We start from the raw sequence: 40,724 nt of genomic DNA, 5'->3' as shown, positions 1-40,724 counted from the left end.
GCCCGTAGTTGTTCGAGCAGCGGGTGATGTTCACCGGCATGCCGTAGGTGTCGTGAAAGGCCATCACAAACATGTCCGCGCTGGTCTTGGAGGCCGAGTAGGGGCTGTGGGGGCACAGGGGCGTGGTCTCCACAAAATAGCCGTCCTCGCCCAGGCTGCCGTACACCTCGTCGGTGGATACCTGCAAAAACTTTTTGCCCACGGCCCACCGGCCGTCCTTATACCAGGCGTTCTTGGCGCACTGCAAAAGGTTCACGGTGCCCAGCACGTTGGTCTCCACAAAGATCTCGGGGTTCGTGATGCTGCGGTCCACGTGGCTCTCGGCCGCAAAGTTGATCACGCAGTCGAACCCGTATTTTTCAAACAGGCCGCTCACCAGCTCCCGGTCGCAGATGTCCCCCTGCACAAAGATATGCCTGGGGTCGCCCAGCACTCCCTTCAAATTTTCCAGGTTGCCCGCGTAGGTCAGCTTATCTAGATTTACAAGCTGGATATCTTTGTATTTGTTCAACATATGGTAAACAAAATTGGAACCGATAAAACCGGCGCAGCCGGTAATGAGATAACGTTTCATGGGTGTTTTATACCTCCCGATCTTTTTGTGAACGCGGGGCCGCCCCGCTCATTCCTCCGGCTGCCAGTGGGCGAAATAGTCCGCCAGTGCCTCGCGCCAGGGGCGCATCCCGTTGCCCACGGTGCAGGCCAGCATCCGGTTTTCCAGCGCCGACCAGGCCGGGCGGCAGGCCGCCGCCGGGTGCTTTGCCGCGTATTCCTCGCTGGAGCAGGGGGTCACCTGGGCGTCCACCCCGGCCAGCCGAATGATCTCGGCGGCAAAATCGTACCAGCTGCAAACTCCCTCGCCGGTGCAGTGGTACACGCCGTAGTCGTGGCTCACCGCCAGCTTCAGCAGGTGGTGGGCCAGATCTTCCGCGTTGGTGGGGTTGCCCAGCTGGTCGTTCACCACCTCCAGCTTTCCGAACTTTTTGCCCGCCGCCACCATGGTCTTTACAAAGTTTTTGCCCGCCGCGCCGTACAGCCAGGCCGTGCGCACGATAAAATAGCGGCGGCAGAAATCCCGCACGTATTCCTCGCCCAGGGCCTTGGTCTTGCCGTACACGCTGATGGGCGCTGGCCGCTCGCTCTCGTCCAGCGGGCGGCCGCCGTTCGCGGCCCCGCTGAACACATAGTCGGTGGAAACGTGGATCAGCCGCGCGCCGATCTTCTCGGCCGCCTGCGCCAGGTTTGCCGCGCCCACCGCGTTCACCTTAAAAGCCGCTTCCGGCTGCTGCTCGCAGCCGTCCACATTGGTAAAGGCCGCGCAGCTGATGATGGTGTCCGGCTGGTGGCGCCGCACAAAGGCGATGGTTTCCAGCCGGTTGGTAATATCCAGCTCGCCCAGGTCGGTGGCGATCACGCTGGCATTTTTCAGCCGCTCGGGCATGGGCCCCAGGGCGCTGCCGCCCCGGCGCAGCTGGCGCTGCAGCTCGGTGCCCAGCTGCCCCTGCGCGCCGGTAATGAGTATTTTCATGTTTTCGTCCTCCTGGCCCAAGGGGTCAATACTTGATCTTCGCGTCGGCCACCCGCTTCAAATGCTCGCCGTAGGGGCTTTTGCCATACCGGGCGGCGCTCTCCAGCAGCTTTTCCTTGCTGATCCAGCCGTTTTTGTAGGCAATCTCCTCCGGGGCCGAAATCTTGATGCCCTGGCGCTGTTCCACCATGCGCACAAAGTCCGCCGCGTCCACCAGGCTGTCCATGGTGCCGGTGTCCAGCCAGGCAAACCCGCGGCCCAGCAGCTGCACGTCCAGCTTCTTTTTCTCCAGATACATGGCGTTCAGGGTGGTGATCTCCAGCTCCCCCCGGGCGCTGGGCTTCACCTGTTTTGCCTGCCCGCTCACCCCGCCCGGGTAAAAATACAGCCCGGTAATGGCATAGTTCGACTTGGGGCAGGCGGGCTTTTCCTCCACGCTGATCACGTGGCCCTCCCCGTCGAACTCCACAATGCCAAACCGCTCGGGGTCGTTCACGTAATAGCCGAACACCGTGGCCCGGCCCTCCTGCTCGGCGCTGCGCACCGCCGCCTTTAAAATGCGGGAAAAGCCGTTGCCGTAAAAGATATTGTCCCCCAAAATCATGGCGCAGCACTCGCCGCCAATGAACTCTTCTCCCAGCAAAAAGGCCTGGGCCAGCCCGTCCGGGCTGGGCTGCACCTTATACGAGAGGTGCAGCCCGTACTGGCTGCCGTCGCCCAGCAGGTGTTCAAAGCGGGGGGTGTCCTCCGGGGTCGAGATGATCAGGATGTCCTGAATGCCCGCCAGCATCAGGGTCGAAAGGGGGTAATAGATCATGGGCTTGTCATACACCGGCAGCAGCTGCTTGCTGGTGACCATGGTCAGGGGGTACAGCCGGGTGCCGGCTCCCCCCGCAAGGATGATGCCTTTCATCAAATTCGCTCCTTTTGCGCCCGGGCAGCGCCGGGCAAAACGATTTTGTGGGCTTGACACAAAGCGGAAGCCACACCCGCTGTATACAACGTAAAACGCTGGGGGTGCCCCGGCCTTATTTCAGCCGGAACCCCCATTTGCAAAAATATCGGCCCATGCTTTTCACCTGCATCCAAAAGGGCTTCAGGCTCTTGTTCGGGGCGCGGTGCCAGGCGTGGTAGGCGGTGCACTGGGGCAGGTAATACACCAGCCCCCTCTGCCGCGCCTTCTGGGTGATGTCGGCGTCCTCCACATACATGAAGTACCCCTCGTCGAAGCCGCCGATCTGGCGGAACACCTCGGTGCGCATGCAAAAAAAGCTGCCGGTGCAGAACTCGATGGGGGTGGGCTTTGTCAGGTCCTCGTCCAGCATGGCATAGTGCGCGCCGAACCTTGCAAGGCCCGGCACCCCCTGCCGCGCGGCCAGGCCCAGCAGGCTCGGCCTGCGCTTGGGCAGCACCTGCTCGCGCCCGTCGGGGAACAGCAGCCGCGGGGTGGCCATCACCGCCTCGGGGTGGTCATCCATCCAGTCGCACACGCCGTTCAGCACATCGCTGTCCACCAGGATATCCGGGTTCAGCACAAAGTGGTACTCGCTGTCCAAAAGGGGCAGCACCTGGTTGTGCCCCTTGCCAAAGCCCAGGTTTTGGGGCAGGCGCAGCAGCTTCACCCGGGGGTCCCGCACCGCCTGCGCCAGCGCCTCGCCCGCGCCGTCCGGGCTCGCGTTGTCCACCAAATACACCTGCAGCTCGCAGCCCCCGGTGTGCCGCAGCACCGACTCCACGGCCCGCAGAACCTCATCGGCCCCGGTATAGCACACGATACAGGCACTGATCTTGCGCATGGCGGCCCTCCCCAAGATAAAAAGAATCAGATATAGTATACCACGTTTGCCCCCCGCGCGCAATAAAAGCGCCCCCGGCGGCCCGTGGCCGCCATTGAAAAAGCCCTGGGGATATGGTACCATAAAATCACGACAGGAGGGGGAGTCAACATGGCGGACCGACCACAGCTCAGCAAAAACCTGGACCCAAATACGTTCCGGAGCTTTTATTACCTCAAAGAAGAGCTGGTTGCTTTTTGCAAAAAGCAGGGGCTGCCCGCCGGCGGCGGCAAGCTGGAGCTGACCGGGCGCATCGCATACTATCTCTCCACCGGCGAGGCGCCGCCCGCCCCCGTCCCGGCTCCCCGCCGGGCCAAGCCCCCGGCAGGGCCCATCACCCCCGAAACGCTCATCGAGCCGGGCTTTGTGTGTTCCGAGCGGCACCGGGCCTTTTTTCGCGGGCAGCTCGGTCCCGGCTTCTCCTTCAACGTCCCCTTTCAAAAATGGCTCAAGGCAAACGCCGGCAAAACCTACCGGCAGGCCGCCGAGGCCTACCTCTTGCTTCTGGAAGAAAAAAAGGCCGGCAAGCCCCCCATCGACAAACAGTTTGAATACAATACCTATATCCGGGCCTTTTTTGCCGCGAACCCCGGCAAAACCCTGCCGCAGGCCATCCTGTGCTGGAAACGCAAAAAGGCGCTTGCCGGCCACAACCGCTACGAAGCCGCCGACCTGGCGGCCCTGAACGAATAAGAGCAAAGGCCGCCCCAAGGGGCGGCCTTTGCTCTTATTCGTATCGGCGCGCCCGGCTCAGCGCTCCTCGTATACCCGGCTCAGCAGCTGTGCACGGCTGGTCACGCCCAGCTTGCGGAACACGCTGTTCACATGCTTTTTCACCGTGTTCTCACTGATAAACAGCGCCGCGGCGATCTCCCTGTTGGCCGCGCCCCGGCACACCTGCTGCAGCACCTCATACTCCCGCGCGGTCAGGCTGTAGCGCTCTACCAGCAGGCTTTCGCCCGCCTCCTTCTCTGCCCGCGGCCGCAGCCCGCCGGGCCAAAGCTTGCCGAAGTGGAGCGACAAATGGGCGGCCAACACCTCCAGCACAGCGAACTCCGCGTCGGTAAAATCGCCTGCGGCGCGCCCCCGGAATAGGGTCAGCGAACCGTACAGCCGCCCGCCCCAGCACAGGCTGCACCCCAGCCCGTAGTAAATGCCCATGGGCTTCATCCAGTTGCGGTAGATCAGGGTATCCTCCCGCAGCGCGTCGCTCACCACCTCGCTGTCCCGGTACACCAGCGTCTCCCCCGGCCGGAACAGCCAGCCGGTGTAATCCGAGGCCTGGTAGCAGCTGTAATACCGGCGCAGCTCCTCCTCGGTCATGTTCAGCGAGATCGGGCTGAAAAACTGCATCCGATCCCCCCGGCTGGCGCCCAGGTCAAAAAACGATTTTGTGTGGGGGATCAGCCCCTGTGCCCCCTCCAGGGCCAGGCGGCGCACCTCGTCCGGGTCCTCGCTGGCATAAACGGCCAGCAACAGCCGGTGGATGGCCTGCCATTGGGCATGGGTCAGCTCGGCCACGGCGGCCCCTCCTTTCGTTTCGCTTTGCGGTTATTATACCATGAACACGAAGTGTGAATGGTATAATGGGCAATTCCGCCGGTTGCCGCGCAGCGGCGAGGCGGATGCCTTAAGATAAGTCGGTATAATAACCGCTTTGCGGTTATTATACCATAAATCCGCCCCGGGGCAAAGGTACCAGCCGGTCCGCCGGCCTGGTACCCGCTGGCCCAAAAGTTCTAAACGCGCAAGTTCACAAAGCCGGGTCATTGCTTTGCCCTGCCCTGCGGGCTATGCTAAGGGTAACCAAACGCCGCCCGTCCCGGGCGGCAAAAACGCTTAAAACACTTTGAAAAGGAGAATGTTCATCATGCGCACCATCACCGACTCCACCCCCCGCAAGGACGGCTTCCGCATGCCCGGCGAATTTGAGGAGCACAAGCAGGCCTGGATGCTCTGGCCCGAGCGGCCCGACAACTGGCGCAACGGCGCAAAGCCCGCCCAGCAGGTGTTCGCCAACGTGGCCAATGCCATCGCACAGTTCGAGCCCATCACCGTGGGCGTCAGCGACGCCCAGTTCGAAAACGCCCGCCGCCTTCTGGGCGAGAACGTGCGCGTGGTCGAAATTTCCAGCAACGACAGCTGGGTGCGGGACTGCGGCCCCACCTTCGTGAAAAACGACAAGGGCGAGGTGCGCGCCGTCAATTGGGACTTCAACGCCTGGGGCGGCCTGTTCGACGGCCTGTACTTCCCTTGGGACAAGGACGACCGGGTCCCTGCCAAAATCTGCAACATCGAAAATGTGGATATGTACAAGCCCGATCACTTTGTGCTGGAGGGCGGTTCCATCCATGTGGACGGCGAGGGCACCCTGGTGGTCACCGAGCAGTGCCTGCTGAGCCCGGGCCGCAACCCGGAACTCACCAAGGAGCAGATCGAGGAATACCTGCGCCAGTACCTGAATGTGGATAAGATCATCTGGCTGCGCGAGGGCATGGACCCGGACGAGACCAACGGCCATGTGGACGACGTGTGCTGCTTTGCCCGCCCGGGCGAGGTGGTCATTCCCTGGACCGACGATCAGGACAACCCCTTCTACCGCGTCTGCCACATGGTCTACGAGGATCTGGCCGGCCAGACCGACGCCAGGGGCCGCACCCTCACCATCCACAAGATCCCCCTGCTCAAGGAGCAGGTGTTCATCACCCAGGAGGAAGCCGAGGGCATCGACCCCATGCCCGGCTCTGCTCCCCGCGTGGCGGGCGAGATGGCGGCGGCCTCGTACCTGAACTATCTCTTGGTAAACGGCGGCGTGATCGTGCCCCAGTTCGGCGATGAGAACGACGCGGCGGCCCTGGAAGCCCTGCGCCGCATCCACCCCGAGCGCAAGGTAGTGGGCGTTTATACCCGCGAGATCATCCTGGGCGGCGGCAACATCCACTGCATCACCCAGCAGCAGCCCAAAGCATAACCTCTTTCAATTTTTAAAAGCGCCGGTCGGCGGGTCATTGGCCTGCCGACCGGCGCTTTGCCGTGCAAAACGGGCGCGCCCTCTGCGGCGCGCCCGTTTAACTTTCCCTGCTGTGGCTTTGTTCAATATAATTGACAAGTTCGTAAACAAGATTCAGCTCCTGCGGGGTCAGCCCGCCCAGCGAAAGGGTGTTCGCGCTGGAAAGCCCCAGCAGGTAATCGCTGCTCACCCGAAACAGGCGCGCCATGTCGATCAGGTAGCCGGCGGTGGGCAGGTTGACCCCCTGTTCCCAGGCGCTGGCGGTGGCCCGGGTCACGTTCAGCCGGCGCGCGAACTCTGCCTGTGACATATTTCGTTGTTCGCGCAGCCCGCGGATCCGTTCCCCGATCGTCATCTTTTTTACCTTTCCTGCCATCCCGTTCTCCCGTTGCCGGTCGGTTCAATTCTATCATGCCAGATGTATGGTTTTTTATACTTTATATGTATAAATATATTGACATACCTGTTTAAAAAGATTACACTAACAGTAAACATGCCGCCCCGGCATGCCCGATTGAACGCAACGCAAGGAGGAACTAAAAATGAAGCAAAAGATCCTGGCGGCAGCTCTGGCCCTAGCCATGCTGTTCGCCCTGCTGCCCGCCGCCGCGTGGGCCGAAGAGCTGCCCGCCGCGGTGGAGCCCACCCCGCAGGCCCAACAGGAACAGGCGGAGCCGGACCGTGTCCTGGAAGAACCGGCGCAAGAGCCGCCCGTTCTCCCCGCACAGCCGGAACAGGAGCCGTCCGAAAAAGCGCAGCAAGATTCCGCCCTGCAGGGCGAGCCTCCTGCCGAATCAGTGGCGTCCTTACTCAACTTCCAGGGCAACGTTCTGTATACCAGGGGAACCGCCGTCACCATCACCGCAAACGGCAACGGTATCGATGTGACCTATATGCGCGCCCCGGATCAGCCCGAGACCATCACCTACTCTGGTCAGGACGCCGTGATTTTCGGCGGCGGCACCGATGAAGAAAATTATCATCAGGCCTCCATCACCCTCAACAGCGGTACTGTGAGCACCCTTTACGGCGGCGGCCATGGAGAGGATGAATCCGCTGATGTCAACGAAGTATCCATCGTCGTGAACGGCGGCAAAGTGACCAACTGTGTGTACGGCGGCGGCCTGAACCGCTCGGTCGTTCACAGCGCCTCTATCGTTGTAAATAACGGCACCATCGCCGAGTACGCCCTGGGCGGCGGCGCAATGGATAACACCTTTGGCTCCCAGAAAGACCAGAAGCCTTCGTTTATCACTGCTCTTGACGGCACCGCCGTCAACCGCACCCTCAAAGCCAGTGTGGTGGTGAACGGCGGCACCGTAAACTACCCCATGGGCGGCGGCCAGAACTATTCCTATGTGGGCGACACCCGCGTGGAACTGAACGGCGGTTCTTGCATCGAGCTTGTGGCCGGCGGCTCCAACGGTTACACCGCCGAAAGCACCGTGACCGTGAGCGGCGGCAGCGTGACCGGCTGCCTGCACACCGTCAACCGGGGCGCCGTGGGCGAGGCCGTGTTGAACCTGAACGGCGGCACTGTATATGATCTTTACTACGGCTGGAACCCCGCAGATCAGAGCAGCGAGGGCCCCACCACCCTTTCCAAGGGAGGCGGCGTGCGCACCGCCCTGACCGTATATTACAAGGGTGCCACAGTAAACGGCTCCATCGACAAAACCAACGGCATCCAAGCGAGCGCCAAGGTGGTAGAGGTCAAAACCAACACCGCCGCGCCCGAGGCCGTGGCCCCGGAGGCCCCGGACGCCGACAAGCAGGCCAAGGTGGACGCGGCCATCAAAAACGCCGTCACAGGCGGCGGCGCTGAATCCCCCAAAACAGGCAGCACGGTCGTTACCACTACGCTGGACAACGACCAGACCGCCAAGGATCTGCTGAAAAACCCCGCCATGACCGCCCCCGAGGAGGGCTTTGCGGAAATCGTAAAGAACATGGAGGTAGGCGACGCGGACACGACCTTGGTGCTCAGCAAGAACATTTCCGCGGTGAATACCGACGACAGCGGAAAAATCACCTCGCTGGTTTTTGACGTGGCGCCCATCCAAGTATCGAGCGATACCGCGGTGCGGTTGGCCAGCCTGCCCTCCGCCCTCACCTTCCGCCTGCCTCTGCCCGCAGATTGGGCGACCGATTACGCCACCGTAAGGCACACACATGACGCCGTGGTGACCACCAGTGAACACACTGTAAAAGCGGGCGAGGGCAGCAGCAAATACATCGAACTCAGCACCAGCACCTTCAGCCCCTTCGAGGTTTCTCCCCTGGCGGCGCTCACCCCCGCGCCCAAGCCCGACCAGGGCTCTGGTAGCGGCGGCGAGGCCACTCCCTCCAAGGCGGTGGTGGTAAGCCTGCTGGACTCCACCCCCAAGACCGGCGCGAGCTTTGCGCTGGCCGCCCTGCTGCTGGCTGCCTGCGCTCTCGCGGGCCTCGGCGCGCTCTCGCTGCGCCGCAAAAAGCAGTAACTCCTTTACCTCATGTTTCCAACAAAAGGGGCCGCCCGCGGGCGGCCCCTTTTCCTGAAAGGAGAGTTGTTCCCATGTTCCGTTCCTGGCTTCGCCGCCGCCTGCCCCTTGTCTGCTTTGCGCTCTCCCTGGCCTGTTTTCTTCTGTTCGGCGGCCTGCTGGTCCGCCGGGCCCTGGGCGGCGGCCAGCCCCCGCCTCCCAGCCAGTCCTTTTCCGCCCCGGCAAGCGGCGCTGCGGCCCCGACCCCCGACCCCTGGGCGCTGAACGAACAGGGCGTGCTGAACATTTACGCGCCCTATGCCGCCCAAAACCCCGACATGGTGGGCTGGCTGAAGATCGAGGGCACCAACATCGACTACCCGGTGGTGCGCACCCCCGGCAACAACGAAAAATACCTGCGCAAAGGCTTCGACGGGGCCTACAGCGAGGGCGGCACCCTGTTTCTCGACGAGCGCTGCGACCCCGCAAAACCCACAGCCAACCTGATGATCTATGGCCACGACATGAACGACGGCAGCATGTTCGGGGAATTGCAAGCCTACGCCAGCGAGACCTACGGGGCCGCGCACCCCGTCATCTGCTTCGACACCCTCACCCAGCCCGGCCAATACCGGCTGCTGGCCGCCTTTTACAGCCAGGTGTATTACAACACCGACACCTGCTTTAAGTATTACCAGTTCTTCGACGCGGAGAACGAGGCCGCATTCGACGGGTATGTGACCAACGCAAAGGCCCTGGCCGAATACGACACCGGCGTCACGGCAGAATACGGCGACACCCTGCTCACCCTCTCCACCTGTTCCAACCATGTGGAAAACGGCCGCTTTGTGGTGGTGGCCAAAAAAATCGCCTGAAGGCACTCTCCGCCCTCCCCTTGCCCGCAAACCGCAAAAAGCAGGGAGCCTTTCCTCCCGGAAAAAGGCTCCCTGCTTTTTATCGCGCCCGACAAAGCCCGGCGTTATTTCATCCACCGCTGCAGCACTTCCACCAGGTAATCGATATCGATGGGCTTTGCCACATGGTCGTTCATTCCGGCGCTGTGCGCCTTCCCCAGATCCGCCGAAAAGGCGTTGGCCGTGAGCGCCAGAATGGGGATGGTCCGGGCGTCCCTGCGTTTCAGGGCACGGATGCCCCGTGTCGCCTCATATCCGTTCATCACCGGCATCTGAATGTCCATCAAAATGCAGCCGTATTCCCCAGGCGCGGAGGCCGCAAACCGCTCCACCGCGCACCGGCCGTTTTCCGCCTCGTCCACCTGCAGCCCCTGCATCTGCAGCAGCTCCACCGCGATCTCCCGGTTCAGGTCATTGTCCTCCACCAAAAGGACCTTTTTCCCTTTCAGCGGCGGGGTGATTTTTCTCTGGGGCAGGCACACCGGCTCCGGGTGCCTGCTGTGGCAGAACAGCTGGAACACGTGCAGCATTTTAGACTTGAAAAGCGGTTTTGTGATGAACGCGTCTGCTCCGGCACGCCGGAATTCCTCCTCGATGTCCGAGTAGTCATAGGCGGAAATCACAATAATGGGCACGTCCCCGCCCAGCTCCCCGCGAATCGCCCGCACCGTTTCCAGCCCGTTCATGCCGGGCATCTTCCAATCCAGGATCACGGCAAAAAAGTCGTCCGCCTCCTGGTGGGCCGCCGCCACCCGATCCACTGCCTCCTGGCCGGTGAGCACCCAGCAGCCCCGCATTCCCAGTTCGTTCAACAGGGCGGTCGCGCTCTCGCACACCATCTGGTCATCGTCCACCACCAGCACCGGCAGGCCGGCCAGTTCCGCGTCCTGCACCTGCTCTTCCCGATACAATTCCAGCGGCACCGAAACGATAAACTGGGTGCCCTGCCCCAGCTCGCTCTTCACCTCGATGGTGCCGTTCATCATGCGGACGATATTCTCGGTGATGGCCATGCCAAGGCCCGTGCCCTGGATCTTGCTGATCCTGGAATCCTCGGCCCGGGTAAAGGGCTCAAAAATGTGCGGCAGGAACTCCTGCGGCATACCGATCCCATTGTCGGCAAATACAAACTCGAACTGCCCCTTGTTTTCTATGATCGAAGGCAGCTCCCGCAGCCGCAGGCTGATCGTCCCCCTCTCCGGGGTGTATTTGATGGCGTTCGACAGCATGTTCATAAAAACCTGCTGCAGGCGGCCGCCGTCGGTCACAATCTTCTCGTGCCCGATCCCCGCGGCGCTGATGTGGAATTCCTGGTTTTTCTTTGCCATCAGCGGGTGGCAGATATCCATCACGTTCTGAAGCAGCTCCGGCAGCTCCACCACCTCTTCCACCAGGTCGATCTTGCCGCTCTCGATCTTGGACATATCCAGGATCTCGTTGATCAGGCTCAGCAGGTGGCGGCTGGAAACATTGATCTTATCCAGGCAGTCGTGCACCTTTTCGGGCGCATTCAGGTTCGCCTGCGCAATCACCGACATGCCCATGATCGCGTTCATGGGCGTGCGGATGTCGTGCGACATGGACGACAAAAAATTCGTCTTGGCGTCGTTGGCCACGCGGGCCAGCTCATAGGCTTCCTCCAGCGCCCTGCGCTGCCGCTCCTGCTCCCGGCGCTCCCTGGTCACGTCGATCCCAATGGTATAAAACGAGGGGATTCCGTCCCAGCTTTCCTCGCCGCGGGCATAGGCCAGGGTGATGGTCAGGATCTTGGTTTCACCGCTGCGGGTAATGGCCCTGGCTTCGGTCACCACGCTGTTTCCGGTGGCCATCAGCTCCTTCAGCATCCGCTCAAGCCGTTCCAGATCATCCGGGTGAAGATAAGTACACTGGGAGTGCAGCTCCTCCTCGAACTGTTTCTTTGTGTAGCCGATCAGGTCCAAAAAGTCCGCCCCGTACCAAAGCACGGTCCTGAAATCCCGGGCGTCCAGCCGGGCAAAGCCCCCGGGGATCGAGCGCACCAGGGCCTCGCGCTCCCGGTCCTTTTTGGCCAGCTTGTATTCGGCGCTGTACATATCGTGCGACAGCTCGATCCGCGCCCGCCGCCCCCTCCATTCCACGATCCGGTTCTTGATCATGAAAGTGCGCTCCAGCGTGGGGTTGTAAAACTCCCACTCGTAAAAGCGGTCCGCCCGCAGCTTTGCGTTGGTGCAGAAAGGGCAGGGGGACGTACGCCCCTGGATCACCTCATAGCACTTTCTCCCCAGCAGCTGGGCCGCGGGAAAGCCCAGCGTATCGCAGGACGCCTGGTTCAGATACAACAGCTCGTAGGTGTCCATATCGCTGATGTATACGTTGCCGCCATAGGAATCCATCATCCAGCGGAAATACTGCCGTTTTTGCTCGTGCAGGCGGGCCTGCTCCTCTTTTTCCTGTACCAGCGCGCTCACGTCGGTGAGCACGGCCTGGAACACCGGCTGTGCCCCGCCGCCCAGAACGCTGCCCGAAAGACGCACCCAGGCCTGCCCGCCCGCCTTTTGGGGCAGCGGCAGGGTCAGCTCCAGGCTCTTTTGATCCGCCTGGGCGCGGGCCACCCCAGCCTGCAGCGCCCCAAACGCCTCCGGCCTCCCCGCATAATACTGCCGCAGGCTCTTAAAACGCTCCTCAAATTCTTCCCGCGAATAGCCCGTATCGCTGAAAAAGCGGGCATTTCCCCATAAAAAAGTCAGTTCTTCGTCTGCCCCGCAGCGGATTGCACCGGCGCTCAGCGCATCCATTGCCACAAAATATGCCGCCTCGGGTCCGGGGCGATCCCCGGGCTCTCCGCCGTGATATTCGCGCTCCATTTTTCCAGCCCTTTCTTCCATTCAATACTCCGCGGGCCTCGAGCCTCCCGGGCGGCCATAATTGGTTATATTATATCAATTTCCCACCGCAAAAGCAATGCACAGAACAGCCCGCTCCGACCGCATTTCCGTGCGAAAGGCCCAGTTCCCAACAGGCTGCATGTAGCTTGGAAGGAAAGAAGTTTGTGCTTTTACACCACCAAGGGGCCAGTTCTGTTCCAAATTCTTTTACAGCTTTGCCAACTCCTGCCCGGGGCGTACATTTTCTTCCTCCGTGGCAAGATTATCCTGCGGTAACGTATAGCCCTTTAAGTATTCCGGCGGTTCTACGCACACCATAGTGAGCGCTTTTGTAGGGCAGGTTTCAGCGCAGCATCCACAGCCCATACAGGTTTCGGTAACCACAAAGGGCCTTTCTTTCCTGGCAGTTTTGTTATATCGCATATCAATGGCGCCAAACAGGCATCTCTCGGTGCGGCACTTTTCGCAGCCAATGCATTTTTGCGGATCCACCACAGCGCGAAACCGAGATTTGCCATAGTATTTCCAGGGCTTAAACGCAGTGCCAAGCTGCACAGTGGATTTTAACAGCACACAGGCATCCGGTGTGCACGAACACAGCACATCGCCAATTTGGTCCAGACGTTCGGCATGCTTGTTAATGTGGCAGTGAGGCTGTATTTTACCTTGCCGCTGCACATATTCAAATCCCTCCTTCCATGGAATGAGCCGGCCGATTTCCACCTTGGCTGCAATGCGGGCGGTATCGTTAAAGCACATGCACACATAAGGGTCAAGCCCCAGTTCCGGGTAACGGATGCGGCAGGCGCATTGGTTTTGGCACACCAGTTCGCGGGAGCGAAATATTTCTTTCATATTTTCGGCGGGCAGCAGGCCGGGATAATCTTTTACTGAATCATACCGTGGAATGATCCGCGCCTGCCCCATCCTGCCCTCTTTTTCCATTTTGGCTGCGATCCGCTGATCAATCTGAGCCACATCATTTTCCACAAAAAAGGAGAGCGCTTTGTAATAGGCATCGCCCAGCTTATCATACCAGCGACGGCTGTTTTGCAGATCGATCCAGGTGCCGCAGCTGGGGGTAATCACTGCACCCTTTTGGGTCCACATGATCTCACCGCTATAAAAGCGGTTTTCCAGCTGCTCGTCCACATACTGTTTGCTCATGCCCAGCCGGTCGGCAAAGGCCTGCGAACATTTGAATTCGCCCATCTCCGGGGTCCATTCTTCATCGGGCAAAGCCAACACTATCCGGGCGCTGTCCTCTTCCATTTTATAGGCCAGCAGCCAGGGCCAAAATTCAGAAGCTGCGGCCCGCGCATCAATCCGCTTGGCCAGTTCAAAAAAAACCGGGGGAATTTCGCGCTGAAAAATTTCGTTTACTCTTTCCAGCAGTTCCGGAGGCATTTTCCCTTCTTTACGCATGGTTTTCTCCTTTTGTCCTGTTTTGTAATCAACCCTTAATCGCCCCTGCGGCAATGCCTTCCACCAAATAGCGCTGCGCCAGCAAAAAGAACGCCACAATGGGCAGCATCGACACCACCGCTGCCGCAAAGCCCAGGTTGAAATTTGAACTGTATTGCCCAAAGAAAAAGTACTGTTGAATCGGCACGGTGCGCACCGCCTCCTTTTGCAGCACGATCAGTGAAATGTTAAACTCATTCCACATCCAGAGCACATGCAGCGCGGCCACCACCGCTGTGATTGGTTTGAGCAGCGGCAATACAATTTGAAAAAACGCCCGAAACGGTCCGCAGCCATCGGTTTGCGCCGCCTCTTCCAGTTCACGGGGAACTGATTTAACAAACCCCACATACAGAAAGGTGGCGTAAGGAATGCTGGTTCCCACCAAAATCAGAATCGCGCCCGCCAGGGTATTCATCAGGTGCATCGTTTTAAACATTTTGTAAATAGGCACCATAATCACCTGAAAAGGAACCATCAGGGCGGCAAGATACAGCTTTTCGCTAAAGCGAAACAGCCATTTATGCCTGTTTCGTGCGATCACATATCCCCCCATGGCCGAAAAAAGGGTGATAAACACCACCGAACAGGTCGTGGTAATGAGGCTGTTTCCAATGGCCGTGGAGAGCTTACTAACCCGAATGGCTTCTTTAAAGTTATCCCATTGGATGGGGTCAGGCCACGCTAAAACATTCCGGGCCGACTGCATGGGGTCCTTCATGGCAGTTAAAACCGCCAGCGCAAAGGGAAAAAGGTAAAGCAGCGCCAGAAGCACCGTAAGCACACTGGGCAGTGCGGCAACCGCTCTTGATTTTGTAAAGCCTCCACTCTTTTTCATCACAGCTCCACCTCTTTTTTGCGAAAAAACGATGACACACTGAGCCCAATCAGCACAAGCACCAGCATAAACAAAATGGATACCGCCTGGGCATAACCTGCTTTGCTGAACTCGTAAAAGTTCTGATAAATATAGATGGCCAATGTTTCAGAAGCGCCCGCCGGGCCGCCCCCTGTGGAGGAAAGCGTCATGGAAAACTCGCGCAGATAAGAGGTCAGTGTGAGAGTAACACAGACGGTAAAGGACGGCATGATCATAGGCAGTGTAATGTTGCAAAAGCGTTTCCATGTGCTTGCGCCGTCCACCACGGCTGCCTCATAAAGGTCCTTGGGTACATTTTTAAGGCCCGCGGTGTAGATAAGCATATTAATACCCACCGTACTCCAAACCGACATGAGGATAATGGCGGGAATGGCCAGTTGGGGGTCGCCCAAAGGGTTGTTCATGCCGAACACAAAAGGAACGACCTCCCGGTAAATATATTTCCATGTAAAAGCCACCAGCACGGTGCTAAGGCACAGGGGGATAAAAAACACTGTTTTGAACAGGTCTGCTCCACGCATTTTGCGGCAGACCAAAAGTGCCAGACCCAACGCCGCCACATTGTTGGCCAGGGTTCCAAACAGGCCAAATTTAAGAGTGTTTAAAAGCGGTGGTAGTATGGCCGCGTTTTTAAGAGCCCTTCCAAAGTTGTCGAAACCAATGTAATTGTAGTCTTTTGTAATGCCGTTCCAATCGGTAAGCGCAATATTGGCTCCCATAAAAAAGGGCACGGCAATGGCAAAACCAAACAACACAATACCGGGCAGCCACAGCGCATATTTATAAAATTCTTTTCGGGCCTTTTTGAGCATGATGATTTCGCCCCGCCTCTCTGTAAAATAGGCCCAAACGAGTTCCGCACAGCAGCGCAGCTCTTGTTTGAGCCTTAACCTTATGCTATTTTTGCAAATTCACTGTCTAAGGTTTTTGCAAAGCCTTCCACATCGGCTTGATCCGCCATCAAAAACCTTACCAATTCGGTGCAGTACGCTTTTTGGTATTCACCGGTAAAGGAGGCTGCCAGCGCCGAGGTGCTTAGCGCCCGGCCATCGGCCTCCACATCAAGAATATCCTGCAGCGCGGGTTCCACCTCGCCCTCAATCCCCTTTACTGTGGACAGGGTGCGGGCCAGCGTCTGGTATTTGCCTGCCATCTCTTTGCTGAGCATCACACTGAGCAGCAATTTAGCCGCTTCCTGCCGGGGTCCATTGTACACAATAAAACCACCGGGGTTTCCCAACGGCATTCTGCTGTCGGCAGGGTTTTCACTGGCAGGCAGCGCAAAAGCGCCCAGCCGCACATCCGGGTTTTTACTCTGGATCGCGTCCAGGGCAAAGAGGCCCCCAATCACCATTGCCGCGTCGCCCGTTGCCACCAGCTCACAGGCCTTGTTCCAGTCAGAGCCAAAGGCGTCGGCTTGTGTATAACGGGTACGCTCATAAATGCGCTGCATCGACTGGGCAAAAACCTCGTCGTCCGCAAAGCTGCTCTCACCGTTCATTTTGTTTACCGCCCAGTCGGGGTCGTTCTCAAACAAAGCCGGCACCGAATCGGCGTAGGTATCCACCAAAAGCGCCCAAACTTCCTGATACCCGGCTGCCAAAGGAGTAACTCCCGCGTCTTTCAATGTTTCCAACACATTGATCCATTCACTGTAGGTGGTGGGAACTTTCAGACCGTTCTGCTCAAAAATAGCTTTGTTGTAAAATACAAAGGAGCCGCCCATATCCTGTACAATAGAGTAAACGCCGTCGTTTACGCGGCCCGCGTCCACACCGGCGGCCATAATCGTGTCGAGCCAGGGCTCGGCCGAAAGGTCGGCGCAATAGTCCGCCGCCACAAATTCCTCCAGCAGGGCACGCGCCTGCAAATTATACAGATCCGGAGCATCATCGCTTTGAATCTTGGTTTTGAGCAAAGCCACATATTGATCGTAGGGCTGCACTTCAATCTCCACCGTAATCCAGGGATAGAGCTCATGGGTTTTGGCTGCAACATCCTGCGCCCAGGCAATGCGTGCTTCTTCCGCAAAATGATGCATCCACTTTATGGTTACCGGGGCAGGTTCTGCCGCGTCCTGTGAACCCGAAGCCGCAGCCGGGCCCGAGGCCGGCGCGCCGCAGCCCACAAGGGCAACCGTTAGCAACAGCACCGCCAAAAAAACCGCCAAAATCTTTTTCATTTGTCTTCCTCCTTTTTATTTACGCATCATCCCATGCGTTAGGGTTCATTTGAACGCGCACAAGGCCCACGTCTTGGGTCACCCATGCACCGTGATCCGTTTCGTCGCCGTTGCGCCGGCGGACACAATACCAGCGCTGCTCATCGTCCAGGTAACCTTCTTCCACCGAAAGGTAATCCCACTGGCGGGTTTGCATCCACTCGTTCATATTTGCGCCCGACAGCATTTGCCGGATGCTTTTTTGAGGCAGCAGCAACAGCCGAAACCCACTTCCTGCAATAAAAAATTCGTTCTTTGCCCGGGCGTTGATGAGCCCTCTTCCCCGCACGGCTGCTTTTCGCGCCGCCTGGGGCTGCATCAGACAGTGGGCAGTATCCAGCCATTCCAATGTGGGATCTATCGCTTTTTCTCCCCCTGTAAAAAAGCGGATCATACCCAAATAATCGCCAAAATCGATTACCTGATACCCAACATTCTCTTGCTGCACAACCGGCACAAGCGTGCCGGTTCGCTGCGTCAGTAAGGGCAAAGCGCTGTGCAGTATGGCCATACTTTCTGCAAAATCGGCCCCGGCCGCACTTAGGGTTCCCTCTTCATTCAGCAAAGAATCCACGCCGAAGGCATGCACCCCCACAAGCCGGCCTTCGCAGGCGGCTGTAAAAAGGTTTAGCGCTCCAGCCGGCGAGATGCTGCATTCAGGGATGTAAAGTGGGTTATCCGGTCTGGCATAGCGGCGAATCACCTCCCTGTAACGCTCTGTATCATTCACATAGATATCGGGCGCCACCGCAGCCAGATCCGGCGCGAAATGCCGCCACAGGCCCAGCACATTGTGGGTACCGCCGCCCGAAGGATAGCTTGCACCCGGTATTCCCCAATACATTTCCTTTAGCCAAACATTCACATAAACCGGCAGCGGGCAAACCGCTTTTGCTGTTTCAGCTAGGCTTTGTTCATACCGCGCTGTGTGATAAGCCGTAAAATATTCTCCTGCATAAAGCCCCAGCGCCGCTTGCCAGCCAGCCTTCAGGAGCGCGCCGTTTGCCCTCCAGGCAGCATGTACCGGGTCGTCGCCCCCCGCCTGCAGCCAAGCGAGCAGATCGGCAGGCAGCGGCTGTTGGAACAACGCTTCCGCCTCTGCGCCATAATCGCGGTCGCTTCCCAATATGCCCGGCTCGTTGTTGATTTGCACGGCAATTACTGTTTGTTCCACTCGGTTCAGCGCGCATACTTCCCGCATCAGCGCTTCAAAGGCCCGCCGTTCCTCCTCAAGGTTTTGCCGCAAAACCGCCGACAGGCAGCACAGGGGCACGCCGTCCGCGCCCACTACAAAGCGCTCTTTCTGTATTTTAAGCCATCCAGGCAAATAATGGGAGGTGCCGTTTTTCCAAGAGCCGAACCACAGCACCACCGCTTTCAGCTTGTTTGCTCGGGCAACCTCCATCAAGTTGTGCAATTGGGTAAAATCGTATACACCCCGCTCGGGCTCCAGCAATTCCCACATAACCGGAGCGGCGATGGTGTTGGCGTGGATGAGCTTAAGAGAGGGGATTGCCCGCTCCAGGTCAGCCCGGTTGTAAGCAGTGGAATTGTGCACCTGGCCGCCAAGTGAAAAAAATGGCTTATCGTTCACCTCAAACATATGTGGCCTCCTTGCTGGTTTCTGGCATCATCATAGCACAGGCCTTTCGATTCCCCGCAGTTTTTGGGGCAAAACGCACAAAACCACTGTTATTCGGTATGTTTTTTTGGATAACCGGCGCGTTTTTTTACGCTGTTCTCTCATCAAAAGCAGGGCCGCCCGGCTTTTGACAGCCGGACGGCCCTGCTCAGCGCTCTTTTGTTCAACACGCTTCCTTTATATCCCCATAATCTCTTTGAGTGCAACCGAATACCGGCGGCTCACCGGAATGGTTTGCCCATATCCTGCAATCGAGATTGCATAGGTGTTGTTAAACATGGGATGCAGCTCAGCGATCTTGTGCAGGTTGACCAAAAAGCTTTTGTGACACCGAAAAAAGTCGAATCCGCTCATCCGTTCTTCCCAGTAGCCCAAAGTTTCTTTGGTTGTGTAAGCCTTTCTTTCGGTAACGATCCTAACCCCATTTTGGTCGGTGGTAAAAAACAGGATATCAAGCGGGTCAAGCAGCAGAAGCCGCTCGTTGTTGTTGATGACCACCCGGTTGAGCTTCATACGGGCAGTTTGAATGGCTGCGTCGATCGCTTCCTCCGCCGGCGGAGTGCTGGCCGCATGGCGCAGTTTTTCAATGGTTTTTTGCAGCCGTGCCTGCGTAACCGGCTTCAGCAGATAATCCAGCGAGTTCAGTTCAAAGGCCTGCACCGCATAATCATCAAAAGCGGTCACAAACACCGTTTTGGTCAACAGGTTGGCAGCCGCCAATTGTTTTGCCACCTCAAAGCCGTTGAGAACCGGCATTTCAATATCCAAAAACACCACATCAGGTTTTTGGGCCAATGTTTCCACCAGGCCCTTTACCGCGTCGGTGTAGGCGCCGATTACCTCTACCCCGCCGCATTGTTCCAGCAGGCGCGTCAGGGTGTGAATCCCGATTTCTTCATCGTCCAACAGGATGGCTCGTATCATTGCTCTGCTCCTTTGCATAAAACTGATTCCAGCTTAAGGGAAGGGTAAACCAAATGCGCGTGCCTTTGCCAAGAACGCTCTCCGCCTGCAGCGGCCCGCCTCCATACAGCTTCAGGCGTTTCATGATGTTGCTCATTCCGGTGCCCAACGCGGCTGTTACCCCCTTCGTGACCGCTTCCACCATCCGCCGGGACATCCCCGGCCCATTGTCAGCCACTTCCACCCAAAGCTGGCCCGCTTCGGTGCGCAGGGTCAGCTGCACCTTGCCTCCATGCTCCATTTTGGAAATGCCGTGCTTTACTGCGTTTTCCACCAGCGGCTCAATGATCAGCGCGGGAATGAGGTATTCCTCGGTTTGGTTGGTGCAGATGGTGTACTGCAGCCGTTTGCCAAACCGCGCCTGTTCCACCCTTAAGTATGATTCGATGGTGCACAGTTCATCGCTCACCAAAATGGCCCGGTTTGCCTGCCGAAACCTGAACTTACTGCGCAGATACTGGCTAAAGTCCAGCAGCACATCGTGGGCCCGCTGGGGATCATCCAGGCAAAGCTGTGTGATCACATTAAGGGCATTGTAAAGAAAGTGCGGTTGTATTTGAGCCTGCAAAAGGCTCATCTGAAACTCCAGCGCTTCCTGTGTGGCTTTTTTGATCTGCACCAGAGTCTTAATTTTAGCCATCAGCTGCTGGGGCATCACCAGATAATCGATGCAATCGTTGGCCCCCGCCTGGTAGGCTCGTTCTAAATTCGCCTGACGATCATTGGGCACGATCAACAAAATAGGCAGCTGCGTATAACCGTAGCGTTTGCGCACAGCGGCGCACAGGCTAAAGCCTGAATAGTCCAGCAGTTCATCAATCACCAACAGATCATAGTACTCGTCAATGGGCATGCGATCCATATCCAATTGGGTCATTTCGGGGGCGTCCACTGCATAACCTGCCCCAGTCAGCAGAGAAATCAGGATATTTTTGTGGGTGGATGCAACCTTTAACAGCAGTATCCGCCCTTCAGGCCGGGCCAATGCGGCAGTCTGGATGCGTTTGCCTGTATCCCGGGGCAAATTAAGATCTGTAAAAGGAGTAACAGGCATACGGTAAAGATTGTCGTCTTTGAGCAGCGTAAAATACACCGCCGTGGTGTCGCGCAAAGATTTATCGATCCAGATACGCCCCTTATGCAGTTCCACCAGTTCTTTTGCAATGGCCAGCGAAAAGCCGGTACCGCTGTAATGCCCATTGGAGATGTTGTTGGCCCCATCAATGGGATCGAACAGCGAATTTTTGATATGCTCCGCTACACCTACTCCATCATCTTCAATTTTCACCTCCACATAGGCAGCTTTGCCCCGGGCGGAAATGGTAACGGTTCCCTGCGGTGTATAATTGATGAGCACAACAATCAGGTTGCCCACGATCTCCTGCAGCTTTTTGGAACTGGCCCGCACAAAAATGCCAGGGGGCACCGCGTTCACCAGCCGGATGGGCGACGGCGGTTTTTGGCTTTCGATCTGATGGATCACCGCGCCTGCCAGCTCCTGCAGGTTAAAGCTTTGCATCTGCAGCTTCACAAGGCCGCTTTTAAGCGCGTTGTACTCATCAATATCGTGCAGCATCCGTTTGATACGTCTGCTGCTCTCGGCGATGAGCTCAGCCTGCTGGGCCTGCTCAGCCGCAAGCGTTCCGCTGGAGCACAGCTGCTCCGCCACCCCAATAATGCCATTCACAGGCACAAAAAATTTGCGCACAATCTCATCGGCGTATTGCCGGTCATGCCGCTGCTTGCGCCCTTGTTGATACAGCAGTGCAGCCCCCAGGACCAGCAGCAGGCAGGCCACGGTACCCACCACCGCGATGCAGAATACCGTGTTTAAGACCAACACGTCCTCTTCGTCCCGCAGCAGCTTTTTCTGTTCATAGATCAAATAATCCATGGCAAGCATAATAAAAGGGATCGCCGCCACAATCCATATTTTTTTAAAATGTTTTGGCTCATCACCCTGCTGGTACAACACCGTCGCCTCCGTTTGCCCCTGGCCTTTTTTACGATTATATCACATCCTCATTCAGTTCCAAGGGGCATCCGCCTTTGTCGCCAAAAATTACATGGACGGTTTTTTTCACAAATAAACATAAAAGCCCCCGAACCAATGGTTCGGGGGCGGCCTTAAAACGATTAGCCCTGGGCCTTTTTGGCCTCAATGGCGGCCAGCGCGTCCTTGCGCGAGAGGTTGATGCGGCCCTGCTGGTCGATCTCGGTCACCATCACGATCAGCTCGTCGCCCACCGCGACCACGTCCTCCACGCGCTCCACGCGCTTTGCATCCAGCTTAGAGATGTGCACCAGGCCCTCTTTGCCCGGGGCGATCTCCACAAAGGCGCCGAAGTTCATCAGCCTGGTCACCCGGCCCTTGTAGATGGCGCCCACCTCGGGGTCCTCCACAATGGTCTTGATGGTGTGAACGGCGCGGTTGGCGTCCTCCACATCAATGGCGGACACGAACACGTGGCCGTCCTCCTCCACGTCGATCTTGCAGTTGCAGTTGGCGCAGATCTCCTGGATCACCTTGCCGCCCTTGCCGATCACGTCCTTGATCTTGTCCACGGGGATCACCATCGACAGCATTTTGGGCGCGTACTTCGAGAGCTCGTGCCGCGGCTCCGCGATCACCGGCAGCATGATCTCGTCCAGGATGAACAGCCGGCCCTTGCGGCACTTCTCAAAGGCCTCCTCAATGATCTCATAGGTCAGGCCGTCGATCTTGATGTCCATCTGGATGGCGGTGATGCCGTTGTGGGTGCCGCCCACCTTGAAGTCCATATCGCCGTGGAAATCCTCCACGCCCTGGATGTCCAGCATGGTCATCCAGCGGTCACCCTCGGTGATCAGGCCGCAGGAAATGCCGGCCACCGGGGCCTTGATGGGCACACCCGCGTCCATCAGGCTCAGGGTGGAGCCGCAGATGGAGGCCTGGCTGGTGGACCCGTTGGACGAGAGCACCTCGCTCACCAGGCGGATGGTATAGGGGAACTCCTCCAGGCTCGGCAGCACGGGCACCAGGGCGCGCTCGGCCAAAGCGCCGTGGCCGATCTCGCGGCGGCCGGGGCTGCGGGGCGCGCGGGCCTCGCCCACCGAGTAGGGCGGGAAGTTGTAGTGGTGGATGTAGCGCTTGTAGGGCTCGGTGCCCAGATCGTCCATCAGCTGGTTGTCCTTGGTGTTGCCCAGGGTGGTCACGGTCAGCACCTGGGTCTGGCCGCGGGTGAACATGCCGCTGCCATGCACCCGGGGCAGAATGCCCACCTCAGCGCCCAGGGGCCGGATCTCGTTGATCCCCCGGCCGTCCACGCGCTTGCCGTCGTCCAGCAGCCAGCGGCGCACCACGAACTTCTGCATCTTGTACATCAGCTCTTCAATGGTGCCCTCGCCCCACTGCTCGGCGTACGTTTCGGCCAGCTTTTCGCGGATGGGCAAAAGGCGCGCGTCGCGCACGTTCTTGTCGTCGGTGTCCATGGCGGCCCGGAACTGGTCCAAAAACTCCGCTTTCACGGCCTCAAACAGGTCGTGATCCAGCTCCATGTCCTGGAACTCGCGCTTGGGCTTGCCGATCTCGGCCACGATGCCGTGGATGAACGCAATGACCTTTTTGATCTCGGCATGGGCGGTCTTGATGCCCTCCAGCATGGTACCCTCGTCCACCTCGTTGGCGCCGGCCTCGATCATCACGATCTTTTGTTCGGTGGCGGCCACGGTCAGCTGCAGATCGCTCTTCTCGCGCTGCTCCAGGGTGGGGTTTACCACCAGCTCGCCGTCCACCAGGCCCATAAACACGCCGCCAATGGGCCCGGCCCAGGGAATGTCCGAGATCGACAGCGCAATGGAGGTGCCGATCATGCCGGTGATCTCGGGGCTGCAATCCTGGTCCACGCTCATCACGGTCATGGTCACGCACACGTCGTTGCGCATGGTTTTGGGGAACAGGGGGCGGATGGGCCGGTCGATCACCCGGCTGGTGAGCACGGCCTTCTCGCCGGGGCGGCCCTCGCGGCGCATAAAGCTGCCGGGAATGCGGCCCACCGAGTACAGCTTCTCCTCAAAATCCACGCTCAAGGGGAAAAAGTCGATGCCGTCGCGGGGCTTGTCGCTCATGGTCACGTTGCACAAAACCACGGTCTCGCCGTAGCGCACCAGGCAGCTGCCGTTCGACAGCCCACACATCTTGCCGGTTTCCACCACCAGCGGGCGGCCTGCCAGCTCCATCTGGAAGGTTTTGTAGTTGGGGAATGTCTCATGCCGGGATGCAAATTCCAATGCCATTGTTTTACCTCCTGAATCGGTGTTCTATTTACTCAGCGGGGCACCATGGCTTTAGCAATAAATCCGGCGTTCCGCGCTTCTCCCTTTCCGGCAAAGCGCCCGATTTACCGCTAAATACACGGCTGGCCCCCCTGTCGGACCAAAAAGGGCTCGCCTGCAAAAACAGGCAAAAGGCAGGCGGTGCAACGACCGCCTGCCTTTTTGGCTGGGTTACTTACGCAGACCGAGCTTGGCGATCAGGGCGCGGTAACGCCCGATGTCCTTCTTCTGCAGGTAGGCCAGCAGGTTGCGGCGCTGACCGACCATCTTCAAAAGGCCGCGGTTGCTGTGATAATCGTGGGGGTTAGCCTTCAGATGCTCGTTCAAATGGTTGATGCGCGCAGTGAGCAGGGCCACCTGCACCTCGGGGGAGCCAGTGTCGTTCTCATGCACGCGGTTGGATTCGATGATGACCTTTTTGTCTTCCATTGCTTCATACCTCGTTTTTTTATTTGCCAATGGCTCAGTGCGGGGCAATCGAGGCACGCCGTTGCGGCGCATACACCCCATACCGGGCCACGGTAGCCTAAATAGTATAGCACACGCCCGGGCGGATTACAAGGGCTTTTTCCCCTCTTTTGCACCCTCCGGCCCCTCAAAATAGGCCAGCGCCCTCGCCGCCGCGTCCTGCACGCAGGCGGTGAGCCCGGCAAGGTCCGCGAACCTCCGGCTGGGCGCGATGTACTGGTAAAATTCCACCGCTGGGCTCTCGTCGTACAGCTGGCCCTCAAATCCCGGGATAAAGGTCTCGCAGGTGGGGCCCCCGCCGGTCTGGTTCACGGTGGGCCGGGTGCCAAGGCCGGTGGCCCCCGCATACCATTCTCCCCCAATGCCCACCCGGGTGATGTAAATGCCGAAGCGGGGCATCACGAACCCCTCCGGGTAGACCTGGTTGATGGTGGGAAAGCCCAGCGTGCGCCCCAGGCCCTGGCCGTGCCGCACCTCAAAGTCGATCCGGTAGGGCCTGCCCAGCATCGCGTTCACCGCGGGCATGTCCCCCGCCTCCAGCGCCGCGCGGATGCGGCTGGAACTCACCGGCACCCCCTCATACAGGGCCATGGGCACGATCTGTACCTCGATCCCCAGCGGCGCGCACAGCTCTTTCAAGGTATCCACATTGCCGGCGGCCCGTGCGCCGAAGGTAAAGTTATCCCCGCAGAACACGGCCTTGGCGCGGCAAAGGCCGGCCAGCACGTCCCGCACGAACCGCTCGGGGCTCAGGGCACGAAACTGCTCAAAGGGCGGCTCCATATAAAAAGCGGCCCCCAGGGCCTCCATCTGCCGGTGTTTTTCGCTCTCCGGGCAGATGCGCCCCCCCTTCATCGCATTTTTAAGCGGCAGGCTGAAGGTGAACACCGCCGGGGCAAGGCCGTGGGCCCCGGCGTGGCGCGCGGCGGCCCGGATGACCGCCTGGTGGCCGATGTGCACCCCGTCAAAAAAGCCCAGGGCCACCGCAGTGCCCCGGGCGGCGCCCAGGGGCGCCAGCTCGGAATATACTTCCATGGGCTTTTCACGCCCTTTCCACAAACAATTTTTCCACTGTCAGGGTATCTTCCCGCACCCGGCCCAGGCCCAGAAAGCCCTCCGGGCCATACAGGCGGTACACCCCTTCCGGCCGGCCGAAGCGATAGGTGGGCGCCCCGTTCAAAAGGCGTGCGGCGGCGGCCTCATCCACCGCCGCCTTTGGCAGGTGCCGAAACACCGTGTCCACAGGCAGCAGCAGCCGTTCCAGGCCGCCCTCGTCTTTTGCGGCCTGGATGCTCTCCATGCCGTGGCTGGCTTCCAGGCCAAAGGCGCCCGCCCGGGTGCGCCGCAGCGCCGCAAGGCAGGCCGGGCAGCCCACGGCGCGGCCCAGCTCCTCCACCAGCGTGCGCACATAGGTGCCCTTGCTGCACTCCACGTCCAGCCAGAATTCCCGCTCGCCGGCCCCGCCGCAAAGCTTCAGGCGGTAAATAGTCACCGGGCGCGCTTTGCGCTCCACCGTTTTCCCCTGGCGCGCCAGCTTGTAAAGGGGCACGCCGTCCACCTTCACCGCCGAATACATGGGGGGGGTCTGCATCTGGGGGCCGGTCAGCGCGGGCAGTGCCGCCAGCACCTGTTCCCGGCTCACCGGCGTGCCGCTTGTTTCCAGCGTTTCGCCGGTCACGTCGCCCGTGTCGGTGGCCAGGCCAAAGCGCACCAGCGCCCGGTACGCCTTATCGTGGTCCGGCTGCAGATCCACCGCCTTGGCGGCCGCCCCCACAAAGACCGGCAGCACGCCCGTGGCCATGGGGTCCAGGGTGCCGGAATGCCCCAGCTTGCGGGTCGCCAGAATGCCCCGCAGCTTGGCGATCACGTCAAAGCTGGTCCAGCCCGCCGGCTTATCCACCACTAAAATGCCGTTCATCAGCTCCCGGCCGCCTCGTCCAGTTTTTTCAGTTCTTTTTCCACCTCGGCCAGCACGGCGGCCTTGGCGTTGTCCAGGTTCCCCTCCAGCTCGCAGCCGGCGGCCCTGGCATGGCCGCCGCCGCCCAGGCGCTTTGCAATGGCGCAGGCGTCCACGCCTTTCACCGTGCGCACGCTGATCTTATAGCTGGCGCCGGGCAGCTGCCGCAGGGTCACGCCCACCTGCACCCCCTCGATCTTGCGGGGCAGGCCGGTCAGATCCTCCAGGTCGGACATATTCACCCCGCTGGCGGCGATCTCCTCCCGGGTCATATACATCAGGGCGCACCGGCCCTCAAAATGGTATTCCAGGTTGTCCAGCGCCACCTTTTCAATGGCCATGCGCTCCCGGGTCTTGCTCTCGAACAGGATTGCGTTCAGGTCTTCCACCCGGGCGCCCGCCTCCATCAAAGCCGCCGCCACCGTGTGGGTGTGAGCGGTGGTGTTGGAATACAAAAAGCAGCCGGTGTCGGTGGAAAGGCCGGTGTACAGGCAGTCCGCGATCAGGGGGGTGATCTCGGCGTTCATGGCCCGCAGCAGCTCATAAATGATCTCGGCGGTGGCCGCCGCGCCGCCGTCCAGATACATGGCATCGGCATAGCCCGCGTTGGAGGAATGGTGGTCGATGCACAGATCCACCCTCTCCACATAGGGCTGCAGCGCGTCGCCGAACAGCTGGATGCCGGCAATGTCCACCGCCACCACATAGCCGGGGGTAAACTGGCCGGTATAGGGCTCCAGCCGCATGTAGCCATACCGCGCGGGAATGGGGTCCGCACACAGCACCGCCGCGTTTTTGCCCAGGTTTTTCAGCGCGTGCTGCAGAGCAGCGGCGCTGCCGATGGTGTCGCCGTCCGGGTTTTTATGGCACAGCAGCAGCACATCCTCGGCGTGCAGCAGCCGGCTGATCAGCTCTAAAAGTTCCAGGATTTCGCTCATGACGTTCTCCTCCTCTCAAAGGCGGGGACCGCAGGCGCTCAAAGCTCGCCCTTGTGCAGGTCCGCCAGCAGTTCGTTGATGTGGGCGGCATAGGCCGCGCCGTCATCCCGCACGAACACAAAGCGGGGCGCCTTGCGGATGTGCATGCGCCGGGAGATCTCGGTGCGCACATGGCCGGCGGCCCGGTTCAGGGCCTTCACCGCCTCTGCGGCCGCCTCCTCGCTGCCCATCAGGCTCACGAACACCTTTGCCTGATCCAGATCCGGCGTCACATCCAGCCGGGTCACGGTCAGCAGCCCCCCGCCAAGGCGGGGATCCTTCATCTGGCCGATGATGCCAATGAGCTCCCGCTTCATGTCCTGGGCCAAACGTCCTTGATTTTTCGCATTAGGCATGGGTTTACCTCATATTCTGCCGGGCCGGGGCGCGCCGCGGCGATCCGCGCGCCGCCCCAAAGCCGGGCTCAGTCGCGATATTCTTCCAGGATATACGCCTCAAAGATATCGCCTTCCTTGATGTCGCTGAATTTCTCCAGCGTCACGCCGCATTCGTAGCCCTGGGCCACTTCCTTCACGTCGTCCTTGAAGCGGCGCAGCGAGGAGATCTCGTCCTCGGTGATCACAATGCCGTCGCGCACCACGCGGATCTTGCTGGAGCGGATGATCTTGCCCTCCAGCACATAGCTGCCGGCCACAAGGCCCACGCTGGAGATCTTGTACACCTGGCGCACCTCCAGGCGGCCCTGCTCCACCTCGCGGATCTTGGGGGCCAGCATGCCTTTCATGGCGTCGGTTACGTCGTTGATGGCGTCGTAGATCACGCGGTACATCCGCAGCTCCACCTCGCACTGGGCCGCCTCGTCCTTGGCAATGGGGTCCGGCCGCACGTTGAAGCCGATGATGATGGCGCCGCCGGCGTTGGCCAGCATCACGTCCGATTTGTTGATGGCGCCCACGCCCGCGTGGATCACCTTCACCCGCACCTCGTCGTTGGAGATCTTTTCCAGGCTCTGCTTTACCGCCTCGGCACTGCCCTGCACGTCCGCCTTCACAATGATGTCAAGCTGTTTGCGCTCACCCTCCTCAATCTGGCTGAACAGGTTATCCAGGGTCACCTTCTGGTAGCTGGAGAACTGCTTCTCCTTCTGATCCGCCGCGCGCTGGTCGGCCAGCTCGCGGGCCAGCTTCTCGTCGGCCACCGCGTCGAACAGATCGCCCGCCGCGGGCACCTCGGTCAGGCCGGTGATCTCCACAGGGGTAGAGGGGCCGGCTTCTTCCAGGTACTGGCCCTTGTCGTTTTTCATGGTGCGCACGCGGCCCACCGCGGTGCCCGCGATCACGCAGTCGCCCTTGTGCAGGGTGCCCTTCTGGATCAGGATGGTGGCCACGGGGCCCTGGCCCTTGTCCAGGCGGGCCTCGATCACAGCGCCCTTGGCGCGGCGGTCGGCGTTGGCCTTCAGCTCCTTCACCTCGGCCACCAGGGTGATGTTTTCCAGCAGGTCGTCAATGCCCTCGCCGGTCATGGCCGACACAGGCACGCAGATCACATCCCCGCCCCAGTCCTCGGGCACCAGCTCGTACTGGGTGAGCTGCTCCTTGACCCGGTCGGGGTTGGCGGTGGGCTTATCCATCTTGTTAATGGCCACGATGATGGAAACGCCCGCGGCCTTGGCATGGTTGATGGACTCCACGGTCTGAGGCATAATGCCGTCGTCCGCCGCCACCACCAGCACCGCGATGTCGGTCAGGTTCGCGCCGCGGGCGCGCATGCTGGTGAACGCCTCGTGGCCCGGGGTGTCCAAAAAGGTGATGGTCTTGCCGTTCGCGGTCACCTGATAGGCGCCGATGTGCTGGGTAATGCCGCCGGCCTCGCCCGCGGTCACATGGGCGGCCCGGATCTTATCCAGGATGCTGGTCTTGCCGTGGTCCACGTGGCCCATGACCACCACCACGGGGGGGCGCTCGCTCAGGCTCTCGGCCGGATCCTCGTCCACCTCGAACAGGCGCTGCTCAATGGTAACGTGCACCTCTTTTTCCACCTTGGCGCCAAATTCCTCGGCCACCAGGGCGGCGGTGTCGTAGTCCACCGCTTCGCTCATACCCGCCATGACCCCAAGGCCCATGAGCTTTTTGATCACGTTGGAGGCGGTCTGCTTCAAGCGGCTGGCCAGTTCGCCCACGGTGATCTCGTCCGGGATCTGCACCTTGAGCTGGGCCTTGCGGGCCTTCTCCAGCTGGATGCGCTGCAGGCGCTCGGCCTCGGTCTCGCGCTTTTTCTGGAAGGGCTGGCGGAAGGGCTGGCGGCCCCGGTTTTTGCCAGCGTTGCCGAACTTCTGCTTGTTGCCCGCCGGGGTGGGCTTGCGGCGGTTCTCCACATTTTTGGTGGAGGCCAGCTCGGTATACTTCTCGTTGAATTTGTCCAGGTTCACATCCACGGTGCGGGTGTCCACCACCTTGGTCACCACCTCGCGCTTGGGCGCGGGGGCGGGCTGTTCCACCTTCTTTTTCTCCGGGCGGTGTTTGGGCTGGGGCATCTCCACCACGGTGCCGTCCGCCTTTTTCAGGATCTCGCTCTCCTTGGGCTTGGGCTTCGGGGCGCTGTCCAGGTAGGCGTCCAGGCTTTTTTCCTCGGTCTCCCGGGTAAAATGTTCAAAAATGTAGTTCAGCTCCCCTTCTTCCAGGTTGGAACCCACCTTTTTGGGCTCGCCCCCCCGGGCGGCAAGCAGATCAATGATCTGCTTTGCGGGTTTGTTCAGGTCTTTCGCCACTTCGCTGACTTTATATTTAATGGTCATGCGTTCTCCTCCTTCTCATGCTCGAGGCTGTTTATGCATAAAATCGCCAGATTGTCGTCGGTCACAGCGTACACGCCCACCTTTTTGTAGGTGATGGCGCACAGCGCCTGCTGGGTCAGCGGCATGCGCCTGCAGGGCACAAGCCCCTCGCAGCTGCGGCCCATGCGCTTGGCGGTGCCGTCGCTGGCGTCGGCCGCCAGCAGCACCAGGGCCGCCTTGCCGCCGTACACGCTGTCGGTCACCGCGTCAAAGCCCAGCACCAGCTTGCCTGCCTTGCGGCACAGCGACAGGGCCGAAAACAATTTTTGTTCACTCTGCTCCACCCTGTGCTCCTTCCAGTTCACGCTCGATGCTCTCGTACACCTCGGGCGGTATTTGGGTCTCCAGCGCCCGTTCCAGGCGCTTTGCCTTGCGGGCCTTTGCCAGGCACTGGGCGCTGGGGCAAAGGTAAGCTCCCCGGCCGGGCTTTTTGCCCACAAGATCCAGGCTCACTTCGCCCTGGGGGCTGCGCACCACGCGCACCAGCTCCTTTTTCGGTTTTTGCTCATTGCAGCCGGTGCAGCGCCGCAGCGGGATCTTTTTCTGTTGCACGCGGGGTCGCTCCTTTCCATTTCCTCCGTTCGGCGGCAGGGCCTTATTCCTGCGCCGGCTTTTCCTCTTCCTCGTCCTCGCCGTAGTAGCCGCTCTCGGGCCGGATGTCTATATTATAGCCGGTCAGGCGGGCGCACAGGCGGGCATTCTGGCCCTTGTTGCCAATGGCCAGGCTCAGCTGGTGATCCGGCACGGTCACACGGCAGGCCTTGCGCTCGCCCTCCAAAATCTCCACCTTCACCACTTTTGCGGGGCTCAGCGCGGCGCTGATAAACTCGGCCACGTCCTCGCTCCAGCGCACAATGTCGATCTTTTCGCCGCCCAGCTCCTCCACGATCTTGTTCACGCGGGCGCCGTGAGCACCGATGCACGCGCCCACCGGATCCACGTTTTCATCCTTGCTCCACACCGCCATCTTGGTGCGCACCCCCGCCTCGCGGCTGATGGCCCGGATCTCCACGGTGCCGTCAAAGATCTCGGGCACCTCCATCTCGAACATGCGCTTAACCAGCTGCTCGCTGGTGCGGCTGATGATGATCTTGGGGCCGCGCTCGGTCACCAGCACATCCTTCACATACACCTGCACGTGCTGGCCCTCGTAAAACTCCTCGCCGGGCACCTGCTCCGAGCGGGGCAGAACCGCCTCGCCCTTGCCCATCTCCAGCGCCACGATGCCGCGCTCGGGGTCAATACGAAGCACCCGGGCGGTCACGATCTCGTGCGCCTTGGACTGCATCTCGCTGTACAGCTGGTTGCGCTCGGCCTCGCGGATGCCCTGCCGGATCACGTGCTTTGCCGTCTGAGCGGCAATGCGCCCGAAGTCCTTGGTTTTCAGGGGGGTGACCACCCGGTCGCCCAGCTTGTAGCTCTTGCGGATGGCCTGCGCCTCTTCCAACGAAAGCTGGATCTTGGGATTTTCCACCTCTTCCACCACGTCACGCACCAGGCTCACACTGAATTTGCCGTGCTCGGGGTCGATCTCCACCAGCACGTTGTCGTCCTCCACCTCGTAATCCTTTTTCACGGCGATCACAATGGCCGCCTCGATCTTTTCGATCAGGTAATCGGCGGTCAGGCCGCGCTCTTTTTCCAGCATGGAAAGCGCTTCGAAAAACTCTGCGTTCATTTTTTCTGATTACTCCTTTGTCACTATCTTTATGTCACAGGCTGTTAAAACAGGTCTTCGTCGTCACACAGCTTTACATAACTGGCGCTGGCCAGCTCAAACGTTTTTTCGCCCTCAGGCGCGGCAATGGTCACCCGGCCGCCCTCAAAAGCCGCCAGCGGGCCCGCGTACTCCCGCCTGCCCGCCTCGTCCGGCCGGATCAGCCGCGCTGCCACCTTCTGCCCCCGATACTGCGCAAAGTGCTCGGGCCGGGTCAGCCTGCGCCCAAGCCCCGGGCTGCCCACCTCCAAAAAATAGCTCTCGGCAATGGGATCCGCCGCGTCGATCACCGGATCCACCGCGCGGCTGGCCGCCTCGCAGGTATCCAGATCCAGCGGCTCGTCCCGGTCGATCAGAACCCGCAGGTACCAGTCCGGCCCTTCCTTTTCAAAGCGCACATCCCACAGCCGCAGCCCCATGCCTTCCAGCACCGGGCGGACCAGCTGCTCCACCGTTTGCACCGTGGTCTGGCCGCCGCTCGCCTTCCCCATTCCAAAACCTCCCAAACACGCAAGAAGAGCGGGCCTTTCGGCCCACTCTCCAATCAAAAATCATCTTACGTTATGTTAGTATACCACGCTTTGCCGGGATATGCAAGCGTTTGCCCGCAAAAGCCTTATATTTCCCGGGTTTTGCGCCGCACCGCGCACACGGCGGCCGCCAGCAGTGCCGGCCAGCAGAACAAAAGCGGCCAGCCGTAGCGCCCGTGACCGTAGAACACCGGGCCAAACAGGCACATCAGCAGGGTGAGGTACTGCACTGCCAGCGCGCCCCCCAGCTGTTTCACCCCCCGGGCGGCAAGCCACGCCCCCAGCGCCAGCAGCCCCCAGGCGGCAAAGCCCAGGTTTTCCGGCCAGCTCAGCACCGGCAGCAAAAAGGCATAATCCAGCTTGTCCAGCAGATGTTCCAGTGTGTCCAGAGCTGCCGGGCGTGTCACATAAGCGTTGTCCCCCACCGGGCTGTAGCTCCAGCAAGGGTTTTGCACCCCCGGGTAAAGCCAGCCGTAATTCAGGTTCACGAACGCCTCCAGGGCGCTCACCGGCCGGCGAAGGGTCTGGGCCAGCCATACCTTTAAATATGCCTGGCGATCCGCCTCGATGGCCTCCGGGCGATTGATGTATGATTTCACGGGGTCCGCCAGGTTTGGGTTGTAGGTATCCGCCAGCGCGCCGTACTGCACCACCCGGTCAATGGCCTCCCGCTCAGCGTCGGTCACCTCGCCCCCAAAATCCCGCACATACCGCGCGGTCTGCTGCAGCGGGATCGAGAGGGTTTCGTTTGGGTTCGCCGGTTCCACACCCGGCAGCGCCCGCAGCCCTGCGTTCAGGCCGTACCCCGCCGCCAGAGGCAAAACCAGGCAGGCGGCCAGCGCCAGCCTGGCCCTTTTTTCGCCCATCGCGCGCCACAGCCCCACGCCCCCCAGCGCCAGCACCGCCAGGATCAGCACCGGGCCGTTGTAGCGCATGGTCGCCGTCAGAAACACGCCCGCGCACAGCAGGGCCTTTTTATAACCATGTGCCTTAAGATCCGCCGGCAAAAGCAGCGCTTCCAGCACCAAAAGGGTCAGCAGCAGCACCCCGGCGCTGTAAAGCCCGTCCTTCATCAGCAGGGTGGCTGCCCGGGGGAAGGTGGGCACCAGCGCATAGAGCGCCAGCGCCCCCGCCGCCGCAGCAGGCGGCGCTTCCAGCCGCAGCATCACGTGCACGCTGTAGGCCAGCACCAGGGCGATCACAAGGCTCTGTGCCAGCACCGCCAAAAACGCCCCGGCGTTCCAGCTTCCCAGCAGGGTTTTGCCCAAAACCAGCAGGCCGCTCTGCAAATACGTATGGGCCAGCGGGTGCCCGGCATTCAGCGCGCGCGCACCCGTCGCCTGCTCCAGCTGCCACCAGGTGTCGGTGTTCGAGGCCCCCGGGAACAGGCAGACGTAATAGGGCAGCCAGCAGGCCAGGATCACTCCCAGGCCGCACAGCACGGTTTTTGGCCCGGCCCGGCGCAGCCAGGCCGGCCCCCAGGCCCCGCCCGGGCGCGGGGCCGCCAGCCGGTCCAGCCCCGCAAACAGGGCCAGCAGCGCAAAATACAGCAACACCGCCCAGCCCAGCCAGCGCACAAGCGCTTTTAAAAAGCACACCGGGCCGCTGTACAAAAACGCCAGGCTGTCGCTGGCGGCCATGGTTTCGCCCGCCAGGGCGCACAGGCCCAAAAAGCCCCCCAGCGCCGCCAGCCAGCCATCTTTCCGGCAAACGGGCAGACCCAGCGCCCAGTGGAAAAAGACCGCCAGCAGCACCGCGAACGCCATGTCCTCAATGCCCTGGGCCTGCGCCCGCACCACCGGGTCCAGCACGTCCAGGGCCTGCGCCAGGCCGCACAGCCAGGCCAGGCCCACCGCTGCCAGCCAGCGCTGCTTTTCCGTCAGCGCGCCCGCCCCGCCTTTTGGGTCTGTGTTCACAGGGCCCACTCGCCTTTCTCAAAAATAGTCACGGTGGCCCCGGCCCGGGTCAGGCCGGTGATGCGCATGTCCGCCGCGCCCACCATCACGTCCTCATGGATGGCCGAGTCGTTCACGCCGCAGGCCAGCAGCTCTTCCTTGCTCATTGTGTTCCCGCCCTTCACCGTGCCGGGGTAGCCCGCGCCGAAGGCAATGTGGCAGGCGGCGTTCTCATCAAACAAGGTGTTGTAAAACAGCACGCCGCTGCGGTTGATGGGGCTCGAGGCAGGCACCAGCGCAACCTCGCCGATGCGGCAGGCCCCCTCGTCGCTGGCAAGCAGCTCGCCCAGCAGCGCGTCGTTCTTTTCAGCCGAATGGGCCACCACCCGGCCAGCCTTAAAGGTCACCGAAAAGCCCTTGATCAGCTGGCCGTTGTACACATAGGGCCGCGTGCCCTTCACAACGCCGTTCACCCGCTCGCGGTGGGGCGCGGTGAACACCTCCTCGGTGGGGATGTTCGGAATGAAGGCGGCCCCGTTTTCGGCCACGCTGGCCGCGCCCTCCCAGGTGTGGCCGTCGGCCAGGCCCACGGTCAGGTCGGTGCCGTTGGCGCTTTCCAGGCGCACGCTCGCAAGCTCCAGGGCGTTCAGCTTGTCCCGGTACGCGGTCATTTTTGCCGTGTGCGCCCGCCACTCGACCACCGGGTCGTTTGTCCCATTCACCCGGCATACCTCAAAAATCAGCTTCCACAGTGTTTCCACGGCCTCGGCTTCGGGCAGCTCCGGGAATACGGTGTGCGCCCAGGCCGGGGTGGGGATCGCCACCACGCACCACTGCACCCGGTCGTTCATGGTGTAGGCGCGCCAGGGCTCCAGGGCAGCCCGACGGGCCAGGTTCACCCGGTTCAGCTTGCCCGCGTCCAGCCCTTTAAAGGCCTCCGGGTCATCGGCGTGTATGTTCAGGGTGCACACGCCGCCCTCGCTCTCGGCATAGTCCAGGTAGCTGCGCAGCAGGTGGGGCTTCACGTCGCTCAAAGCGGCCTCGTCGCCCAGCTCCATGCGGATGCGCGCCAGCTGTTCGTCACCGTATTTCACCACCACGTCCGCCGCGCCCGCCTCAAAGCCGGCCTTTGCGCAGGCCCGGGCAAAAAAGGCGGCCTCCACCGGGCAGTGGATGATAAAGGTCTGGCCGGGGCGCACGTTCACCCCCACCCGCACAATAAAATCGGCGTATTTCTGCATCAGCGTCTGATCCATCCTGCAAAATCTCCTTTAACTATCACAAAATCAGGGTTTCCTTTATTATAGCGGAAAAGGCGGAGCTTTAAAAGCTCCGCCTGCGGTTATTTTGCGCTGCTTGCACCCCACCCCTTTGGAAACAGGCGCAAAGTTCACAGTTCTTCTTTTTCTTTTCTGAACAAGCTCACCCCCGCGCAGGCAAGCCCCAGGCCCAGCATGGTTGAAACCGAGTACAAATCGACCTTTTTCAGCACCGACAGCACGATCACCGCCACGCCCATGGCCACGGCGATGGCCTTCAGCACCAGACCCACGATCCGGTCGATCTTTTCCCGCGCCGTTTCCCCGCCGCCCGCTGGGCGTGCCTTGGCCTGAAGCAGCTGCTCCACCGAGACCTCCAGCACCTCGGCCAGCTTGGGCACCGAGGCGATATCCGGGCAGGAGAGGTCCCTCTCCCATTTGGACACCGCCTTGTCGGTGACGCCCATCCGCTCTGCCAATTCGGCCTGTGTCATCCCCCGCTCCCTGCGCAGGGACGCGATCATTGTTCCCATGGTCATTTCTCTTTTCCTCCTTCGGTTTTTGATGGCTCTATGGTAGCATCCCCGCGGTGGGCGGCTCAACCGACCGGAAGTTTATCCGCAGAAACCTTTGGTTTACACGCGGTCGAGTTTATTTTTCAGCAGATTTGTGTGTTCTTATTCCCCCAAAACCGTCCTTATCACAGCATCATACTTTGGCTGATAGAGCGCCCTGCTTCGCTCCGACAGCTTGGCAAAGCTGCGCCTGAGTTTGTTGGCTACAAATTGTGTGCCCTCCTCAATGGAGCAGCCCCGCTTTACATAAGCCAAATAAAACAGCGCGGGAACACTGTCAAAATGAGAGATCGCGTCGGCATCGGCCACACAGACCTCCTCCGCGCTGCATTTCTCCCGCACTGCGCTGCCGCGGTGATTCAAAATACATCTTTGCACCAGCTCTGTTTTGGCCTTGGGATAGTCCATCTTTTCAAGCAGCTCCCCTGCCATTTTTGCGCCCCAGATATGATGCTCCTCGTAATATTTATAATCGGTGATGGAGGCCACGTCGTGCAACCACGCGGCAATGGTCACTACCTCCACATCAGCGCCGTATTTCTCCGCCAGGAGAATGGCATTTTTCACTACTGCCTGGATGTGGCAGCCGATCCCTTCCCCAAAAAAATTATTTTCATCGCCGCACTTCTCCAAAACAATTTTTTCCAGGGCCTCTACAATATCTTTTCTCACAGGCTTCTCTCCCTTTCCCTCTCCGGCTGCGGATCCCCGCCGTTTACCACACGAGCGCCAGCGCCACAGTCAGCAGCCCGGCCACCCCGATGGAAACGCTGCTCATAGCGCCCTGCACCTCCCCCAGGCCCATGGCCGCGGTGGTGCCGATCACATGGCTGGAGGTTCCGATGGCCACCCCCGCCGCCACCGGCTCTTTTTCCAGCCGGAACAAGCGCACAAGAAAGGGCGCGGCCACAGTGCCCAAAATACCGGTGAACAGCACACACAGCGTGGTCACCGAGGGCAGGCCGCCCCCCTGTTCGCTCAGCGCCACCGCAATGGGGGTGGTCACACTGCGGGGCAAAAGGCTCTTTGTCAGCGCCGCGTCCAGCGCCAGCAGGCGGCACATGCCGTTCACCGCCAGCGCGTTCACCGCGCTGCCCGCGGCGCAGCCCAGCACCACCGGCCAAAAGTTTTTCTGCAGCACCGCCCGCTGCCGCCAGACCGAAAGGCCCAGCGCCGCCGTGGCGGGCGCCAACAGCAGGCTGATGATCTGCCCGCCCTGCCGGAACCAGTCCAGCGGAATGCCAAAAGCCGCCAAAAAGCTCACCGCCAGCACGATTCCCACCAGCAGCGGGTGGGCCAGCGGGGTCCTGAGCTTTTCGTTCACCCACACGCCCGCCTGCCACGCGGCGGCGCACAGCACGATGCCGAACAGCGCGTTGTTGCACACAACTTCCTTCATCTTTGCGTCCTCCTGCGCTGCAGCGCCAGCACGCCCTTCACGGTCAGCGCGGTGGCCGCAAAGGTCAAAAGGGTGCCCGCCGCGCACACGGCCAGCAGGGCAAGGCCGCTGGCGCGGAACACCTCCATCTCTTCCAGCATGCCCACCCCCGCGGGCAAAAACAAAAACGCCATGTTTTTTTGCAGGCCGTCGCAAAGGCCCTTCACCGATTCCTCACGCAGCAGCTTCAGCCCCAGCAGGGCCAAAAGCAGCACCATGGCCAGCACACTGGCCGGCACCGCCACCGGCAGCGCCGCGCTCACTGCTGTGGCCGCCAGGCACACGCCGAACAGGATCAAGATCTCGCGGATGATGAACATGCTCTCCTATCCTCCCTGAAAAGCGGAATCAAAAGGCCCGCCGGGCGCACAGGCTGCACGGCGGGCTCTTTCAAAGGTTTAAAACTCGATCTTCTTTTCGATGTAGGCCTTCACCTCGCCGATGGGCAGGCGCACCTGTTCCATGGTGTCCCGGTCGCGGATGGTCACGCAGCCGTCGCCCGCCTTTTCCCCGTCGCCGAAGGTGTCAAAGTCCACGGTGATGCACAGCGGGGTGCCGATTTCGTCCTGCCGGCGGTACCGCTTGCCGATCGAGCCCGCCTCGTCGTAATCCACCATAAAGTATTTGGCCAGCTCCTGCCAGATGGGCCGGGCCGCCTCGCCCAATTTTTTCGAGAGGGGCAGCACCGCCGCCTTATAAGGGGCCAGCGCCGGGTGCAGCCGCAGCACCACCCGCTTGTCGTTCTTGGCCTCGTCCACGATCTCCTCGTCGTAGGCCTCGCACAAAAAGGCCAGGGCCACCCGGTCGGCGCCCAGGCTGGGCTCGATCACGTAGGGGATGTAGTGCTCGTTCGTTTCCGGGTCAAAGTATTCCAGGCTCTTGCCGCTGGCCTCCTGGTGGCGGCCCAGGTCGTAGTCGGTGCGGTCGGCAATGCCCCACAATTCGCCCCACTCGGTGAACGGGAAGGCATACTCGATGTCGGTGGTGGCGCGGGAGTAAAAGGCCAGTTCAGCGGGGTCGTGGTCCCGCAGGCGCAGGTTCTCCTCCCGGATGCCCAGGCTCAGCAGCCAGTTTTTGCAGTAGTCCTTCCAGTAGCCAAACCACTCCAGGTCGGTGCCGGGCTTGCAGAAAAACTCGCACTCCATCTGCTCGAACTCGCGGGTGCGGAAGGTAAAGTTGCCCGGCGTGATCTCATTCCGGAAGGCCTTGCCCACCTGGCACACGCCGAAGGGCAGCTTGCGGCGGGTGGTGCGCTGGATGTTGGCAAAGTTCACAAAGATCCCCTGCGCGGTCTCGGGCCGCAGGTAGCAGGTGGAGGAGGAATCCTCGGTCACGCCGATGGCAGTCTTGAACATCAGGTTGAACTTGCGGATGGGGGTAAAATCGTGTTTGCCGCACACCGGGCACACCACGTCCTCATGCCCGGCGATAAAGGCATCCATCTCCTCAAAGCTCATGGCGTCGGCGTTCACATCCGGGTGCGCGTCGCCGATCAGCTTGTCCGCCCGGTGCCGCGCCTTACAGGCCTTGCAGTCCAGCAGCGGGTCCGAAAAGCCCGCCACATGGCCGGTGGTGATCCAGGTCTCCGGGTTCATGATGATGGCGGCGTCCAGCCCCACGTTGGTGGGGCTCTCCTGCACAAACTTTTTCAGCCACGCCTTTTTCACGTTGTTCTTGAACTCCACGCCCAGCGGCCCGTAGTCCCAACTGTTGGCAAGGCCGCCGTAGATCTCGCTGCCCGGGTATACAAACCCCCGGTTCTTACACAGTGCCACAATGGTGTCGAAGCTCTTTTCTCGGTTGTTCATGTTTCCTTCTCCTTCTTCCGCGACGCTGGCTGCCCCGCAGTTATTTGGTCTTTTCCTATCTTACGGCCCCCGGCCCGGTTCGTCAAGCATCAACGGGTGATTCACCGCATTTTTCACCCCCCGCTTACAATTTACATTCCAGCTGGCAGTCATACGGTTCTGCATCCACATGGCGCCGGGAATACGCCTGCGCCTCCACGCATCCCATTTTTTTGTAAAACGCCTGGCTTTCAATGGCGGAATGGGCAGAAATATACAATTTCCCCGCTCCGTTCTTTCGGGCCCATTCTTTTGCCGCCAGAAACAGCGAAGCCCCGATCCCCCTGCCCCGCAGCTCCTCAGATACATGCAGGCTAGTCAGATCCAAATATTTTTGTTCCCCACCAAACAAACCAGGTTCCACCGAAACAAAGCCCTTCAGCGCTTCCTTATAAAAGGCGGCGTACACAAGCCCGCCCGTGCGGGCAGTATTCTTCAGGCAGGCGAGCAGGGTCCGGTAGTCCGCCTCGGTCCAGTCGTCCACAAAGGGCGCGTCCCGAATGACCCATTCGCCGTTTTCTCTGCGCCGGCATTTTGTCACGACCTGGCGGCGCACAAATTCTTTAAACAGTTCCCGGCAGATCTCCTCTTCTTTTAAGCTCCGATAACAAAGCATACGCGCGCCCCCTGCAAACGATCGTTTTGAGCCTTTTAAAACGTTGCAAAAACGCCCGGGCCTGTAATAAGCCCGGGCGTTTTTGCTGTGGTGCCTCCGATCGGAATCGAACCAATGACACGGGGATTTTCAGTCCCCTGCTCTACCAACTGAGCTACAGAGGCGCATGGAGCGGCTTACGAGGCTCGAACTCGCTACCTCCACCTTGGCAAGGTGGCGCTCTACCAGATGAGCTAAAGCCGCAGGTTTTGACTGCGCGAGTTGTATTTTACCACACATCGCCCCCCTTTTGCAAGGGGTTTGCGGCATAAAAATCCTCTGTTCGCCTTTTTTGCACCGCGGCCCGCGGGACCGTTTGAAATCCCGGGCGCCGTATGGTACAATCAGTTTGCCCGCCGCGGCGGGCGCTCCAACAGATCTACAAGAACAGAAAAGGGGTATTGGGAATGGAATTTTTGCAGGACCTTCTTGCGGCCATCGGCGTGGTGCTGAACGGCATCCCCCAGGGCCTTCTGGCCATGAGCCTGGGCTTTGCGTCGGTGCCCACCGCGCTGGGC

General features: G+C 60.3%; 37 protein-coding genes and 2 tRNA genes. 4 read left to right on the top strand and 35 right to left on the bottom strand.

Going from position 1 to position 40,724, the window contains the following annotated elements:
* From ACMLHZ_RS03600 to ACMLHZ_RS03585, 4 genes are all read right to left on the bottom strand, one after another.
* The coding region (locus ACMLHZ_RS03600) for a dTDP-glucose 4,6-dehydratase (RefSeq protein ID WP_418666429.1) at positions 1-574 on the bottom strand (574 nt) is incomplete at its 3' end.
* A gap of 48 nt (positions 575-622) precedes the next feature.
* Complete coding sequence (rfbD, locus tag ACMLHZ_RS03595) at positions 623-1,528, bottom strand: dTDP-4-dehydrorhamnose reductase (RefSeq protein ID WP_418666428.1); 906 nt, start codon at positions 1,526-1,528, stop codon at positions 623-625.
* A gap of 25 nt (positions 1,529-1,553) precedes the next feature.
* Positions 1,554-2,441: a glucose-1-phosphate thymidylyltransferase RfbA gene (gene rfbA, locus ACMLHZ_RS03590; RefSeq protein WP_418666427.1), complete on the bottom strand. Its 888-nt coding sequence runs from the start codon at positions 2,439-2,441 to the stop codon at positions 1,554-1,556.
* A gap of 115 nt (positions 2,442-2,556) precedes the next feature.
* Positions 2,557-3,324, bottom strand: a complete 768-nt coding sequence (locus ACMLHZ_RS03585) for a glycosyltransferase family 2 protein (protein WP_418666426.1) — start codon at positions 3,322-3,324, stop codon at positions 2,557-2,559.
* Positions 3,325-3,474: 150 nt separating this feature from the next.
* Here ACMLHZ_RS03585 and ACMLHZ_RS03580 point away from each other — a divergent pair, with 150 nt between their 5' ends.
* Positions 3,475-4,056 carry a DUF6434 domain-containing protein gene (locus ACMLHZ_RS03580; protein ID WP_418666425.1) on the top strand — a complete coding sequence of 194 codons (582 nt, stop codon included), beginning with the start codon at positions 3,475-3,477 and terminating at the stop codon, positions 4,054-4,056.
* A gap of 57 nt (positions 4,057-4,113) precedes the next feature.
* On the opposite strand, the gene ACMLHZ_RS03575 is transcribed toward ACMLHZ_RS03580, so the two are convergent.
* Complete coding sequence (locus ACMLHZ_RS03575; protein ID WP_418666424.1) at positions 4,114-4,884, bottom strand: LuxR C-terminal-related transcriptional regulator; 771 nt, start codon at positions 4,882-4,884, stop codon at positions 4,114-4,116.
* A gap of 349 nt (positions 4,885-5,233) precedes the next feature.
* Between ACMLHZ_RS03575 and aguA the strand changes: the two genes are divergently transcribed.
* Positions 5,234-6,334 (top strand): agmatine deiminase, encoded by a 1,101-nt coding sequence (aguA, locus tag ACMLHZ_RS03570; protein ID WP_418666423.1) that lies wholly within the window; start codon positions 5,234-5,236, stop codon positions 6,332-6,334.
* 97 nt (positions 6,335-6,431) lie between these two features.
* Here aguA and ACMLHZ_RS03565 read toward each other — a convergent pair whose 3' ends face one another.
* Entirely contained in the window at positions 6,432-6,749 is a 318-nt protein-coding gene (locus tag ACMLHZ_RS03565) for a helix-turn-helix domain-containing protein (RefSeq protein WP_418666422.1), read from the bottom strand.
* Between the two features lie 166 nt (positions 6,750-6,915).
* On the opposite strand from ACMLHZ_RS03565, the gene ACMLHZ_RS03560 reads away from it, so the two are divergent.
* Both ACMLHZ_RS03560 and ACMLHZ_RS03555 read left to right on the top strand, forming a co-directional pair.
* Entirely contained in the window at positions 6,916-8,853 is a 1,938-nt protein-coding gene (locus tag ACMLHZ_RS03560; RefSeq protein WP_418666421.1) for an LPXTG cell wall anchor domain-containing protein, read from the top strand.
* A gap of 74 nt (positions 8,854-8,927) precedes the next feature.
* Positions 8,928-9,707, top strand: coding sequence for a class B sortase (locus ACMLHZ_RS03555; RefSeq protein ID WP_418666420.1), 780 nt, complete (start codon positions 8,928-8,930; stop codon positions 9,705-9,707).
* A 104-nt stretch (positions 9,708-9,811) separates the two neighbouring features.
* Here the strand turns inward: ACMLHZ_RS03555 and ACMLHZ_RS03550 are convergent, their stop codons facing one another.
* The 29 genes from ACMLHZ_RS03550 to ACMLHZ_RS03410 all read right to left on the bottom strand — a co-directional run bounded on the left by ACMLHZ_RS03550 (position 9,812) and on the right by ACMLHZ_RS03410 (position 40,410).
* Complete coding sequence (locus ACMLHZ_RS03550; RefSeq protein ID WP_418666430.1) at positions 9,812-12,520, bottom strand: response regulator; 2,709 nt, start codon at positions 12,518-12,520, stop codon at positions 9,812-9,814.
* A gap of 297 nt (positions 12,521-12,817) precedes the next feature.
* Positions 12,818-14,089 carry a 4Fe-4S dicluster domain-containing protein gene (locus ACMLHZ_RS03545; RefSeq protein ID WP_418666419.1) on the bottom strand — a complete coding sequence of 424 codons (1,272 nt, stop codon included), beginning with the start codon at positions 14,087-14,089 and terminating at the stop codon, positions 12,818-12,820.
* Positions 14,064-14,912: a carbohydrate ABC transporter permease gene (locus ACMLHZ_RS03540; protein WP_418666418.1), complete on the bottom strand. Its 849-nt coding sequence runs from the start codon at positions 14,910-14,912 to the stop codon at positions 14,064-14,066. The genes ACMLHZ_RS03545 and ACMLHZ_RS03540 overlap by 26 nt, the downstream gene beginning before the upstream one ends.
* On the bottom strand, positions 14,912-15,766 hold the full coding sequence (locus ACMLHZ_RS03535) for a carbohydrate ABC transporter permease (RefSeq protein ID WP_418666417.1): 855 nt from the start codon (positions 15,764-15,766) through the stop codon (positions 14,912-14,914). Before ACMLHZ_RS03535 ends, ACMLHZ_RS03540 begins: the two co-directional genes overlap by 1 nt.
* An 80-nt stretch (positions 15,767-15,846) precedes the next feature.
* Positions 15,847-17,136, bottom strand: a complete 1,290-nt coding sequence (locus ACMLHZ_RS03530) for an ABC transporter substrate-binding protein (RefSeq protein ID WP_418666416.1) — start codon at positions 17,134-17,136, stop codon at positions 15,847-15,849.
* Between the two features lie 19 nt (positions 17,137-17,155).
* Complete coding sequence (locus ACMLHZ_RS03525) at positions 17,156-18,778, bottom strand: DUF5597 domain-containing protein (RefSeq protein ID WP_418666415.1); 1,623 nt, start codon at positions 18,776-18,778, stop codon at positions 17,156-17,158.
* 216 nt (positions 18,779-18,994) lie between these two features.
* The gene (locus ACMLHZ_RS03520) at positions 18,995-19,741 is read right to left on the bottom strand and encodes a LytR/AlgR family response regulator transcription factor (RefSeq protein ID WP_418666414.1); all 747 of its coding nucleotides are present in this window, start codon (positions 19,739-19,741) and stop codon (positions 18,995-18,997) included.
* Positions 19,713-21,752, bottom strand: a complete 2,040-nt coding sequence (locus tag ACMLHZ_RS03515) for an ATP-binding protein (protein WP_418666413.1) — start codon at positions 21,750-21,752, stop codon at positions 19,713-19,715. The genes ACMLHZ_RS03520 and ACMLHZ_RS03515 overlap by 29 nt, the downstream gene beginning before the upstream one ends.
* Positions 21,753-21,916: 164 nt before the next feature.
* A complete protein-coding gene (locus ACMLHZ_RS03510) occupies positions 21,917-24,055 on the bottom strand; it encodes a polyribonucleotide nucleotidyltransferase (RefSeq protein WP_418666412.1) in 2,139 nt (712 codons plus the stop codon).
* A 210-nt stretch (positions 24,056-24,265) separates the two neighbouring features.
* The gene (gene rpsO, locus ACMLHZ_RS03505; protein ID WP_177562480.1) at positions 24,266-24,523 is read right to left on the bottom strand and encodes a 30S ribosomal protein S15; all 258 of its coding nucleotides are present in this window, start codon (positions 24,521-24,523) and stop codon (positions 24,266-24,268) included.
* Positions 24,524-24,649: 126 nt separating this feature from the next.
* On the bottom strand, positions 24,650-25,597 hold the full coding sequence (gene ribF / locus ACMLHZ_RS03500; protein ID WP_418666411.1) for a bifunctional riboflavin kinase/FMN adenylyltransferase: 948 nt from the start codon (positions 25,595-25,597) through the stop codon (positions 24,650-24,652).
* 7 nt (positions 25,598-25,604) lie between these two features.
* Positions 25,605-26,480 carry a tRNA pseudouridine(55) synthase TruB gene (gene truB / locus ACMLHZ_RS03495; RefSeq protein WP_418666410.1) on the bottom strand — a complete coding sequence of 292 codons (876 nt, stop codon included), beginning with the start codon at positions 26,478-26,480 and terminating at the stop codon, positions 25,605-25,607.
* Entirely contained in the window at positions 26,480-27,457 is a 978-nt protein-coding gene (locus ACMLHZ_RS03490) for a DHH family phosphoesterase (RefSeq protein ID WP_418666409.1), read from the bottom strand. Before ACMLHZ_RS03490 ends, truB begins: the two co-directional genes overlap by 1 nt.
* 38 nt (positions 27,458-27,495) lie before the next feature.
* Positions 27,496-27,852, bottom strand: coding sequence for a 30S ribosome-binding factor RbfA (gene rbfA / locus ACMLHZ_RS03485; RefSeq protein ID WP_177562487.1), 357 nt, complete (start codon positions 27,850-27,852; stop codon positions 27,496-27,498).
* Between the two features lie 68 nt (positions 27,853-27,920).
* Positions 27,921-30,251, bottom strand: a complete 2,331-nt coding sequence (gene infB / locus ACMLHZ_RS03480; protein WP_418666408.1) for a translation initiation factor IF-2 — start codon at positions 30,249-30,251, stop codon at positions 27,921-27,923.
* Positions 30,248-30,574: a ribosomal L7Ae/L30e/S12e/Gadd45 family protein gene (locus ACMLHZ_RS03475; protein ID WP_418666407.1), complete on the bottom strand. Its 327-nt coding sequence runs from the start codon at positions 30,572-30,574 to the stop codon at positions 30,248-30,250. The genes infB and ACMLHZ_RS03475 overlap by 4 nt, the downstream gene beginning before the upstream one ends.
* Positions 30,561-30,842 (bottom strand): RNase P modulator RnpM, encoded by a 282-nt coding sequence (gene rnpM / locus ACMLHZ_RS03470; protein WP_177562492.1) that lies wholly within the window; start codon positions 30,840-30,842, stop codon positions 30,561-30,563. Before rnpM ends, ACMLHZ_RS03475 begins: the two co-directional genes overlap by 14 nt.
* 43 nt (positions 30,843-30,885) lie before the next feature.
* Positions 30,886-31,968, bottom strand: coding sequence for a transcription termination factor NusA (gene nusA / locus ACMLHZ_RS03465; protein ID WP_418666406.1), 1,083 nt, complete (start codon positions 31,966-31,968; stop codon positions 30,886-30,888).
* 44 nt (positions 31,969-32,012) lie between these two features.
* On the bottom strand, positions 32,013-32,498 hold the full coding sequence (gene rimP / locus ACMLHZ_RS03460) for a ribosome maturation factor RimP (protein WP_418666405.1): 486 nt from the start codon (positions 32,496-32,498) through the stop codon (positions 32,013-32,015).
* 125 nt (positions 32,499-32,623) lie between these two features.
* On the bottom strand, positions 32,624-34,453 hold the full coding sequence (locus ACMLHZ_RS03455) for a DUF6020 family protein (RefSeq protein ID WP_418666404.1): 1,830 nt from the start codon (positions 34,451-34,453) through the stop codon (positions 32,624-32,626).
* Positions 34,450-35,688, bottom strand: a complete 1,239-nt coding sequence (locus ACMLHZ_RS03450) for an aminopeptidase (RefSeq protein WP_418666403.1) — start codon at positions 35,686-35,688, stop codon at positions 34,450-34,452. Before ACMLHZ_RS03450 ends, ACMLHZ_RS03455 begins: the two co-directional genes overlap by 4 nt.
* 134 nt (positions 35,689-35,822) lie before the next feature.
* Positions 35,823-36,230, bottom strand: coding sequence for a helix-turn-helix domain-containing protein (locus ACMLHZ_RS03445; RefSeq protein ID WP_418666402.1), 408 nt, complete (start codon positions 36,228-36,230; stop codon positions 35,823-35,825).
* Between the two features lie 138 nt (positions 36,231-36,368).
* Positions 36,369-36,938, bottom strand: coding sequence for an HD domain-containing protein (locus ACMLHZ_RS03440; RefSeq protein WP_418666401.1), 570 nt, complete (start codon positions 36,936-36,938; stop codon positions 36,369-36,371).
* Between the two features lie 43 nt (positions 36,939-36,981).
* Positions 36,982-37,665, bottom strand: coding sequence for an LrgB family protein (locus ACMLHZ_RS03435; RefSeq protein ID WP_418666400.1), 684 nt, complete (start codon positions 37,663-37,665; stop codon positions 36,982-36,984).
* A complete protein-coding gene (locus ACMLHZ_RS03430) occupies positions 37,662-38,024 on the bottom strand; it encodes a CidA/LrgA family protein (protein WP_418666399.1) in 363 nt (120 codons plus the stop codon). Before ACMLHZ_RS03430 ends, ACMLHZ_RS03435 begins: the two co-directional genes overlap by 4 nt.
* A 78-nt stretch (positions 38,025-38,102) precedes the next feature.
* Entirely contained in the window at positions 38,103-39,512 is a 1,410-nt protein-coding gene (locus ACMLHZ_RS03425; protein ID WP_418666398.1) for a glycine--tRNA ligase, read from the bottom strand.
* Positions 39,513-39,636: 124 nt separating this feature from the next.
* Positions 39,637-40,167 carry a GNAT family N-acetyltransferase gene (locus ACMLHZ_RS03420; RefSeq protein WP_418666397.1) on the bottom strand — a complete coding sequence of 177 codons (531 nt, stop codon included), beginning with the start codon at positions 40,165-40,167 and terminating at the stop codon, positions 39,637-39,639.
* Positions 40,168-40,255: 88 nt separating this feature from the next.
* A tRNA-Phe gene (locus tag ACMLHZ_RS03415) sits at positions 40,256-40,331 on the bottom strand.
* Positions 40,332-40,334: 3 nt separating this feature from the next.
* Positions 40,335-40,410, bottom strand: a tRNA-Gly gene (locus ACMLHZ_RS03410).
* Positions 40,411-40,724 lie beyond the last annotated feature (314 nt).

This window comes from Allofournierella sp., assembly GCF_048388525.1.
In the GTDB taxonomy this organism is placed as follows: Bacteria; Bacillota; Clostridia; order Oscillospirales; family Ruminococcaceae; genus BQOK01.
Note: the sequence above shows the minus strand (reverse complement) of the source record. Positions and strands in the feature narration are given on the sequence as shown.

Bases quoted from the DNA above. Each gene is read 5' to 3' on its own strand.
- rfbD (WP_418666428.1), bottom strand. From the start codon at position 1,528: ATGAAAATACTCATTACCGGCGCGCAGGGGCAGCTGGGCACCGAGCTG.
- rfbA (WP_418666427.1), bottom strand. From the start codon at position 2,441: ATGAAAGGCATCATCCTTGCGGGGGGAGCCGGCACCCGGCTGTACCCC.
- ACMLHZ_RS03585 (WP_418666426.1), bottom strand. From the start codon at position 3,324: ATGCGCAAGATCAGTGCCTGTATCGTGTGCTATACCGGGGCCGATGAG.
- ACMLHZ_RS03580 (WP_418666425.1), top strand. From the start codon at position 3,475: ATGGCGGACCGACCACAGCTCAGCAAAAACCTGGACCCAAATACGTTC.
- aguA (WP_418666423.1), top strand. From the start codon at position 5,234: ATGCGCACCATCACCGACTCCACCCCCCGCAAGGACGGCTTCCGCATG.
- ACMLHZ_RS03565 (WP_418666422.1), bottom strand. From the start codon at position 6,749: ATGGCAGGAAAGGTAAAAAAGATGACGATCGGGGAACGGATCCGCGGG.
- ACMLHZ_RS03560 (WP_418666421.1), top strand. From the start codon at position 6,916: ATGAAGCAAAAGATCCTGGCGGCAGCTCTGGCCCTAGCCATGCTGTTC.
- ACMLHZ_RS03555 (WP_418666420.1), top strand. From the start codon at position 8,928: ATGTTCCGTTCCTGGCTTCGCCGCCGCCTGCCCCTTGTCTGCTTTGCG.
- ACMLHZ_RS03550 (WP_418666430.1), bottom strand. From the start codon at position 12,520: ATGGATGCGCTGAGCGCCGGTGCAATCCGCTGCGGGGCAGACGAAGAA.
- ACMLHZ_RS03540 (WP_418666418.1), bottom strand. From the start codon at position 14,912: ATGAAAAAGAGTGGAGGCTTTACAAAATCAAGAGCGGTTGCCGCACTG.
- ACMLHZ_RS03535 (WP_418666417.1), bottom strand. From the start codon at position 15,766: ATGCTCAAAAAGGCCCGAAAAGAATTTTATAAATATGCGCTGTGGCTG.
- ACMLHZ_RS03530 (WP_418666416.1), bottom strand. From the start codon at position 17,136: ATGAAAAAGATTTTGGCGGTTTTTTTGGCGGTGCTGTTGCTAACGGTT.
- ACMLHZ_RS03525 (WP_418666415.1), bottom strand. From the start codon at position 18,778: ATGTTTGAGGTGAACGATAAGCCATTTTTTTCACTTGGCGGCCAGGTG.
- ACMLHZ_RS03520 (WP_418666414.1), bottom strand. From the start codon at position 19,741: ATGATACGAGCCATCCTGTTGGACGATGAAGAAATCGGGATTCACACC.
- ACMLHZ_RS03510 (WP_418666412.1), bottom strand. From the start codon at position 24,055: ATGGCATTGGAATTTGCATCCCGGCATGAGACATTCCCCAACTACAAA.
- rpsO (WP_177562480.1), bottom strand. From the start codon at position 24,523: ATGGAAGACAAAAAGGTCATCATCGAATCCAACCGCGTGCATGAGAAC.
- ribF (WP_418666411.1), bottom strand. From the start codon at position 25,597: ATGGAAGTATATTCCGAGCTGGCGCCCCTGGGCGCCGCCCGGGGCACT.
- truB (WP_418666410.1), bottom strand. From the start codon at position 26,480: ATGAACGGCATTTTAGTGGTGGATAAGCCGGCGGGCTGGACCAGCTTT.
- ACMLHZ_RS03490 (WP_418666409.1), bottom strand. From the start codon at position 27,457: ATGAGCGAAATCCTGGAACTTTTAGAGCTGATCAGCCGGCTGCTGCAC.
- rbfA (WP_177562487.1), bottom strand. From the start codon at position 27,852: ATGCCTAATGCGAAAAATCAAGGACGTTTGGCCCAGGACATGAAGCGG.
- infB (WP_418666408.1), bottom strand. From the start codon at position 30,251: ATGACCATTAAATATAAAGTCAGCGAAGTGGCGAAAGACCTGAACAAA.
- nusA (WP_418666406.1), bottom strand. From the start codon at position 31,968: ATGAACGCAGAGTTTTTCGAAGCGCTTTCCATGCTGGAAAAAGAGCGC.
- rimP (WP_418666405.1), bottom strand. From the start codon at position 32,498: ATGGGGAAGGCGAGCGGCGGCCAGACCACGGTGCAAACGGTGGAGCAG.
- ACMLHZ_RS03450 (WP_418666403.1), bottom strand. From the start codon at position 35,688: ATGGATCAGACGCTGATGCAGAAATACGCCGATTTTATTGTGCGGGTG.
- ACMLHZ_RS03445 (WP_418666402.1), bottom strand. From the start codon at position 36,230: ATGACCATGGGAACAATGATCGCGTCCCTGCGCAGGGAGCGGGGGATG.
- ACMLHZ_RS03435 (WP_418666400.1), bottom strand. From the start codon at position 37,665: ATGAAGGAAGTTGTGTGCAACAACGCGCTGTTCGGCATCGTGCTGTGC.
- ACMLHZ_RS03430 (WP_418666399.1), bottom strand. From the start codon at position 38,024: ATGTTCATCATCCGCGAGATCTTGATCCTGTTCGGCGTGTGCCTGGCG.
- ACMLHZ_RS03425 (WP_418666398.1), bottom strand. From the start codon at position 39,512: ATGAACAACCGAGAAAAGAGCTTCGACACCATTGTGGCACTGTGTAAG.
- ACMLHZ_RS03420 (WP_418666397.1), bottom strand. From the start codon at position 40,167: ATGCTTTGTTATCGGAGCTTAAAAGAAGAGGAGATCTGCCGGGAACTG.